Here is a 57,671-nt window from a genome sequence, read left to right as displayed (position 1 = left end):
TCGTGACAAAACTTGAACAAGATTTAGTAACCATGTTAACGCCTGCGGTAGAAATGTTAGGCTTTGAATTGCATGGTCTTGAATTTGTGCAAGCGGGTCGCCATTCTACCTTAAGAGTATATATTGCTCATGAGGATGGGATCTCAGTTGATAACTGTGCGGATGCAAGTCGCCAAATTAGTGCGATTTTAGACGTCGAAGACCCAATTACAAATGAATATGATTTGGAAGTATCGTCTCCTGGTGTTGATCGTCTATTATTCAAACAAGATCACTACGAGCAGGCGCAAGGAGAGGAAGTACGCGTGCGTACTAAACTTCCACAGGATGGTCGTCGTAATTTTAAAGGCGACTTAGTAGCAGTTAGCAGCGATATGATCACACTATCTAGCGATGGTGCAGAGCATCTGATCATGCTTAGTAACATCGAACGTGCGAATTTAATCGCGAAGTTTTAAATTCGAGTGCGAAGGAATAGGGCAAGCGAGGCATTACCCATGGCAAAAGAGATATTATTGGTTGCTGAAGCCGTTTCCAATGAGAAAGCGGTTCCAAAAGAAAAGATTTTTGAAGCTCTAGAGTTCGCTTTAGCGACAGCTACAAAGAAAAAACACGATGGCGAAATTGAAGTACGCGTAGCAATTGACCGTAAAACTGGTGATTACGATACGTTCCGTCGTTGGCAGATTGCCGCTGTATTAGAAGATGGTTCTTTAGAGAATCCATACAGCGAAATCACTCTAGAAGCAGCACAGGTTGAAGAACCTGATTTGCAAATGGGTGATTATGTTGAAGAGCAAATCGACTCAATCAAATTTGACCGTATTACAACACAAATGGCTAAGCAAGTTATCGTACAAAAAGTACGTGAAGCTGAGCGTGCTTTAGTTGTTGAAGCATACAAAGATCAAGTAGGTGAGTTGGTAACGGGTGTTGTTAAAAAAGCAACGCGTGACTCTATTGTTCTTGATTTAGGCAATAACGCAGAAGCAGTAATTTACCGTGATGACATGTTACCACGTGAAAACTTCCGCCCGGGTGACCGTATTCGTGGCTTTTTATATGAAGTTAAGCCTGAAGCACGCGGTGCACAATTATTTGTAACGCGCTCTAAACCTGAAATGCTAATGGAATTATTCCGCATTGAGGTGCCAGAAATTGGCGAAGAGATGATTGAATTACGTGCTGCAGCACGTGATCCAGGTTCACGCGCTAAAATTGCTGTTAAATCTAACGACAAACGCATTGACCCAATTGGTGCATGTGTTGGTATGCGTGGCGCACGAGTGCAAGCTGTATCGTCAGAACTTGGCGGTGAGCGTGTTGATATCGTACTTTACGATGACAACCCGGCACAATTTGTTATCAATGCAATGGCGCCAGCAGAAGTTGCTTCAATCGTAATGGATGAAGACACTCACTCAATGGATATCGCTGTAGAAGCAGATAACCTAGCGCAAGCAATTGGTCGTAATGGTCAAAACGTTCGTTTAGCAAGTCAGTTAACTGGCTGGGAACTAAACGTAATGACTGTTGAAGACATGCGTACTAAAAATGAAGCTGAATCTGATAAGTTACTTAACTTATTCACTGAAAATTTAGAAATTGATGATGAGTTTGCATCATTACTTATCAACGAAGGTTTCTCTACACTTGAAGAAGTGGCGTATGTACCAGCGTCTGAATTTTTAGAAATTGATGGTCTTGATGAAGAGACTGTAGATTTACTGCGTTCACGCGCAAAAGATGCATTGACTACTAAAGCACTTAAAACGGAAGAAAGCTTAGATGGCGCAGAGCCAGCTGAAGACTTACTTGCGCTTGAAGGCTTAGAACGTCACTTAGCATTTGTGATGGCAAGCAAGGGTGTTGTTACACTTGAAGACTTGGCAGAACAAGGTATTGACGAATTAGTTGATATCACAGAACTTTCATCTGAAAAAGCGGGTGAACTGATTATGGCTGCACGAAACATTTGTTGGTTTGCAGACGAGTAATTTATTAACGGAGGTATTACACACTATGGCAGAAGTAAATGTTGAAAAACTAGCCGGCGATATAGGTACGACTGTTGATAAATTGCTACAGCAGTTTTCACAAGCAGGTATCACTAAGCAAGCAACTGATAACGTAACAGAAGCTGAAAAAGCAACGTTACTTGATCATTTAAGCAAGCATCATGGCGGTACAGGTTCAGATGGCCCAGCGCGTATGACTTTACAACGTAAGAGCAAAAGCACTTTAAGTGTTACGGGTTCTACTGGTAAAGCAAAAGATGTTCAAGTTGAAGTTCGCAAAACACGTACTTACGTGAAGAAAAGCGCAATGGAACAAGAACAAGAGCAAGCTCGCTTAGCTGCTGAAGAAAAAGTGCGTCTTGAAGAGCAGCAAAAAGCTGACCAAGAAGCCGCAGAATTAAAAGCGAAACAAGAGGCAGAACGCAAAGCGAAAGAAGAAGCCGACCGTAAAGCCAAAGAAGAAGCTAAACGCAAAGCTGATGCAGAGCGTAAAGCGAAACAAAAGCAGATGACCCCAGAGCAAAGTGCTAAGTCTGAGAAAGATCGCATAGAAGCTGAGCGTCTGCAAAAAGAAGCAGAAGAGGCCGCATTGAAGAAAGCTGAAGAAGAAGCGAAACGTCAAGCAGAAGAAGCAAGAAAGCTAGCTGAAGAAAACTCGGCACGCTGGAAGAAAGAAGAAGAAGAACGTAAGAAACGCGAAGAAACAGCGGATCACCATCTTACGACTTCTACTTATGCACGTGAAGCAGAAGATGTTGCCGATGCTCGTGATGAGCAAGGTACACGCCGTGCTAAGAAAAAGAAAAAAGCGCCAGCAAAAGATAAATTTGCAGCGTCAAGAGGCCGTAACAAGTCTAAGTTAAAAGCACCTGCATCATTACAACATGGTTTCCAAAAACCAACTGTTGATGTTAAAAATGAAGTGCGTATTAGCGAAACAATTACAGTAGCTGAGCTTGCATCACGCATGGCCGTTAAAGGCGCTGAAGTTGTTAAAACAATGATGAAAATGGGTGACATGGTTACTATTAACCAAGTGATTGACCAAGAAGCTGCACAATTAGTTGCAGAAGAAATGGGTCACAAGGTTATCATTGTTAAAGAAAACGAATTAGAGCAAACAGTACTTAATGACCGCCACGAAGATGGTAAGTCAGAGCCACGTGCTCCAGTAGTAACTGTAATGGGTCACGTTGACCATGGTAAAACATCAACTCTTGATTACATTCGTTCTGCGAAGGTTGCTTCTGGCGAAGCCGGTGGTATTACACAGCATATTGGTGCATACCATGTTGATGTAAACGGTCACATGATCACCTTCTTAGATACACCAGGACATGCTGCATTTACTTCAATGCGTGCTCGTGGTGCTAAAGCGACTGATATCGTAATCCTAGTAGTTGCAGCAGATGATGGCGTTATGCCACAAACTAAAGAAGCGGTACAGCATGCTCGTGCAGCTGGCGTTCCTTTAATCATCGCAGTAAACAAAATGGATAAAGAAGGCGCAGATCCAGATCGTGTTAAAAACGAACTTGCTGTACTAGACGTTATTCCAGAAGAATGGGGCGGCGATACGCAGTACGTTCATATCTCAGCTAAAACTGGCTTAGGTATTGACGACCTTCTTGAAGCAGTATTGAACCAATCTGAACTTTTAGAGCTTTCTGCACCTACTGAAGGTATGGCGGCTGGTGTTGTTATTGAATCTCGTCTTGATAAAGGCCGTGGTCCAGTAGCATCAGTACTTGTTCAATCTGGTACGCTTAACCAAGGTGACATTGTATTATGTGGTCTTGAGTATGGCCGTGTTCGTGCAATGCGCGATGAAAACGGTAAAGACATTAAGTCAGCTGGTCCATCTATCCCAGTTGAGATTTTAGGTCTTTCTGGTATTCCTGCTGCAGGCGACGAAGCGACTGTAGTTAAAGATGAGCGTAAAGCGCGTGAAGTTGCTTTATACCGTCAAGGTAAGTTCCGCGATGTTAAACTAGCACGTCAGCAAAAAGCTAAGCTTGAAAACATGTTTACTAACATGACTGAAGGCGATGTTTCTGAAGTTAACGTGGTACTTAAAGCAGACGTTCAAGGTTCTATCGAAGCAATCTCTGATTCACTAACTAAACTTTCTACTGATGAAGTGAAAGTGAAGATTGTTGGTTCAGGTGTTGGTGGTATTACCGAAACTGATGCAACACTAGCTGCAGCGTCTAACGCAATTGTAGTTGGCTTTAACGTTCGTGCTGATGCTTCAGCTCGTAAAGTTATCGAGACTGAAAACTTAGACCTACGTTACTACAGCGTAATCTACAGCTTGATTGACGAAGTTAAACAAGCAATGTCAGGTATGCTAGCGCCAGAGTTTAAACAAGAAATCATTGGTCTTGCTCAAGTTCGTGACGTATTCAAGTCTCCAAAAATTGGCGCAATCGCTGGTTGTATGGTTACTGAAGGTGTTATTAAACGTAGCGCTCCAATCCGTGTACTACGTGAAAACGTTGTTATCTATGAAGGTGAACTTGAGTCACTTCGTCGCTTTAAAGACGATGTTGCTGATGTTCGTAACGGCATGGAATGTGGTATCGGCGTTAAGAACTACAATGACGTACGTGTTGGTGACCAAATCGAAGTATTCGAAACAGTTGAAGTACAACGTACTCTATAATTGTTACTAGGGAGTATTGAACGCTCAGGTTAACGCCGGACGTTCTACACACCCTACGCTAAGATTTTAAATGGGGGCTTAGCCCCCATTTGCATATCCATTATTTAGTTAACTTATTATTTAATTTCAATAAGTTATTATTTTAGGACAAGTATAATGAGAGAATTTTCTCGCACTGATCGTGTTGCACAGCAAATCCAAAAAGAGATTGCTGTAATTTTACAACGCGAAATTAAAGATCCACGCTTAGGTATGGTGACAGTGTCAGCGGTAGAAGTATCGCGCGATTTATCTTATGCCAAAATTTTCATTACTGTGTTTAACACACAAGATGAAGACGCAGCAAAGCAAAGCGCAAAAGTACTTAATGAAGCAACGGGCTATATTCGCTCGTTACTTGGTAAGCGTATCCGTGCACGTATAATGCCTGAGTTAAAGTTTGTAGTTGATAACTCATTAATGGAAGGTATGCGTATTTCTAACTTAGTGGATTCTATTATCCGCGAAGATAACGCAAAGCATGTAGATGAAGACGTAGAAAGTGTTGATGCTGCTGATGTTTCAGATAGCGAAGAAGGTACTGATCACGTAGACGATACAGATAGCGAAGAAGGCACTGATACAGATGGCAAAGCGCAGTAAAGGCCGTGCAGTTGACGGTATTTTGTTGTTAAACAAACCTGAAGGCATTTCATCAAATAAAGCATTACAGCAAGCAAAAAGTGTTTATTTTGCGCAAAAAGCTGGACACACAGGTGCTTTAGATCCACTTGCCACAGGTATGCTGCCAATTTGTTTTGGTGAAGCGACTAAGTTTACGCAGTTTTTACTCGATACAGATAAAACCTATATCGTTCGAGCACAACTGGGTGAGCGTACAACAACATCAGATTCTGATGGCGAAATTGTTAGCACTAAAGATGTGAACGTTACGCGTGAACAGCTAACAAAAGAAATAGCTGCTTTTGTTGGTGAGTCTGAACAATATCCGTCAATGTACTCAGCTCTTAAGTACCAAGGTAGACCGTTATATAAGTACGCGCGCGAAGGTATTGAAGTTCCTCGTAAATGCAGAAAAATAAACGTGTTTAGCTTATCGTTTGACGAATTTGATGAACAAAGCAACGTATTACAAATGACGGCCCATGTATCTAAAGGGACCTACATTCGTACAATCGTTGATGATTTAGGCGAAAACCTAGGCTGTGGCGCACACGTTATTATGCTCCACAGAACCGCTGTTGGTCAGTATCCGGCAGATAAAATGGTCTCGCTTGATGAGATTGAAGCGTTGCTTGCTAAAGCGAAAGAAGAAGAGCTTGCGCCTTCAACTTATTTAGACTCGCTATTGCTACCAATTGATACTGCTTTAACTGATTTACCCGTTGTTGAAATTACAAAAGAACAAGGGGGGATTTTTAGTCACGGGCAAGCTGTAGAATTATCAATCGCTTTACCTGATGGTGCAATTAAAGTTGTTGCGGATAATATATTTATTGGTACTGGTGAGCGCAACTCAAACGGTCATTTAAAGGTTAAACGTGGTCTTGCTAGTCAGCAAGACGATTACGTAAAGCCTGAATAAGCAACTAATGTGCCTAACGGTGGCTTATTAGTTGTAGTTGGGGATAATTAGCTTGTAGTTATTCCTACAGTTGGTAGAATACGCCCGCTTAATCGTTTTGGCTGAATTAGTGATCGGCTAAGACACCTTTTAAATTTAATTTTTGGAGTTACTATGTCACTAAGCAATCAAGAAAAAATCGATATCATTGCTAAATTTGCACGTGCAGAAGGCGATACAGGTTCATCAGAAGTACAAGTAGCATTACTTACTTTTGACATCAACAAGCTTCAAGGTCACTTTGCTGATCACAAGCATGACTTCCACTCACGTCGTGGTCTGCTTCGTAAAGTAAGCACTCGCCGTAAACTACTTGATTACCTTAAAGGTAAAGACATCACTAGTTATACTGCGTTAATCAAAGAACTTGGCCTACGTCGCTAAGAACTAGATTATAGAAAAAGGAGCTTTTTAGCTCCTTTTTTTGTGCCTAAAATTTGTGTTTCCAAATTAAGAAAATTCTTAAACCTATTGAATTATAATATAAAACCCCCATTTCATAGACTACCAATAGCTGTTGTATTTACCCGCTAATTAGCCCAGTTTAAATCTAGTAGCGAGTGTGTGTTGACCTTTCGTGATTAATTTTGCAGCTGTATGTTTGGTCTTTAGGCAAGGCAGCGCCTATGTAGTGTGGTTATTCCCCATAAATAGGCGATAACGCAGCATAAATGCCAAACATGCGCTGCCCTGCGGGTTCATCCTAGGGGCGATTAACTCTTTGTTGCTCGATTTTTACTTAGCCCACTAGGTTACAAATCTCGCGCCGTGATTAAATCGACCCTAGATTGAACAAATTTCAATCCACAAAGATCAACACACCCTAGACTCGCATTTTGAAGCAGCTTTGGTATATACTATGCGCGTAGGTAAAAAGGTTTATCTACGCTTATTCACATCATTGCCAATTGTAGTACTTAATTGATTTCCAACTGAATACAATTATGTACTGTAATTGGTACTTTGATGACAACTTATTAGAATACATTTAAGGAATATTTTAAGTGCAAGCAATTATTAAAGAATTCAAACTAGGTCAACATACAGTGACTCTAGAAACTGGTGCAATCGCTCGTCAAGCAGACGGCGCTGTACTTGCAAGCATTGGCGACACTTCAGTTTTAGTAACTGTTGTTGGTAAGCGTGAAGCACAACCTGGCCAAGACTTTTTCCCACTAACAGTTAACTACCAAGAGCGTATGTACGCTGCTGGTCGTATCCCAGGTGGTTTCTTAAAGCGTGAAGGTCGTCCTAACGATGGCGAAACACTTATTGCACGTCTTATTGACCGTCCAATTCGTCCACTTTTCCCAAGCGGTTTTGTAAACGAAGTACAAGTTATTGCTACTGTTGTTTCTGTTAACCCTGAAATCCAACCTGATATGGTTGCGATGATTGGTACTTCAGCAGCACTTGCTATCTCTGGTATCCCGTTCAGTGGTCCAATTGGTGCATCTCGCGTTGGTTACATCAACGGCGAATACGTACTTAACCCTACATTAAAAGAGCTTGAAGAAAGCCAACTTGATTTAGTGGTAGCCGGTACTGATAAAGCGGTACTTATGGTTGAATCAGAAGCTAACGTACTTGCAGAAGAAGTAATGCTTGGCGCTGTTGTATATGGTCATGAGCAATCTCAAGCGATCATCACTGCAATCGAAGAATTTAAAGCAGAAGCAGGCAAGCCTACTTGGGATTGGACTGCACCAGCTAAAAACGTTGCACTAGAAGATAAAGTTGCAGCAATTGCTGCTGATAAAGTAGGCGCAGCTTACTTAATCACTGATAAAGTAGCGCGTAAAGAAGCACTTGGCGTAGCTAAAGATGAAGTTGTTGCAGTGTTAACAGCTGAACTTGCTGAAGGCGAGTCTTTAGATAAGCAAGAAATTGGTAAAATCTTCGGTTCACTTGAGAAGAAAATCGTTCGTGGCCGTATCGCTTCTGGCGAAAAACGTATCGATGGTCGTGAACCAGATATGATTCGTGCACTAGATGTAATGACTGGCGTATTACCGCGTACTCACGGTTCTGCTATCTTTACTCGTGGCGAAACTCAAGCGTTAGTAACAGCTACACTTGGTACAGAACGTGATTCACAGTTAATCGACGATTTAACTGGTACTCATAAAAACCACTTTATGCTTAACTACAACTTCCCTCCATTCTGTGTAGGTGAAACTGGTTTTGTTGGTTCTCCTAAGCGTCGTGAAATCGGCCATGGTAACCTTGCTAAGCGTGGTATTGCTGCTGTAATGCCAACATTGACTGAATTCCCATATTCAATCCGTGTAGTATCTGAAATCACTGAATCAAACGGTTCATCTTCAATGGCTTCTGTATGTGGTACTTCACTTGCACTTATGAATGCCGGTGTACCAATTAAAGCGTCTGTTGCCGGTATTGCGATGGGTCTAGTTAAAGAAGACGATAAATTCGTTGTTCTTTCTGACATCTTAGGTGATGAAGATCACTTAGGTGACATGGACTTTAAAGTTGCTGGTACAGCTGCAGGTATCACTGCACTTCAAATGGATATCAAAATCGAAGGTATCACTCAAGAAATCATGCAAATTGCGCTTAAACAAGCAAAAGCTGCACGTTTACATATCTTAGAAGTGATGGACGAAGCAATTTCTGCTCCTTCTGAAGAGCTATCAATGTTTGCTCCTCGCATATACACAATGAAAATCCCACAGAAGAAAATCGCTGAAGTTATCGGTAAAGGTGGCGCAACTATTCGTCAGCTTACTGAAGAAACTGGTACAACGATTGAAATCGGTGACGACGGTACGATTAAAATTGCCGCTACAGATGGCGAAAGTGCAGCTAATGCAATTAGCCGTATTGAGCAATTAACAGCTGAACTTGAAGTAGGTACTATCTACGAAGGTAAAGTTGTACGTATTGTTGATTTCGGTGCGTTTGTAAACATTCTTCCTGGTAAAGATGGTCTAGTACATATTTCTCAAATTAGTACTGAGCGCGTTAATAACGTGGCTGATCACCTTTCTGAAGGTCAAGAAGTTAAAGTTAAAGTACTAGAAGTAGATCGCCAAGGCCGTGTACGTCTAAGTATTAAAGAAGCAATGGAATCAGCAGCACCTGCAGCTGACGCGCCAACTGACGCGTAATTGTTAACTTATTAATCTAGTTATATTAGCTAGATGATAAAAAAGGGGCTGTTTAGCCCCTTTTTTTATGCTTTAATGAAACCTTATTGGACAAGGTCTGTCTTATATTAATCGCGATATATCTTGGTATTAAGGATTTTAATGATACTCAAACATTTAGCTTTGGCATCTTTTGCTATTTTGTCTTTAAGCGCTTGCCAAACTACAACAGAATCAGAACCAACCCCGATTGTTAATGTGCCATTTACTGCACCTTTAGCCTCTGACTTTAGAAGTGAAATTGCTATTGCACGCTACTCAGAGTTATTGAATAGGGCTGACTTAAGCGAAGAGCAACAAGCTAAGCTTTATTACGACCGTGGTGTACTTTTCGATAGTCTAGGTATGACCACTCTTTCGCGTATTGATTTTAACCGCGCAGTAAAACTTAAGCCTGATTTAGCTGAAGTATATAATTTTTTAGGTATTCAACATACGCTTATGCAGCAGTACGAAAAAGCCTATGAGTTTTTCGATTCAGCTCTAGAACTTGATGAAGAGCATGAATACGCCTATTTAAATCGAGGAATTGCACTGTATTACGGCGATAGAGCTGGCCTTGCTAAAAATGACTTTAACGAGTTTTTAGCCCGTTCTCCTAACGATCCGTACCGTGTTTTATGGGTTTATTTAGCCCAGGCACACGAGGATAAAGTAATCGCACTTGATGCCCTTAAACAAAATGCGACTGCGCTTGATGATTCACAATGGGCGTATCAGTTAATTTCTCTTTATACGGGCGATATGAGTGAACATGCATTTTTATCAGGCATTAGTGATGGTGTTAGAACTGAGCAAGAATATGCGCAACGTTTATGTGAAGCTTATTTTTACTTAGCCAAAATGCATCAAGCAGCGGGTGAGCTGTACTTAGCATCAGACTATTTTAGGCTTGCGCTAGCAACCAATGTACATGAGTTTATTGAGTACAAATATGCGCGTTTAGAACTTGAGTTGATGGAAGGTGTTGACGCAAGTTAAGCGTTTTAAATTAATAGGTGTATTACTATGTTGTTTGTTAATTACAGGCTCGAGTAATCACCTTGGCGCTATTGGCTTTTGGCATGTTTTAAATACAAAAGCCAATGTTCTACAAAGTTATTGGAATTCACCAGCTTATTTTTCTGATCACCTAGAGCAGTTATCAAAGACCTCTTTAGCTATACTTGCTCGCAGTAAAATTTCCTCAGCACAATATATGTATTCTCTTAAGCTTATTAAAAGCAGTCAGAGTGATACTGCAAAACAATTTTGGCTCTCCGCTATAAATGACTTAACAATCCCAGAGCGTAAAATATTAGCAACAAAGTTACTTGAGCAATCACGTTGGAGCGATTTAGAGTTACTCGCTAGTAAAAACAAATTACCAGCAGGGGATGTACTAAATCATCTAAAACTTCAGTTAAAAATACCACAGAGTAAAATATCTACCGCGTTTATCCACGATCTCGGTTTTTCATCTTTAAGAAATATAAGCAAACCTAATAAGCAATGTATGTTTAACGTGCTGACTATGAGCGATCATCGCAGTGGCTTATATAAACTTACAGAGTTTATTAATGCTTATAATAAACAACCAGAGCCCCGTGAAAATATTTTTTGCTTTTCAAAACCCGTTTACGTTGCGGGTATGCTTGAGTGTAAAAGTAGTACTAGTCAAATAGCAAAGTGTGACTGGCAATCATCTAAACTTAATAGCCAGCTTCCTAACAATTTTGATTTTATAGTGATGATGCCTAAAGATGGAACGGCTAATGTCACGAAGGGAACAATGCTAATAAACTCAAAAGCAAAATACAGTATATTTTTGCATGAGCTGATGCATTTTAACGGTTTTGAAGATGAATACGCTTTGCCTAAAACTAAGCAAGCATGGTTGTGTGCAAAAACGGGTTTTGTTGCACCTAATTTATTTATTTCTCATGGTGAGTCGCCGCCAACAGGTTGGCATAAAGCAAAGAGTTGCCAGGTAGGGGGTATTGCTTATAAACCTAGTGAAAATTGGTCTATTATGCAATATCAGCAGTTAGGGCTCTCAGCGCAATATAGACAACTTTGGTTGAAACATTTAGATATGACCAATGGTAACTTTCATCGTCACCCTGGCGCGCTTACATTTGCAAATAAGGCCATATTAAATTAACAATTATCAGTATTAATTAATTGTTTTTTAGGCTTAATAAATTGTTAGTTCTTGTTTAAAAAACACCCATACAGAACCGCTTTTTATAGACAAAATCAGTGTTTTTCAGTATAACTATAGTCATTAATGTCGTTTAAAAACAGGCAGTAAAAGCATCACTTAGTATTAAAAAGAGATGCCCTGATAAACTTATGATAATAAAAGGCCCTACATTATGACTTTGCTCTGGATACCCTTGTTATCCTTAATTGGCAGTGTTATTTCTGCATGCACAGGTAAGTTATCCCGCAATTTAAGCACTAGTTTAACGGCTCTTGCGCCTTTGACGGCTTTGGGGATTACTCTATACCATGCACCTGCCGTTTTAGCGGGCGAAACCATTCGTTATTCTTTAGCTTGGATCCCGTCAATAGGACTCGATTTGTCTCTGCGGTTAGACGGCCTCAGTTTATTGTTTATGTTTATGATTTTAGGCATAGGCTTGCTCGTTATCCTCTACACCCGTTACTACCTAAGCGCTAATGACTCAATGGCTAAGCTATATAGTTACTTAATGCTATTTATGACTGCAATGCTTGGTATTGTTATGTCTAACAACGTCATTCAACTGTGGTTGTTTTGGGAATTAACGAGCATCAGCTCATTTTTATTAATTAGTTTTTGGTGGCATAAATCAGAAGCGCGAAAAGGCGCACGTATGGCGCTTGCTGTAACAGGCGCAGGCGGCTTAGCGTTACTTGCTGGATTGATGCTATTAGGTGATATTGTTGGTAGTTACGACCTAGATGTTATTCTAGCGAGTAAAGCAATAATTCAATCTCATGATTTATACGAAGTAGCATTGGTATTGGTGCTACTGGGTGCGTTTACTAAATCGGCACAATTTCCATTTCACTTTTGGCTTCCTCATGCAATGGCAGCGCCTACGCCAGTAAGCGCGTATTTACATTCTGCGACGATGGTAAAAGCCGGTATATTTTTGTTAGCACGTTTTCATCCTGCTTTGGCAGGCACCGATACTTGGTTCTTGCTCGTTGGGTTAACGGGTTTAGCTACGCTGTTGTTTGGCGCTTATATAGCACTATTCAAACACGACTTAAAAGGCTTGTTAGCCTATTCAACAATAAGCCATTTGGGTTTAATAACGCTATTACTCGGACTTGATACTGAGCTTGCGACTGTTGCTGCTATTTTTCACATAATTAACCATGCAACGTTTAAAGCGTCGTTATTTATGGCCGTTGGTATTATTGATCACGAAACGGGCACGCGCGATATGCGTAAATTAAATGGTATGTGGCGATACTTACCATACACTGCAACGCTTGCGATGGTCGCGGCGGCTGCAATGGCAGGAGTTCCTTTACTAAATGGCTTCTTGTCTAAAGAAATGTTTTTTGCAGAAACGCTACACCAGCAAGTGCTTGGTTCTATGTCGTGGTTAATTCCAGTACTGGCAACTGTTGCAGGTGCATTAGCTGTTGCGTACTCAGCACGCTTTATTCATGACGTGTTTTTTAATGGTGAACCAATTGATTTACCTCGTACGCCGCATGAGCCACCGCGCTATATGCGTGTACCAATAGAAATACTCGTTGTGATTTGTTTGTTAGTGGGTATGTTCCCGCACTTTACAATTGATGGCATTTTATCTGCGGCGTCTTTAGCTGTACTTGGAAAAGAAATGCCAGTGTACGAATTGGCTATCTGGCATGGGTTTAATTTGCCTCTACTAATGAGTGCGATGGCGATTGCTGGCGGCTTATTTATTTATATTAATCGTAAATATCTATTTCAATTTCAAGCATCGTTACCACCTTTAAACGCTAAAAAAACGTTTGAACGTGTGATATTAAGCGTTATTGCTTGGTGTCAGTCAAAGGTAAGCAGTACAGAAAATGGATCACTACAGCGCTACCTTGTAATTATGCTAGCGGTAGTATTGCTGTGTGCGGGTTGGCCATTATTTGAAATGCAACAACTTGCCGGAAGCATGCCACTTACCCCTGTTGATGTGCACAATGCAATTGGTGCAGGCTTATTGATTATTGGTGCTCTTGCCACCGTTATTTGGCATCGCTCTCGAATGGTATCGCTATTAATGCTCTCAATTGTAGGATTAATGGTGTCGGTTGTATTTACACGCTTTTCTGCTCCAGATTTAGCGCTTACGCAGCTAACCGTTGAGGTTGTTACTATTATTTTACTTATGTTGGCATTGTTTTTCTTGCCGCAGCATACGCCAAAAGAATCAAGTTCATTACGCGTACTTCGAGACTTAGCAATAGCCTCTACGTTAGGTGTAGTGATAGCGAGTATTTGTTACGCATTACTTACACGTCCATTAGATTCAATCTCAGACTTCTTTATTGCTAACGCTAAAATAGGTGGCGGTGGTACCAACGTGGTTAACGTTATTTTGGTCGACTTTAGGGGCTTTGATACGCTTGGAGAAATTACCGTATTAGGTATTGCCGCATTAGGTATATTTAAAGTACTTTCTCGAATTCCATTATTTATGCCAGCAAGCGACAGCGAAGGGCGCCCATGGGCTAAAGAACGTCATCCAATATTACTGGCGAGTATTTCACAAAGTTTATTACCGCTTGCGTTATTAGTTTCTGCATATATTTTCTTACGTGGACATAACTTACCTGGTGGTGGCTTTATTGCAGGACTGGTAACGTCAATCGCGTTTATTTTGCAATACATGGCGCATGGTACAGCATGGATAAACGAACGCTTTGATGTTAATTATCGCAAAATTATAGCCTCAGGCATCGGTATTTCTTTGTTTACAGGTGTGGGTAGTTGGTTCTTCGATAAGCCATTTTTAACAACTTGGTTTGACTACTTTGATATTCCGTTTGTCGGTAAAACAGAGCTTGCCAGCGCGATTGCATTTGACCTAGGTGTTTACTTAACTGTTGTAGGCGCTACGTTAATGATTTTAGCAAGCTTAGGTAATATGACAGCAGATACCCAGAAAAAAGAGGTAAATATTTAATGGAATTATTGTACGCATCTTGCGTTGGAGTATTGGTCAGTTGCGGTGTGTTTTTACTGCTGAGAGCTCGTACATTCCCTGTAGTACTTGGGCTTACTATGATTTCATACGCTGTTAATTTATTTTTGTTTTCAGCAGGTCGCCTTACTATTAATAAAGCGGTAGTACTTGGTACTGGCACAGAATACGCCGATCCTCTACCTCAAGCATTAGTACTAACTGCAATAGTGATTGGTTTTGCGATGACCGCATTTGTGGTTATTTTGGCAATACGTGGGCGCGCCGATTTAGGTAGTGACCATGTTGATGGTTATGTGCCTAACACCTCTGCAGATAATAAGGAGCAAAAATGATCCAACATTTAGCTTCGATACCTATTTTATTACCTATGTTGACGGCAGTTATTTTATTGCTGCCGCCATGTGGTAAAAGCGTCAAAATTCGCCGCTTAGTTTCAATTGTAATGGCAATAGCTACTTTTGCCATTAGTGTGCTTTTACTTGTACATATTAATAATACAGGTATTAATGTTTACGCTATTGGTAGTTGGTCTGCACCATTTGGGATAGTCTTAGTCGCTGACATGTTATCTACCTTATTGGTTACGTTAACTTCACTTTTAGGTTTGGGCGCTATTTTATATGGTAGTGCTGGCGATGATGAAAAGGGCAGCTTTTATCATCCACTTGTTCATTTTTTAATATTGGGTGTAAATGGCGCGTTTTTAACTGGCGATTTATTTAACCTATTTGTATTTTTTGAAGTGTTACTGATTGCATCATATGCACTGTTAATGCATGCAGGTGATAAACAAAACACTCGTGCGGCACTGCAATATGTAATATTAAATTTAGTTGGCTCAAGCGTATTTTTAATCGGTTTGGGTATTTTGTACGGTGTACTTGGTACGCTTAATATTGCAGATATGGCGCAAAAAGTATCACAGCTTTCGGGCGATGATGTATACCTAGCAAAAGCAGGTGGTTTATTACTATTAATTGTATTTGCTTTAAAGGCCGCACTATTACCTCTGCATTTATGGCTTCCAAATACGTATTCAAGCGCTAAACCTGTGGTTGCTGCATTGTTTGCGATTATGACTAAAGTAGGCGTTTACGCCATGCTTCGTGTTTACACGGTGATATTTGGCGAACAAGCAGGAGCGCTTGAACATATGGCGCAGCCTTGGCTTTGGGGATTAGCAATTGCCACCATTATAGTGGGTGCCATTGGCGTTATGGCAGCGCAAGACTTACGTAAACTCACCTCTAACTTAGTATTAGTATCGGTAGGTACGTTGGTTGCGCTAATTGCATTGCAAAATGTAAATGCCACTGCTGCACTTTTATATTATTTAGTGCATTCAACACTTGTTAGTGCCGCACTGTTTTTACTAGCAGACTTAGTTTCAATCCAGCGCGGTAAAGTTGGTGATAGGCTAGTAGCGGGTCGCTCTGTTAAACAACCATTTTTATTAGGTGTGTGCTTTATTGTTGCGGCTTTAACTGTAGTTGGTATGCCGCCACTATCAGGCTTTGTAGGTAAAATTTGGATACTTAAAGCCACATTAAATAGTGAGCAAGCTTTACTATTTTGGCCTGTATATTTAGTAACAAGCTTTGCGTTGTTGGTAGCGCTTTCGCGTGCTGGCACGACCTTGTTTTGGGAGCATAAAAGTAAAAATAGCGAAAACGCAGATTGTGCAAATGCACACCCGTTGCAGGTAATTGTAATTATAGGTTTACTTGCGTGTTCGCCATTGCTCGTTATTTTTGGCGGACCAATAAGTGAATACATGCTAGGTGCTGCTACTCAGTTACATGATATAAGCGGCGGTATTAATGCTGTACTTAAAGGAGGCATGTGATGAGATTACAAGCCCGTTTTCGTTGGTTACCAACGCCATTTCGTAGCTTATTTTTGTTTATGGTTTGGCTATTGTTAAATAATAGCGTGTCGGTAGGGCACTTAGTATTAGCGACTATTTTTGCAATACTTATCCCGATATTAAGTTTTTCGCTTCGCGAGCCTCAGCCACTAATTTTAAAGCCGGGCTTGGCTCTTAAGCAGTTGCTTATTGTGCTGTACGATATTGTCGTAGCAAATTTACAAGTGGCTTTACTTATACTTGGGCCATCTAAAAATTTGCGTCCGGCATTTATAAAAGTACCGATAGATTTAACTCATGATATGCCAATTACCATATTGGCCAGTAGTGTATCGCTTACACCCGGTACAGTGAGTGCAGAGGTTTACCCAATTGCTGAATCGTTACCTGAGGGTGAAGAGCCAACACAACGCTACTTATTAATACATGTGCTTGACCTTAAAGATGAAGAAGCACTTATCAAACAAATAAAACAACGCTACGAAGCTCCACTAAAGGAGATATTTCAATGTTAGACACCGTATTACTCATTGTTTTTTCGATGATTGGCTTATCATTGTTGCTTAATTTATGGCGATTGATCATTGGTCCATCAGTGCCTGATCGTGTTTTAGCGCTCGATACAATGTACATTAACGTCATTGCACTGATTATTTTATATAGCATTAGTATGGATACAGGGCTTTATTTTGAAGCTGCACTGCTTATTGCCATGCTAGGTTTCATAAGTACAGTTGCAGTGTGTAAGTATTTACTACGTGGCGATATAATTGAATAAGGTGAAAACATGATCAGCGAATGGGTTGTATCAATATTATTGTTATTTGGTGGTACGTTTATTTTAATTGGCTCAATAGGCTTAGTTAAACTACCTGACTTTTTTATGCGTTTGCATGGGCCAACTAAAGCAACAACGTTGGGCATGGCAAGTATGCTAATTGCAGCTATGGTTTATTTTGCAAATTCAGGGCATGGCCTAAGTGTTAAAGAAATACTCATTACTATATTTTTACTAATTACGGCACCGATTAGTGGTTACATGCTAATAAAGTCAGCTATTCATCATAAGCTAAAAGCCAAAGAAGGCACTAAAGGCCTAGATAATGTAGAAGACGATTAACATAAAAATATATTTATAAAAGGCCGAATAAATTCATTTTACTCGGCCTTTTTAGTGATTGCTTGTACCCTTTACAAGACTAATTAATAATGTAACTATAAAACGATTATTTATATGAAAGGATATTATTATGGGTAAGGTACTACTTTTATCATTACTGATTTTTTCTAGTAGTTTATATGCTGAACAAAATACTAAGCAGCAAAAAATAGATGAACTTATTAGTGTAATGAATTTAGATTCAATGGTTGACTCTATGTACGGCCAGGTTGAAGGTATGATGAAAGGCATGTCAGACCAAATGGGCGTTAAGCCTTCTGAGCAGCCAATTTTTGATAAATACTACGCAGATATGACAGCAGTATTAAAAACGCAAATGAGCTGGGCTAAAATGCAGCCAATGATGGTTAACGTGTACGACAAGCATTTTAATGAACAAGAAATTGCCGATATGTTAGCTTTTTATAAAACAGATACTGGGCAAAAAATACTTGAAAAAATGCCTGTTGTAATGCAAGAGTCTATGCAAATGTCACAAAGCTTAATGAAAGATGCTATGCCTAAAATACAAACTTTAGCGCAGCAACTAAGCGACGAATTAGAGCAAAGCCGTAGCGAATCAAACTAGGGCACGCATGTTTGGTATTTATGCTGCGTTATCGCCTATTTATGGGGAATAACCACACTACATAGGCTCTGCCTTGCCTAAAGACCAAACAGTCTGCTGTAAATTAAACCACCAATGATCAACACGCCCTTAGATTAATACGCGCCTTACTTAGGCGCTTCTCTCCTAAATTACATCCCCTACAGATAATACACGCCCGATATCAGCTTAAGTTAATTATGTTTGTGTCACTATACTAATGAGCAACAATACTTAATCAATTTGAGGGATTAAATTCGGCGTTAACTGCGTTAAACATTTTGATATACGACTGCATGGATGCAGAGGCAATTAGTGATAACAACTAAATAACGAAACCTTTGCCTTGTTATCAACACTATTTTCTTGTCTTAAATAGGTTACTTAATTAAGCGAATTGGTATTATTTTATTAGTTTTAAAATAGTCATTGACCTATGTGTTGCACCTAGGTTTATTATGAAGCTACTGAAACACGACGGAGCTAAATTATGTATGTTAAACAACTCGCCAAGTTAATGGGCGTGACTGCCGATACTGTTCGTCATTACACACGTGTTGGGTTACTTAACCCAATACGCAGTGAAGAAAATGGCTATCAAGAGTATACAAAGCAAGACCAGCAACGTTTAAAGTTTATTATTAGCTCTCGTCAACTTGGTTTTTCACTCAAAGATATTCAACACATTATAGGCGAGTCAGAGCTGGGGAATTGTCCTTGTCCGTTAACGCGTAAACTCATTACTAAACGCCTAGAAGAAACCGAAGCACTATTTCAAGAAACATTAAAATTACGAAACAGAATGCATGCAGCTCTGGCGCAATGGGATACATCAGCCGATGGTGCAAATGCCAGTGACGTGTGTAGTTTAATAGAATCATTTGTTGATCCAATAAACGATTCTGCAAATAAGGAGCAGCGTAATGACGACTAATACAAAAGACACCGCGCAAAACTTTATTATTGAAGGTGCTAATTGCGGCAGTTGTGTGGCTAAAATTGAAAAAGCCCTTAATAGCGTGCAAGGTGCGCAAAATGTAGAAATGAACTTTGCTGAGCGTACAGTACGTGTAGAAGGTAAAGCCTGCGAAAGCACGCTTATTAAAGCAGTCGAAAACATTGGTTATTCAGCTAAGCCAATGAGTAACGAGTCTGATCAAGATGCACTTGATGAAAAAGCAAAGTCGGACGAGGCACATTACAAAAAGCTAATGCGTAATATGATATTAGCGTTAGGGGTCGGTGCACCGTTAATGATATACGGGCTTATTTTTGACATGAGTGTGACCACCGACACACAACGAATAGCATGGTTTTTAGTGGGTATAGTCACGCTTGTGGTTATGGCTATATCAGGTAAACAATTTTACAACGGTGCATGGCAGGCATTTAAAAACCATGCTGCCAATATGGATACATTAATAGCGCTTGGTACAGGTACTGCGTGGTTGTATTCAATGTTTGTGGTAATAGCACCAAACTTATTACCGGAAGTTGCAAGACACGTATATTTTGAAGCATCATCGATGATCATCGGTTTAATTAGTTTAGGGCTCGCTTTTGAAGTAAAAGCACGTGGGCGCACCTCACAAGCAATTAAACGCTTAATTGGCCTGCAACCAAAAACTGCACGCGTGATTCGCGATGGGCAAGAGCAAGACATCGACATTAGTGATGTTGTAAAAAATGATGAAGTACGCGTACGCCCGGGTGAAAAAATCCCTGTGGATGGCGATGTTATTGAAGGCAGCAGTACGGTTGATGAGTCAATGCTTACTGGTGAGCCAATGGCTGTCCGCAAAAAAACGGGCGACAAAGTCGTTGCCGGAAGTATTAATAAAAGTGGCACTTTATTATTTAAAGCCACGCACATTGGTAGCGAAACCACACTGGCTAATATTATCAATATGGTAAAACGTGCACAAAACTCTAAGCCATCAATAGGGCGCTTAGCTGATGTTATATCAGGAATATTTGTACCAACAGTCATGATTATTGCAGTACTTGCGGGTCTTGCATGGTTAAACTTTGGACCTGAGCCATCAATTGCTTATGCCGTTGTTGCAATAACCACTGTACTTATTATTGCGTGTCCTTGTGCGCTAGGACTCGCAACCCCTATGTCGGTTATGGTGGGTATTGGTAAAGCTGCAGAGTCAGGAATATTAATTCGAAATGGTGAGTCGCTGCAAACAACATCTAAAATCACCACCATGATTTTAGATAAAACAGGCACTATTACTCAAGGTACACCGCAAGTTACCGATGTAGTTACGTTTAATAACAGTGATGAAAATACAGTAATGCAACGTGTTGCAAGCCTTGAAAGTAGCTCAGAGCATCCACTGGCAGAAGCAATTACGGCACACGCTAAAAAGCAGGGCTTAGCTTTAAGTAAAGTAGCCGATTTTAACGCAATTACAGGTAAAGGTGTAACTGGCAGTGTTGACGGGCAAACATTGTTGTTTGGTAATAAAGCGCTAATGGATAAATACGATGTAGCCGTTGATGATGCAACCGAGCAAGCTCAAACACTTGCCAGTGATGCTAAAACGCCCATGTATTTTGCAAGTAATAATAAGCTCCAAGCTATTATTGCAGTAGCAGATCCTATTAAAGAGGATTCAGTTGAAGCTATTAAACGCCTGCAAGATAAAGGTATTCACCTAGTTATGCTAACAGGTGACAACAAAGCCACTGCACAAGCCGTTGCTAAGCAAGTTGGTATTGATGACTTTATTGCAGAAGTCATGCCTGATGACAAAGTAAACGAAGTAACAAAGCGCCAAGCAAACGGTGAAATAGTGGGTATGACAGGTGACGGTATTAACGATGCCCCCGCACTTGCGCAAGCCGATGTAGGGTTTGCAATTGGCACAGGTACCGATGTTGCAATAGAAAGTGCAGACATTACCTTAATGCGTGGTTCGTTACATGGCCTTGCTGATGCAATTGCAGTGAGTAGTGCAACTATTTTAAATATTAAACAGAACCTATTTGGTGCCTTTATTTATAACGTGGCGGGTATTCCGATTGCAGCCGGCGTGTTGTATCCATTTTTTGGCATCCTACTTAACCCTGTTGTTGCCGGTGCAGCTATGGCACTTTCATCGCTTACAGTGGTAAGTAACGCTAATCGCTTACGTTTTTTCAAACCAAATAAATCGTAATTTAAGCTAAGGAGTACATTATGTTGATGATTAATATAGGTGGTGCACTGTTAATAGCCGCAATTATTTATTGGTTTTGGCTATACAAGCCAGAGCAAACACAAAGTGATGACAACAAAGTAACGATAGTTGTTGATAACGGTGTTTATAAGCCAGGACACATTAAAGTGGCAGCCAACAAAGAGGTTGTACTTACCTTTGATAGAAAAGATGGCGCGCCGTGCGCCGAAACAGTGGTATTTCCACAGCTTGATATAAGTAAAACGCTGGCAATGGGTGATGGCAATACAGTTAAACTACCTGCGCTTGAAGCCGGTGAGTATGACTTTCATTGCCAAATGCAAATGTACAAAGGCAAGCTAGTTGCGCAGTAGTCTGAACTAAGTAGGTGTTGGGGTCGTATAATTGCCTTATATAAGTTATGAGTAGTTACATTAAATGAATAAATTAAACCCTAAAAAATTATTGAATAGTAAATGGACCGCAACACCTTCTATAAATAAAGAAAAACACTTCATTATTGTTGAGGTGGAATTTGATGAAGATGGCAACGTAATTGAATGTATTACCGAGGCTGTTATGTCAAAAAATCAATATCCAATTAGTTGGCGAGATTTAAAAGATAACCAAAAGTGGCTGCAAGGGTGGAAGTAGTTTAAATCTACATAGTTTACCTCACTCCAATAGCGGCACATTTGCAGATAGCTGGCACACGATGTAGGTTTGCTTAACTCAAGCGAACCTATATTTTACGGCGCATTAAGTTATGAACTCAATGCTATAACTTAGCTCATATATCACATTCTTTCTGAGTAATTCGCCATTTGGCAACAAAACAGTTAATTTCAAAATATCCTTTCAAAATTTTTATAATAAATCTCAAAAATAATGTAACTGACTAATTATAAATGAATTAATTATTTAATAGTCGCGAACAAATCCTATGTTACTTCCATGTTCATATTCAGTTTATTTTGAAGACTAACCCAAACACCCCCCTTATTGGCTTTTTAGCAAAAGTGTGTCTTTTTAACTAAATCTAACTAATTGATTTATATCGGTTTATTGCTTTTAGGTAAATGGCTGTTGCTAAATAGCAACAATAACACCTCCTCAAATTAAGCTTCTCTCGCTTTATATTGTTTAACTCATTGTTTTTAAATAATAAATAAAAAGTGGCACCGAAGTTGTAATACCTAGAGTGTATTAAGCAAAACGTGATGAAAGCCAAAGGCCTTAATTGCAACAACCCAATGAAGGAATACTATTATGAAAACATTTCAATCAACACTAGTACTAATGGCGCTAGCTTCTTCATCAGCGGCTTTTGCAGCAACAGATTTTGATACGCTAGACGTAGATGGTAATGGCGCAATCAGCCAAGCCGAAGCTTCAGTAGATGCTGAGCTTTTAAGCAAATTTGAAGAACTCGATACAAACCAAGATGGTGAGCTATCTGAAGATGAGTTTTCTAAGGCCTAAAATTAAAGCCTTAAGCAGTTAATGCTCTGTAATGTTATCTAAATTCTGAGTTGCCAAAGACAACCTAAGTAGGCAAGGGAGCCTACTAAAAAGAATAACCAGGAAGTGACTAGAGAGCACTATAGAGCAAATTTATTTAGGACACCGCATACTTTTGAAGGATTAAATTATGAAAAAGCTACAATCAACATTTGTACTTATGGCTATTGTTTCTTCGTCAGTAGTATTTGCAAACACAGACTTTGAAACACTCGACGCAGACGACAACGCTTCAATTAGCCAAACTGAAGAATCGGCGCAAGTGATAGAGCAATTTGACGAGCTGAATGTTCAAAGTAGCGATGGTCCGACAGAAAATGATTTTTTTGAATATTAATTTATAAACACTTTACTCCTAAAGGATCTTTGAAAAGGACTTCTTACCTCTAATCAGGTCACCCCTAATCAGGCTCAAAGCCTAAGGAAACGATTATGAAAACATTACACAAAACTTTAGGGCGTATTGATCTTTGTGGATTGAAATTTGTTCAATCTAGGGACGATTAAATCGCGGCGCGAGGTTTGTAACCTAGTGGGCTAAGTAAAAACCGAGCAACAAAGAGTTAATCGTCCCTAGAAAGAACCCAAAGGGCAGCGCATGTTTGGTATTTATGCTGCGTTATCGCCTATTTATGGGGAATAACCACACTACATAGGCTCTGCGTTGCCTAAAAACCAAACATACTGCTGCAAATTCACCCACCAAAGATCAACACGCCCTACCACTTGCAGCCCTTGCTTCTTCTTCAGCGGTAGATTTTGGTTCTTTTGATACTGATGGCGACGGCGTAATTAGCAAATCAGAAGCACAAGTAAACTCGCAACTAGTACAGTTATTTGATCAACTAGATGCAGATGGAAATGGCGAGTTATCTAAAGAAGAGTTTTCAAAGGTTCAATAACAGGCTCTATATTTGAGTTAGTTGTAAAACCTTACCAGTCATACTCACAAAGCAGCTAAGTAATTAATGCTTAGCTGCTTTTTTGTGCATTTAATTTAATATATTACTTTTTAGTCACCAAAATAGTGCAAAACACGAGTTTGAATATCATTAAGTTGCTGATTGTTAGGTTATTTTATTATTGGTTTTAAACTTGCAAATCTATTTATAACTTAGGTTAATGAGTATTTAAAATGGCGCGAATGAGTTATATCAGTAGTGTTGAGCGCTACCATGAATATGAGCATGTGATACACAGTTTACTTGAATCTATTTTGATGAGTATTGAGGATGGGTTAACTAAGGAGCGTGATACCCGCTACCTGATTAAGCAGTACCCATTTTTAGAATTACAATATTGTTTAAATGCAGAAGGTTTGCAGCAGGGTAATAATGTCTGCTTTAAACGGGCATATAGCAAAAAACTAGGTGAAAGTGGTAATCAACAAGATTTAAGCGAGCGCCCCTATTTTTTGAACGCTAAAACAAGTGATAGGGTGTGCTTTACTGATCCCTACATTTCTATAGCGACTAACCATTTATGTATATCGGCGATTAAAGAACTAAAAAAACCAATTAATAATCAACATTACTTGGTCGTTGATGTGAGCTTAACGCAGCTTATTGAGTTTGTAATGGGTGATACTGCGCGCGCTAATATGTCGCCTTACTTTAAAGCGGGTTACGGTATTATTGTTGCGTGCTTATTTTGCTTAGTATTATTTTTACTGAATATCGTTTTTAATGATATATACGCGCTATTAACCCATGTAGATACCTCATCAGACCCACTTGAACCCTTTAGTATCATTATTTACATCACCCTAGCATTAGCAGTATTCGATTTAGGTAAAACAATACTCGAAGAAGAAATCCTTATGCATAAGGATATTTTTAGGCACTCATCTACGCGGCGCACTATTACACGGTTTATATCTACCGTGTTGATTGCTATATCAATTGAGGCGCTGTTAACTATGTTTAAAGCGGCGCTGGGGCAATCGGAATATTTAATGCCTGCAATAGCGATGATGCTTGCAGTAGTGGGGCTTTTAATTGCACTGGCTATCTATGTTTACTTAGGGGCAAAGGCCGAAACGCTATTAATGCGGGCTCGTTTAAAACAAAAATCCTCCAAGTAGGAGGATTTTTATATTACATAACTATTAATAGTTATTTATTGTTTATCTTGCGCGCGTTTGGCTTTAAAGTCAGACTCGCTCGTCCACTTTGGCCAATCGCCATTGTTTGCAAGTTGAGTGGCTATATCAACAATAAGATCTATATCTTGCTTAACGCCACCTAACGACCAATCAGCTGAGTAGTCGTCTGCTTCTTTATGGTACTTATGCGCTATGTATTCAGGGTCGGTATCGCCCAGGCTCATAAATAATAGACTAGGCACACCTTGCTTAGAAAGTGAGAAATGATCAGATCTAAAAAATAAGCCATTTTGCGGGCGAGGATCCATTTTAACAACACGGCCTTGTGATTTTGCAGCCTTTGCTAAATAGTTTTCCATTGTCGATAAATCTTTACCGTATTGTAAAATGTAGTCAGTGCCATCAAGCACGTTCATGCCATCAATATTTAATAGACCGACCATTTTTTTTGTAGGTACAACCGCACCCGATGCAAATTCTTCAGAACCAATTAACCCCGTTTCTTCTGCTGTAAAGTTAGCAAAAATAATTGAGCGTTTAAATGGTTTTTGCTTATTCATTTTGCTCATGATGCGTGCTATTTCAAGCGTGGCTGCAGTGCCTGAAGCGTTATCTACTGCGCCGTTATAAATCTTAGGGCCAGTATCCGTTTGTTTAGTACCAAAGTGGTCCCAGTGAGCGCTAATAACAACGTATTCGTCAGGTGATTCGCTACCTGTAATTTGTGCAACTACGTTATGCGATTTTGCATGAGATACTTCGTTTTTAAAGGCAAGGTTTGCTTTTAAGTTAAGTGGCGTCGCTTTAAAGTCATCATTTAATGCTGCTTGTTTTAAATCTTGATAGTTAAGCTTTGCGGCGTTAAACATTTTCTCAGTCGCATCAAGTGTTAGCCAGCCCATAACCGGTAATTTAGACGCGTTTAAATTGTTATCCGTTAACGTGTATTTAGTGCCGGTGTTTGAACTTTCAACTACGCCCCAAGGGTATGCCGCAGGTGCTGTTTCATGAACAATAAATACAGCCTTTGCACCTTGGCGAGCGGCTTCTTCATATTTATAAGTCCAGCGACCGTAGTAGGTCATTGCATTACCAGTAAAAAGGGCATTGTTTTGAGTAGCAAAGCCTGGATCGTTAACTAGCACAACCACTGTTTTATCTGTTACATCAATATTTTTATAGTCATTCCAGCTATATTCTGGCGCATTAATGCCATAGCCAACAAATACAACGTCAGAGCTTCTTACATCAATTAATGGCTGAAGTTGCTCGGTACGTGCGGTAAAGTCTTTGCCTGATTCAAAGCTCAAATCACCTACCTTTAACTGCATGTCCTGATTAGCTGTCACCATTGCCATTTTTACAGGCTGTAAGTATTTACCTTTATAAGCACCGGTTAAACCCAGCGCTTTATATTGCTCGCTTAAGTAGCCTACTGTTTTTACTTCGCCATGAGTAAGCGGGCCTCGGCCTTGAAAGTCATCAGAGGCTAGCGTTTTAATATGCTGTTTAATATTGCTAAGGCTTACACCGGCTGTATTTTCTAATGGGGTTTGTTGGCTTGCAGGCTCTGAGCAGCCAAAGAGTGCAACTAGCAGGCTTAGGCTAGCGCTTTTTAAAAGAGTAGATGCCATAGTCTTCATATTGTTATTTAATTAGGCTTTCAATATAAAGGAAGCACCGCAGCGATGTCGAATTTTTATAGAGAACTTTTCATTCAATTGCAGATTGATTTTATAATGTGTATAAATAACGAACAACCTAAAGGAGCACATAATGAGCCAATGTAAAAAAAGTGGGTATTTATTTATAGCTAGTGGCATTGCATTTTTTGCTGCTGCAATATTAGCTGAGCAGGAGACATTTTTTGTGCTGTCTGCTTCTTTTATAATATTGGGCACTATAAGTATAAAAAAAGCGGCTTAATAACCGCTTAGTTTTTTTAGCTAAATATAAAGCTTAAATACAATACTTGGCACTAAAAGCAAAAAACCAGCATTAGCTGGTTTTTTAGTATAAGTTGCAGTTAGCTTTATGCGTCTGCAAGCTTTACGCGGATCTTACTTTTATCAACAGTAGATTGGTTAAGTGCTTTAATGGCGCTTTTACTTTCTATGTCGTTTGGCATTTCTAAAAAGGCAAAGCCTTTAGATTGGCCAGTTTCTTTATCAAGTACCAAGTTGCAGGTAGTCACTTTACCGTGCTCTGCAAATAAAGTACGAAGCTCATGCTCAGTGGTAGCACGAGACAAGTTACGAACTAATAGTTTCATAATGAACCTAAATAATTATGTCAGTATTAATTATCTCAAGTAACTCAGCTTTAACCTAATTTTATTTTAAAACATATATAAATAAACGTTCTATAGGAATAATTGTTTGTATCACACTGAAAAAACATAGCTTTTATAATTTTAAATAGATTGCCATCAAATTGGTCATGTTAATTGGTAATTGAGTTGTGGTTATTTGCATAGTTAATTGGTAAGTTTATGTTTTATTAACTTACTATTAACTATAAAACTAACAATGCCTAAATATAATCTTAAACTGCGTAATGTAATTACAACCGCACTTCTATCTTGTTTAGTTGTTGGTTGTGGCAGCTCTGGCTCTGATTCTACGGTGCAAAATAATGAAGCGGTTACTTTACAAACTCCTGCAATAATTGGTGGTAATAGCCGAGGCGAAGTTATTAGTGATAGTAATGATGCAATAACAGGCTCATTAACCATTACTGATCAACAATCCGGTGAGGCTGCTTTTATAGCACAAGAAAATAGCGCTACAAGCTATGGTTTTTTTAGCTTAAATGCTGGTGGAGATTGGTCATACACACTTGATGATTTAAATGCTTCAATAACATCTTTAAGTGAAGATGAAACACTGCAAGACACAATAACTGTAAACTCTTTAGATGATACTAGCGTGCAAGTTGTCATAACAATTGTTGGTGCACCAATAGCTCAAGCTGATGGCTTTGAGAAAATATCACACGTTTTATTGCAATCAGATGGCGTTAATTCGGGGCTTGACGCATACACGCTTATTGAAAATGCCTTCGGCGAAGGGTCAATTGAATCCCCAGATTTATACGCTGGCAATCATGAAAGTGTTGTCCATATTATTGAAGATACCGATACGATAATTGGTAACCATTTTGTCTTTTTAGCTCACCGAGATGATGACCAAGATAAAGACAAAGGCGTAAGTGATAGACAACGTAACGAAATAAAAACCTACGATAAATCACCACAAGAAACACTGGCGTTTGAGGGTGAAACATTTCAATACAGTTGGAAATTTAAAGTAAGCAGCGAGCTTGAGCTTACGAGTAAGTTTAGCCATTTTTTTCAAATGAAAGCCCGAAATGATAGCAACGACAACACCAATGGTAATGACGATCAGCCTATTATCACGCTTTCTGGGGCGCAAAAAAACAGTACAGGTAATCAGCTGCAAGTGCGATATAGTGCAGGCTTTGATGAAAACGGTAACAGCACGGGTCTGGATAGAAACTTAATTGAAACCGACTGGTCAGTTATTACTGATGAATGGGTCGAAGTATTTGTACAAGCTACATTTAGTGAAAATGGCAAGTTTGATATGGCGTTAACGCGCTTAAGCGATAATGCAGAGATATTTAATATAAGCGAGCAAAACATAGATATGTGGCGCGGCTTTAGTGATGATGATTTTGCTCGTCCTAAGTGGGGAATATACCGCTCGATTGTTGAAACCGACAGCCTTCGCGCTGATGAAGAACGAGTTAGATTTGCTGATTTTTCTATTACAAAAGGTAAGTTAGCGCAGTAAGCTATAGCATTAACATGAAAAAGCCGTTAATGATTATGCATCATTAACGGCTTTTTAAATTTTTTGAGAAAAGTGATTATTTCACTTCTTTACCTGCAGCTTGTTGATCAGCATGGTAGCTTGAGCGTACAAACGGGCCTGAAGCCGCGTGAGTAAAGCCAATTTCGTCTGCATACGCTTTTAAGCCATCAAACTCTACTGGTGGCACGTAGCGCTTAACCGGTAAGTGATGCTTAGAAGGTTGTAGGTATTGGCCTACAGTAAGCATATCTACGTTGTGAGCACGTAAATCGCGAAGTACTTCTTCAATTTCGCTAATTTCTTCACCTAAACCAACCATTAGGCCTGATTTAGTTTTTACTTCTGGGTGAGCTTCTTTAAAGCGACGAAGTAATTCTAAAGACCATTTGTAGTCAGCACCAGGACGAGCTAGTTTATATAAACGTGGCGCAGTTTCAAGATTGTGGTTAAACACATCTGGTGGCGTCTCGATTAGTATCTCTAGTGCGCGGTCCATACGGCCACGAAAATCTGGTACTAAAATTTCGATAGTGATTGTTGGATTGTGCTTACGAATTTCGCGAATACAATCAGCAAAGTGTTGTGCACCACCATCACGTAAATCATCACGGTCAACCGAAGTGATTACAACGTAGCTTAGCTTCATATCTTTAATAGTAAGTGCTAGCTTTTCAGGTTCAGTGGCATCAGGTTTTAATGGGCGACCATGGGCAACATCACAAAATGGGCAACGGCGAGTACATATTGCACCTAAAATCATAAAGGTAGCGGTACCGTGGTTAAAACATTCTGATAGGTTAGGGCACGAAGCCTCTTCACATACCGAGTGTAAGCCATGTTTACGTAGCGCTTTTTTAATGCCGTCAATTCGATCTGTTGATTTAGGTAAGCGAATTTTTAACCATTCTGGCTTACGTAACATTTCAGTTTTTTCTGTAGGTAAAACTTTTACTGGGATCAACGCCATTTTTTCTGCGTCGCGTAGTTTTACACCTGGTTCCATTTTGACTGGTTTATTCATTCGTTTTCAAACCCTTCAGTATGCTTAACCTGTGTTGCATTAAGCTTATTGATCATGTGTTTTACCAATCCTTCACCCGCACTTTCTAGGTTTTGAGGACCATCTAATTCTTTAGTTTGCACCATATTCATGCCCGCATAACCACATGGGTTAATGCGTAAAAATGGACTTAGATCCATATTAACATTTAATGCTAAGCCATGAAACGAGCAACCACGACGAACTCTTAACCCGAGAGATGCAATTTTGCTGTCGTTAACGTAAACACCTGGTGCATCAGCTTTAGCATACGCTTCAATACCGTACTCGGCGAGTGATTCAATAATGCACTCTTCAAGCCACGTAACTAGTTCACGTACACCAATTTTTAAACGACGTAGATTAAATAATACATACATCATCTGTTGGCCTGGGCCGTGATAAGTTACTTGTCCGCCACGGTCAACTTTAATCACCTCAATGTCGCCAGGAGCTAGTAAGTGTTCGTCCTTACCAGCCTGACCTTGGGTGAATACACTCTCGTGCTCTACAAGCCAAATTTCATCTGGCGTATTTTCATCACGGGTGTCGGTAAAGTCCTGCATTTTTTGCCAAATTGGCATATAACGCTGACGACCCAGTTGGCGTACGATCAAAGTGTTTTCGTTCACAACAAATCTCAACTATGGCTTAAAGCATGTGGCGTACGTCATCAATATTGCTGATCACGTTGTAAATTTCTTCAATGTGTTTGCCACTAGTAACCGTTGCTACAAGGCTTACTGACTCGTAATTACCTTTGCTGCTTGGTTTTACTTTAGGGGCGTAATCGCCAGGTGCTATTGGTTGTAACTTAGCTAAAATTTGATCAGTTAAGTTTACATTAGCTAAACCCATTATTCTGAATGTAAATGGGCAAGGGTACTCTAGGTACTCATCAAATTTAGTATCTTTAACAGGTTGAACCACGACGGTGACTCCTCATACAAAAGTGTGGACTCTATGCAAGCTCGAAGCTTAATACAGATAGGCAATTAGCAGTCTTGCTTATATGGGGCGCATTCTAACATTTTTCAAGCAAAAAAAAACGCCTCACAGTGGAGACGTTTAAATTAGTTACCCTAGTTAATAGGGGAGCTATAAATTACTGCATGATCTGTAAACGTAAGTAATCATAAATTTTGCTAAAGAAGCTGCCTTCTTCCACTTCTTCAAGTGTTACTAGTGGGTATTGAGCAATATCTTCGCCCTCTAGTTGTAAGAATAACGTACCTACTTTAGTACCTTTAGCAAGTGGTGCTTCAAGCGTGTTATCTAGCTCAAAGTTAGCTTTAAGGTTTTTATGCTGACCACGTGGGATAGTAATTGGTGTATCTTCTAAAATACCTAAAGATACATTTTCTTTGTTACCCATCCAAATACGTTGTTCTGCAAAGCTATCGCCTGCTTTGTACGGAGTAATTGTTTCATAAAAACGAAAACCATAGTTAAGTAGCTTTTTACTTTCTACTTTACGAGCACGTTCGCTGGTAGTACCCATAACAACAGCAATTAAACGCATATCGTTTTTAGTTGCTGAGGTAACTAGGCTGTAGCCTGCTTCTGATGTATGGCCAGTTTTAATACCGTCAACATCTAAGCTTTCGTCCCACAATAATGAGTTACGGTTATATTGCTTAATGCCGTTATAAGTAAATGACTTTTGCTTATAAAGTGCGTATTCGTCTGGCACATCACGAATAAGTGCAGCGCCGAGGGTTGCCATATCGCGCGGAGTTGTGAAGTGCTCGTCAGTATCAAGGCCGTGGCTGTTGATAAAGTGGCTGTTGCTCATACCTAATTTAGCAGCATGTGCATTCATTAAATCAGCAAATGCGCTTTCGCTTCCAGCAATATGCTCAGCCATTGCAACACATGCATCATTACCAGATTGAATAATAATACCGTGGTTAAGCTGATCAACACTAATTTGCTTACCTACTTCAATAAACATTTTAGAAGATTCAGGGAAGTTTTTAGCCCATGCTTTTTCGCTTACCGTTACCATATCGGTATTGGCAATGTTACCGGCTTTAATTTCAGTACCAATTACATAACTGGTCATCATTTTAGTTAAACTTGCTGGTGCTAGCTGTGTGTCAGCTTCACCTTCAGCAATTACTTTACCAGTTGTAAAGTCGACTAAAAAATAACCTTTTGCATTAACTTGAGGTGGTGCCGGAATAATTTGGGCGCTGGCTGAGAATACGGCGGCTGTACAAACGAGGCCGCATACACCTTTGAGGATTTTATGTTTAATAGATTTCATCATACTCATTAATGGTTAAAGTTAAAGATTCGCGTTACGCTATTTTATACCCAAACCAGCCCGAGATGCGAGCATCTTGGGCTGGTTTGGGTATTAGTCTTACTGAGTGTAAAGCAAGAACGCGTTTTGAAATTGATTTTGTTTTAATTTTTTTAATACTTCGTCTGCATGAGGGGTGTCTTTTATTGGCCCTAAATGCAGTCTGTAAATATCGTCTTTTTGAACGATATTTGTTGGTAATTTGTATTGCTCTCGCAATGTACTGGCAAGCGCTTCAATATTGGCAAGTGTACTACCTGCAGCTACTTGAATATAGGTTTGACGCGCAGTTGCGCCGGCAAGGGTAACGGCCTCTAGCTTAACCTTTGCTGTACCATGAGTGTAATAGCCAAGCTTATAAGCGGCAGCATACGAAAGGTCAATCACTCTATCGTCATGAAACGGACCCCGGTCGTTTACGCGCACTATTACCGATTTACCATTTGCTGTATTGGTTACTTTAACAAAGCTAGGTAATGGCAGCGTTTTATGCGCTGCGGTCATGGCAAACATATCGTAGGTTTCACCATTTGAAGTGTGATAACCATGAAATTTTCGACCATACCACGAGGCAATACCTTCCTCAGAATAACCTGTTTCGTCAAGCATAGGGGAATAGCTTTTACCAAGCACTGTGTACGGGCGGCTTGCGCTGGCACTTTTAGTGGTTTCGGTTACTATCGCGTCTTGCATTTCAAGCGTAGTAGGAGCTCTAAGTGGTGCTGCATCGTGGCGCATGCTATAACGGCTACCAGAGCCACTGCTACAAGCACTTAAAAGTAAAATTAATAATGTAGTAAATATAAGCTGATTAGTGTGTCGCATTATTTTAAAAGCATCCTTTTATCTGTCGCAATTGACATAATAATGCCAAATCCTGCCATGAGCGTCACCATTGAGGTGCCACCATAACTTATAAGTGGTAAAGGTACGCCAACAACAGGTAATAAACCCGATACCATGCCTATGTTAACAAATACATATACAAAGAAGGTGAGGGTGAGTGCGCCTGCAAGCAATTTACCAAATGCATCTTGTGCATTAACAGCAATGTATAAACCACGGCCAATAATAAATAAATAAAGGCTAAGTAAAACACATACACCAAATAAACCAAACTCTTCGCTTAAAACCGAAAATATAAAGTCAGTATGGCGCTCGGGTAAAAATTCTAATTGCGATTGCGTGCCAAGCAGCCAGCCTTTACCTTCTATCCCACCTGATCCAATAGCAATTTTAGATTGAATAATATGATAACCCGAACCAAGCGGATCGCTCTCAGGGTCTAAAAAGGTAAGTACACGTTGTTTTTGGTAATCGTGCATACCGTAGTGCCAAAATGGCCATGCGGCAAGCGCTACAATTGAGCTTAAAAAGCCGATTAAACGCCAACTTAAGCCCGACAAAAACAATACAAATATACCTGAACTAGCAATAAGTATGGCGGTACCTAAATCGGGCTGTTCTTTAATTAATAATGTAGGGAGCATTACAATCATAAAACCAATAATTAAGTGCAATGGACGAGGAGGTAGGTGATTACGCCCTATATACCAAGCAACCATCATCGGTACTGCTAATTTCATTAGTTCAGCAGGTTGAAACCGTGTAACGCCTAAATCAAGCCAGCGCTGTGCGCCTTTTGAACTTACACCAAACAAAAGTACACCCACTAGCATTAATAAACCAACACAATAAAGTGGGATTACTAACCGCTTTAATGTGGCAGGCGAAAACTGGGCTAAAACAACCATAGCAACAATCGCACCGCCCATACGGGTCATGTGCCTAATCATCATTGAAGAGTCTTGCCCGCTTGCGCTGTAAACAACCATTATGCTACCAGCCATCATTATGAGTAATGCAATAAGCAGTGGTAGGTCTAGGTGCATACGCATCCAAATAGAGCGCTTATCGTGCAAGTCGGTCATGGTGTATCGTTCCTTGCAAGATTAACTGGATTGGCTGCAAAGTAATAATCCATAAGTTGGCGAGCAATTTGAATACCGCCGTGGTTGTTTTCTAATACAACAGAAACCACAATTTTTGGATCGTTATAAGGTGCAAAACCTACATAAATAGTGTTGTCACGTTGGCGCTCTTTAAGCGATTTAGCATCGTAGCGTTCACCTTGTGCAATACTTACTACTTGCGCGGTACCGGTTTTACCCGCCGAGTCGTAGTTAGTGCCTTTAAATGCTTTGTGCGCTGTGCCAGATATTTTTTGGACCGTGTTATGCATAGCATCTAACGATACCTGCCAATGACGTGGATCTTTTAAAATAACAGGGGGTTTTTCTTCGTTATTTATTTGCGTTACATCGCTATCTTTTTTAACCACTTGCACTAAATGAGGCGGGTGATTAATACCACGATTAACCAATATGTTAGTTGCGTTTGCAATTTGAATTGGTGTAGCAGTCCAATAACCCTGTCCAATACCTACCGAAATAGTATCACCGCGCCACCAAGATTCTTTAAAGCGACCTTCTTTCCATTCTTTTGAAGGTAGAATAGCAGTGGTTTCTTCGTGAATATCAATACCTGATAAATCGCCATAACCAAAACGCGCCATAAAGTCGCTTATTTTAGTTATACCTAATCGATAAGCCGCATCGTAAAAATAAGTATCGCACGACTCTTCAATCGCTTTGTATACATCAACATGACCATGACCCCACCGTTTCCAGTCTCGCCATTTGTGTTCAACGTTTGGAATTTGAAAAAAGCCAGGATCCCATATCGATGTTGATTCATTTACTATGTTTTCTTCAAGGGCTAATACAGCCATTAACGGTTTTACTGTAGAGGCAGGGGCGTAACGACCTTGCGTAGTACGGTTTATTAATGGGCGATCTTGATTAAGCAGTGCTTTATAATTTTTGCTGCTAATACCGTGAACAAATAAGTTTGGGTCGTAACTTGGGTTTGAATAAAGCGCAAGCACGCCACCATCTTTGGCGTCCATAACTACCACAGCGCCACGCATATCTTTAAGCCCATGCTGTGCGATTTGTTGTAAGCCAATGTCTAAGGTCAATACTAAATCGCTACCCGGTTGTGGCTGGGTCATGCTTAGGGTACGAATTACGCGGCCACGGTTATTAACTTCTACTCGTTGTGAGCCCACTTTACCGTGCAATGTTTCTTCATAGTATTTTTCTAATCCGAGTTTACCAATATCATACGTAGCGCGGTAATTGGTTGCTCGGTCTTCTTGTTCTAATTGGTTTAGCTCTTTTCTATTAAGCTTTGCAACATATCCAAGCGCATGCGTTAGCGTATCGCCAAATGGGTAGTAGCGAGCAAGGCGAGCCTCAATACTAAAACCTGGGAATTTATGTTGATTAACCGAAAATTTCGCCACTTCTGTTTCGTCTAAGCGGGCTTTTAATACTTGTGATTTAAAACGGCGGGTGTGTTTTATATCTTTTAAAAAATCTTGTTTATCTTGCTCTGTAATCGCAATTATTTTACTTATTTGATTAAGCGATTCGTCAAGGTCGTCTACTTCTTCGGGGATGACTTCAAGATTGTAAACCGGTTTGTTTTCAGCAAGTAGTACACCGTTACGGTCGTAAATTAAACCACGATTGGGTGCAATAGGAATAACTTTAATGCGGTTGTCGTTAGAGCGAGTTTGGTAATCTTGGTGATCTTCTACCTGAATAGTGTAAAGATTAGAAAGCAATACAGCGACTAATCCTAATACAAAAACAAAACCCACGAATGCTCGCCTAGCAAATAAGTTTGCCTCTGCGGAGTGGTCACGAATAGTGGGTCTATGTTTTAGCATGGCAAGGCGTTACTCGCGATGATAAGGATGATTGTTATTTAAGCTCCAGCCTCGGTAAAGGCTCTCTGCAACAATAATACGCACCAATGGGTGCGGCAATGTTAAATTAGATAACGACCATTTTTGCTCAGAAGCTGCAATGCACTCTGGAGCTAGTCCTTCAGGTCCGCCAATAAGTAAACTTACATCGCGGCCGTCGAGTTGCCATTTTTCCATATTTTTAGCAAGTTGGTGAGTATCCAGCGCTTTCCCTGTTACCTCTAACGTTACAATATGATTGCCTTTTGGAATAGCCGCTAATGTTTTTTCACCTTCAATGTGTAAAATACGCTTTATATCTGCATTTTTACCACGTTTTCCGGCTTGAATTTCAATTAACTCAAGGGCCATATCTTTAGGGAAACGGCGCTGATATTCTGCAAATCCCGTTTCTACCCATGCTGGCATTTTGGTGCCAACAGCAATCATTTGTATTTTCACGTATTACTTCCAAGCATTGTCTAAAATAAGTGAGCGTTTAGCCCCACAGTTTTTCTAGATCGTAATAGATACGTGCTTCGCTTTGCATCACGTGTACAACCACATCACCTAAATCAACCAGTGCCCATTCGCCGTCGCCTTCACCTTCATAACCTAGTGGTTCTGAATCTGCATGACGCGCTTCTTTTGCTAAGTGATCAGCAATTGACTGTACGTGACGTTTAGAAGTACCAGAACAAATTACCATGTAATCTGTGATATCTGATGTCTTAGTTACGTCAATATGAACGATGTCACGCGCTTTCATATCGTCAATTTTATCCATTGCAAAGGCGAGTAGTTGTTTTGAATCCAAGGTTTTGTCTCAATTTAAAAATTTAATGGCGCGCATTTTAACACGCTAGGAGTTTTTAAGCATCAATTTGATAGAGCTGATGCATTTGTATGTAATGACTCACTGCATCGGGCAATAGTTCATTCTTTTTATTACTTTTTTTCAGTTGTTCGCGAATGGTGCTTGAGGCAGCATCGAGCATTTCGCCCGGTAAAAAATAAAGTTTACCGGCAAGTGACTGTTTAAGTGTTGCTGCTTCGTCTACATTTGCGTGCTGCATATAGCTTTTTAGCTCACCATTAACAGTGCAATGTTGAGCAGGGCGCTGGTAGACCACAATATGACAAAGTTGGGTTATTGCTTGCCACTCAAACCATTTATCCAGATTGTTAAAAGAGTCCATACCAATTAAAAATAAAATAGGTGTAGTAGGGTGCTCCTTACGAAGTTCTTGCAAGCTCAGTAACGAGTACGATGGACCTGTTCGGTTAAGTTCTCTTAAATCGAGTTCAAAATGAGGATAAGGTGCAGTAGCTGCGTTTAGCATATTAATTCGGTGCTGCGTACTAATACCCGGCGCAGCTTTATGTGCAGGGAGTGCACACGGCATAAAATAAAGTGTATCTAAATTAAACGCATTAACGCATTGCTGCGCCATATTTATATGACCTAAATGAACTGGGTCAAAGGTACCACCAAAAATTGCGATCATTTAACACCCATTAGCTATTTATTAATTAGCCGTGTGGCACGGCATAGGAATGTTAAGCGGCTGGCAAAATTTAATGCAAATATGTGCAAGCGCTTGGTAAGGTGCTATTAACTTACCTTGCTTGTAACTGGCATCAAACAACGCTACATCACTATTTATTTGTTCTAGTGTGTGCATGTTTAACCGGTTAATAGCATTTTGAACTGGGCCTTGTTGGTTTTTCCAAATAGCCTTTTGTTTAAATAAATTAGCGATAGATTCGCCATTTAGTAAACCAAGTTGCACACTTATTAGTGTATTAAGCTCTTTGGTTATAGCCCACAAAATACTCACCACTTCTGTGTTGTCGCTCGCAAGTTTGTTTAATACTTTTATAGCTTGTTTAGCGTGACCATTTAATAGTGCATCACTTAAATCAAAAATATCAAACTTGGCTTGATTTAAAAGCCCTTGCATTACTAATTGCTGAGTAATTAAAGCATTGCCGTGCAGTAGTGAGAGTTTTTCAAGCTCCTGAAAACACGCTAATAAGTTACCTTCAGTGGCATTAATTAAGCTTACTTTGGCGTCGTTTTGTACATTGAGCGATAAACGTTGGCATTGATCGTCAAGCCATCGTTTTACATGCGTGCCTGTAAGCGGGTAACAAGGAACAAATACGCCTAGTTTATCAAGGGCTTTAAACCATGCACCACGTTGTACTTCTTGGCTGGCTTTAGCGCCTTTAACAATTAAAATAGTATCGGGATTAACCAGCTCAACTACTTTTTTAAAGGTGTTGCTGCCAATAACGCCTGGCTTTTGTTGGTTTAAATCAAGCTCAATAATAGTGCGCGCACTAAACAGCGACATGCTTTGGTATTGAGATATAATTTCTTGCCAATCGAATCCTTGCATTAAAGTAAACTTAATTACCTCATCAAACCCTTGTTGCTTAGCAACGTCACGAATTTGCTGTACGCATTGCGCTTCTTGAAAAGGCTCTTCCCCAAACACTAAATAAAAGGGCTTTAGCCCTTTATTTAGTTCACTCGGTAGTTGATTAGCGTAGCAGCGCATTATAGTTGCGACAGCTCTCTAACAATACGACGACTGGCTTGCTCACGAATTTCGCTAATGAGTAGCTCAAGCTCTTTTGCTTTTGCTAATGCATGATCCGGATCGTCTTGGTAATTACGGTAAAGCTCAAAACGTTTTTCTATCGCTTTTTCGCCTGGTCGTTTAACCACATACGATACGCCATAAGCGAGCTCATATTCAGCAACTTGGCCGTTTTGAAACAGCGAAAGTGTTTGGCGTTCAATGCTTTCTTTGCGTAAATACAATTGGGCTTTATCTTTAGCTGACGATACTAACTCTACGTTACTCGCTTTAAGCTCTTTTTTAAGCTCAGTGAATAAAGTCGACTTTTCGTCATCGCCTACAAGTGTTAGCTGTTTTAAGTTATCAGGCAAGCTAGAGGCTTTTTTTAAATGAAAGCCACAGCTTGATAACAAAAAACAGACTAGCACTAAGGCTAGTCCATTTTTAATGGCGTTAAATGCAGCCATATTAGTTAGCTACCACGTTAAGTAGTTTGCCTGGTACGTAAATAACTTTACGAATAGTTGCGCCATCAGTAAATTTAGTGACGTTAGATTCAGCAAACGCAAGGGCTTCTACTTGCTCTTGAGTTGCACCAGCTGCAACAGTTAACTTAGCGCGAAGCTTACCATTTACTTGCACGATGATTAGTTTTTCATCTTCAACAAGAGCCGACTCGTCAACTTTTGGCCATACTGCATCTAAAATCTCGCCTTCTTTACCAAGCTCTTTCCAAAGCTCATGCGATAAATGCGGAGTAATGGGTGCAAGCATAATAATTAATGCTTCAAGTGCTTCATTAGCAATGGCTACATCTTGTTTGTCGTTTAATGGTGCTTTTAATAACTTATTAGAAAGCTCCATAATAGCTGCAATAGCGGTGTTAAAGGTTTGACGACGTTCAACATCATCAGTCACTTTATCAATTGCTTTGTGTAAGTCACGGCGAAGTACTTTTTGCGGGTTAGTTAGCGCTGATTTATCAAGTGCTTGGTAACCCACTGTTTTAACGTCTACCGCGTATTTCCATACACGTTTTAAGAAACGATGTGCGCCTTCAACGCCCGAGTCTGACCATTCAAGCGTTTGCTCTGGTGGTGCTGTAAACATCATGAATAAACGCACTGTATCTGCACCATACTGGGCAATTACATGTTGTGGGTCTATCCCGTTGTTTTTAGACTTAGACATTTTGCTCATGCCTGATGAGAATACCGGCTCACCATCTTCTTTATGCCATGCTTTAGTAACGCGGCCTTTGTCATCGGTTTCGGTGTTTACATCAGTTGGCGAAATCCAAATATCGCCGCCTTTTTCATCTTTACGATAAAATGTTTCAGCAAGTACCATACCTTGACAAAGTAAGCGGTCAAACGGCTCGTCTGAATTTACTAAACCAAAGTCACGTAATAATTTATGGAAAAAGCGCGAGTACAATAAGTGTAAAATTGCATGCTCAATACCACCAATGTATTGGTTTACTGGTAACCAGTAGTTAGCAGCCGCAGGATCTAGCATGCCTTCGTCGTAGCGTGGGCTACAGTAACGTGCGTAGTACCAAGACGATTCCATAAAAGTGTCAAACGTATCAGTTTCGTGAAACGCAGGTGCGCCATTTACTGTTGTTTTAGCCCACTCTGGGTCTGCTTTAAGCGGTGACGTTACACCGTTCATTACCACATCTTCTGGTAAGCGAACTGGTAGCATATCTTCTGTTGCAGCAAGTTCTTTACCATCTTCATCGCTAAGCATTGGAATTGGCGAACCCCAATAACGCTGACGGCTCACACCCCAGTCACGCAGGCGGAAGTTTACTTTACGCTCACCAACGCCTAGTGCTTCTAATTTGTCGGCAATGGCTTTAAAACCTGCTTCAAAATCAAGACCGTTAAATTCACCCGAATTTACAAGTACGCCTTTATCAGTAAACGCTTCTTCTTTTAGGTTTACTTCAAGGTCTGAACCCTCAGCAGGTGCAATAACTTGTTTTATATCTAGGCCGTACGCCGTTGCAAACTCAAAATCACGTTGGTCGTGTGCAGGTACTGCCATTACAGCGCCTGAGCCATAATGCATTAACACAAAGTTAGCGACCCATATTGGTACTTGCTCGCCCGTTAATGGGTGAGTGGCGTAAAAGCCTGTTGCTATGCCTTTTTTCTCCATTGTTGCCATGTCTGCTTCGGCAACTTTGGTGTTTTTGCATTCTTCAACAAACATTGCAATAGCATCGCTATTTTTAGCGGCTTCTTGTGCAATAGGGTGACCACCGGCAACAGCAACATACGTAACACCCATAAAGGTATCTGGACGTGTTGTGTATACGCTAAATGTTTCGTCGTTATCGGTGCGTTTAAATTCAATATCACACCCTTCAGAGCGGCCAATCCAGTTACGCTGCATTGTTTTAACTTGCTCTGGCCAATCTTCTAACTTGTCTAAATCGTCAAGTAGCTCTTGTGCGTAGTCGGTAATTTTAATAAACCACTGTGGAATTTCTTTTTGCTCAACTACAGCGCCTGAACGCCAACCGCGACCGTCAATAACTTGCTCGTTAGCGAGTACTGTTTGATCCACTGGATCCCAGTTAACTGTAGACATTTTTTTATACACTAGGCCTTTTTCGTAAAGCTTAGTGAAAAACCACTGCTCCCACTTGTAGTACTCTGGATGACACGTCGCAATTTCGCGATCCCAGTCATAACCAAAACCTAATTGCTTAAGTTGGGTACGCATGTAATCAATATTTTCGTAAGTCCACTTAGCGGGTGCTGTTTTGTTTTTAATAGCAGCGTTTTCTGCAGGTAAACCAAACGCATCCCAACCCATAGGTTGCATTACGTTTTTGCCTTGCAGGCGCTGGAAACGAGAAACAACATCACCAATGGTGTAGTTACGTACATGACCCATATGCAGTCGACCACTCGGATAAGGGAACATAGAAAGGCAGTAATACTTTTCTTTGCTCTCATCTTCAGTGACTTTAAATACCTGGTTTTCTTCCCAGTAGCTTTGTACTTTTGACTCTATATCTTGCGGGTTATATTGCTCTTGCATCTATGGTTCCAGACTTCTTGCAAACTAATAAAAAATTGCCGTTAGGATACCCCAAATAAAACACTATTCACAGCGTCAAAAACATGCTTTTATTAAATTGTAACTTTCAGTGCGGGTTAACCTGCTTTTTTATAGTGTGGTTAGCTAAAGACATAAGTTACAGACTGATTTAACAGCAATTTTGAAGGAGTAAAAAATGACTGATTACAAAACATGGCTTAGCAGTTTTACCCATTGGATAAAAGATGTGAAAGAGCATGGTTTAAAAGATGTGGTTTCTGGGTTTGTTGAATCTGAGCAGGCGCTTAAAGATTTAAGTCAAGAAAGATATGAGCTCTATAAAAGCTATTTAAAGAATGATATTGAACATATAGTAGAGAACGAATCACACTATAATTCGCTTGCATGGCAAGAGCTTAAAGAGTCTCTTTGGTTTGAACTTTCGCATATAGAAGATAAAACCCAGCTTGAGTGGCAATCTTTAAGTCAAGATTTTAAGCACAATGGTGTGTATCACGCAGGCGAATGGATAGCCATGGGCACATTAGTATGTAAGAATTGCACCCATAGTTACGATGTTTATCACGCTACACAAATTACACCGTGTATTGAATGTGATGGAATCTATTTTAGTCGTAAGGCACTGCACCCTTAAATATAAGTATTAAGTGGCTGCGGGCCACTTAATACGCCCAAAGGCCAGCGAATATGCTGGTAAAAAAAGAAGTTAGAATGACGAAAAAATTGCTGCCACTATCTGTTTCAAAGCTCGCACCTAGTATATCTACTAATCACGTAAACACGTGCATGAGCAATCCATACCCAGAGCAACTTACGTTTATAGGCCAACAACGCGCCCAAAGTGCTTTAGATTTTTCATTAGGGATGGAACTGCCGGGTTACAACGTTTATGTAATGGGCGAGGCCGCTCACGGGCGTTTTACGCTTGTTAAAGATAAACTTAAGCAACACGCAAAAGACCGCTCAACGCCAAACGAATGGTTATACGTAAATAATTATGATGATCACAGAGAGCCCATTGCATTGTTTATGCAACCAGGGCAAAGCAAGCAACTTAGTGACGACATAGATTCATTTTTAGATGAAGTGCTCGACACTTTTCCTGCTGCATTTGATAACCCAGCGTATCAGCGTAAGAAAAAATCAATCGACCGTGAATTTAACGACGCCTACGACAGTGCTATTACCGCAGTAGAAATTGCAGCATTTGAGCAAAGCGTTGCATTAGTAGAAGAAAAAAATTCAGTCGGGTTTGCACCACTTGTAGATGGTAAACAATTAAGCGACAGCGAATTTGGCGAACTTGAAGAAACGTTACGTGAAGAGTTTTTTGAAAAAATTGAAAAGCTAGAAGATGCATTAATAGAAGCGTTAATAGAGCTGCCACGTTGGAAACGCGAATCAAAAGAAAAACAACGCAACCTTAAAAAGTCGACAGCAGAGCAAGCCACTAAACCACTTTTAAAAGACTTAGAACATAAATACGCAACTCATATTGGCGTACTGCGTTATTTAAAAGATATTCGCGTCGAAATTATAGACGCGGTACTTGAATGGCTAGATGACGAAGATGAAAGTGAAGAAAGCAAAGAAGACTTTGACCGCAAAGGCATGCTTACCGACTTTTTTGCACCTAACATTTTAGTTGAGTTTAAAGAAGACGACGCAGCACCGGTTGTGTACGAGCCTAACCCAACGTTTGGCAATATATTTGGCAAAATTGAGTACTCAACATCGCAAGGCTCTTTAATTACTTGTTATCGCTCAATTCAGGCAGGTGCATTGCACCGTGCTAATGGCGGCTATTTAATTATGGACGCTGAAAAAATCATGGCAAACCCACAAGTGTGGGATGGTTTAAAGCTCGCGTTAAAAACACACCAAATTAAAAACGATTTACCGTACCAAGACAGCACAGTAGGGACGAGCTTTACACTTCGCCCGCAGCTTATACCGCTTGATGTTAAAATTATTTTATTAGGTTCGCGTGAGTTGTACTACACCATAGGTGAATACGACGAAGAATTTGCAGAGCTATTTAGAGTATTAGCCGACTTTGATTACTACTTGCCAAGTAGCGACAAATTGCAATACCAGTTTATTACTAAAGTAACCGAGTATTGTGAGCAAACATTAAAGTGCACTGCAACGCAGGCTGCTATGGTGCGTTTACTTAAATTTAGTTACCGCCAAGCAGAGCATCAAAATAAATTGTCAGCGCGTTTTGCTGATGTACTTGAGCTTATTGCAGAAGCGAGTTACTACGCAAAACAAGATAAATTAACCGTTATTGACGCGCACCATATTGACGAAGCCATTGAAGGTAAGCAATACCGTACCGGCCAAATTAGCGAAAATATGCTCAGTGACATAAAAGAAGGTCACACACTTATTGCAACCGACGGCCAAGCCATTGGTAAAGTAAATGGCTTAACCGTATTACACATTGGCGATACCTCGTTTGGTACACCAGCACGTATTACCGCAACCGTTTATGCCGGCGCCGATGGCGTAATAGATGTAGAGCGCGAAGCCGAACTTGGTAAAGCAATTCACTCAAAAGGCGTTATGCTACTTACCGGCTACCTTGGTAATAAATATGCGCAGCACTTTAGCCTAACGCTTAGCGCTAATATTGCTATTGAGCAAAGCTATGGTTACATAGATGGCGATAGCGCATCTTTAGCAGAGTTGTGTGCGCTTATTTCGTCTATTACAAGCCTACCTATTAGCCAATCTATTGCGCTTACAGGCTCTATTAACCAACACGGCGATGTACAAGCCATTGGTGGCGTAAACGAAAAAATAGAAGGCTTTTTTAAACTATGTAAAATGCGTGGTTTAACAGGTTCGCAAGGCGTTATCATTCCTAAATCTAACCAAGTTAACTTAGTGCTTGATGACGAAATACTTAATGCGGTTGAAGCGGGTAAATTTAATATTTATGCAGTAGAAACCGTAGACCAAGCGCTTAACTTGTTAATGGATATAGAAGCTGGCGATATTATTGATGACCAGTATCCAGAAAACTCAGTAAATGGCATTGCGCTTGCTCGTCTTAAAGAAATTGCCGATATAGTTAATGGCGATGATGACGACGAAAAAGACGAAGAGCCAGATAACGAAAAGTAAAACAACGAAAAAGGTTAATGATGATCAATATAATTTTGGCGGTAGTTATCGCCATTTTTTGTTTTTTAATATTTCAAAATAGTAAAAAAGCAAAACAACAAGCAGGCATAAATGCACAAATAGGGGCAGATTACTTAGCGGCTAACGCAAAAGTAGAGGGCGTGGTCGAAACCGCATCTGGCCTACAGTATAAAGTAATCCATAAAAGCGATAGTGAAAACACACCAACCCCAAAAAGTATGGTTAACGTGCATTACCACGGCACACTAATCGACGGCACTGTGTTTGACAGCTCAGTAGAGCGTAAAACACCGATTAGCTTTGGTTTGCACCAAGTTATTAAAGGCTGGACTGAAGGCTTACAACTGATGAGCCCAGGCGACAAATACACGTTATACGTACCGCATCAATTAGCGTACGGCGAAAAACGGGTAGGGAGTATTCCTCCTGCCTCAGTACTTATTTTTGAAGTAGAGTTACTGGTAATTGAGTCGTAATTTAATTCAAAGTAATTAATTGCTAAAGCCCTACTTTAATAAAGTGGGGCTTTTTGCTTTTAGCTAACAATAAAATTTACTCAAGGATTTTAATACGAGGTCGATACCTATAATAGTTACAGAGCTATTTTAGGGATAAAATAATGAAGATTTCACCGACTCCCATTCCATACCAAGTAAACAGCTCTAATACTCAACCTTTAGCGCAATCAGATAAACTACCTGTTGAAAAAGCGAGTGAAGAAAAGAGCGGGGAAGAGAATGAGGAAGAGCCAAAATATGTGTTATCTAAGTTTCTAGATACTAAAGCGCAAGAATACAGTGAAGATAACGCTACGTTTAGCAATCAATATAAAAACCTCGAAAAAGTATACAAGCACTTCACTGGGCGAGTTATTGCGCTGCAAGAACAAATTAACAAACTTAAACAAAGCCCAGCACAGCGAAGTTTAACCATCGATAGCAGCGCCAATGAGATAAATAAAAGTGATGCCAATTTAACTTTAGATGCAGAGCACCTAGGCTCTAAAAAATATAAAAATACGCAACAACAAGAGCAAATAGACATGCTAGAGCTGCAACTTGGAGAGTTGAAATCAGAGCAAGCGGCAGTAAAGCAACAAATGGTTGAGTTGGTTATTAGTGAAATGAAGAGACGGGGCGACGACTATACTATTTAGCGCCACCAACATGTTGGTGGGCTAGCTTTTAAACTCAATTTTACTCACTTCAAGTTTAAACTTACCTTCTTGCTTGCCTGCAATCATAAAGCCTAGTTGTTTAATATCATCAAAATCAATAGTTGGTTGTTGCTCAAGCATGCGACCGCGATACGTTAAAGTAAAATCACTTGGAGCAAAGTTTATATCTACCCATTCATTTTTTACTGTTTTAAATGAATGAGTGTACGCTGCGCCATCAAGAGAATTAGTTGTTCTGAGCCTGAGCTGATAAGTTTGCCCGTCACCCTTAACACGCAGCGCTATAGCTTTAATATTTTGGCTTTGTGTATTTAGCTCTGTACGTATTGATGCAAAACCGCCGTTATTATCAAGCGAAACATTGCCTTCAAATATTAAACTTTTAGCAGTTTGGTTTACTTGGCTATTTGATACCCCACCCATTACTGAGTCGTTAACAACGTACCAGCGCTGGTTTGCATTAGCTTGTGCACTTACAACTAATAAATTAAATACAAAAAGTGATGATAGTTGTTTGGTGGTCATGGCTTACTCCTAAGTACTTTAAGTTTATCAATACGGATAAACATATTATTTGTTCACTTATTTAAAGCTAATTATTTTTACGGCTCCATTTTTTCATGATTTTTTCAAACATAATTTCTTTATCAGTTTTATCCTCAGGGCAGGGTTTACCGCTACCTTGAGGCATGCCATTACTACCAAATACGGTTGAAGTATCAATTAAATAGCATTTACCGTTAAATTTTTCTAATCGTCGTGTGCCTATTGTATTTTGGCTAATAACTTCCGATTTTTGTGATTTAACCGATGATTTAACCGATGATTTAACCGGTGATTTAATTGTGGGCGTGGCAGCTATTGCATCATCAGTACTATCTGAGTTGTCAGCTTCGCCAAAGGTGACCATTTTTTTACGTGTTAAGTTATTTATAGGCGCGCCATAAATAGGCGCATACGGGTTAAGTTTTTTAAACGTCTGCGTGTTTGTATCAATAGTTTGGGGAGTGGGTTGAGGTTTATTTGTAATAGTAGATTCTGCTACCTCAACTGGTTTTTCGTCACGTTGTTTGGGTGCTTTAATAGTCTGTGTTTGAGTTGTAGATACTTTATTAATGCTTACAGGTTCTGAAGCTAGTTCAGGTGCTTTTTTTACCTCTAACTTTGTAGGCTCAACGATCGGTGCGTTAGTGGTGGTGTTAACGGTGCTTAACTTAGGCAGTGTTGACAAGTTAACCATTACATAAGCGTTTATTACGATATCTTTTTTTGTTTGAGGCTCTTCAACCTTTATTTTTTGCGAAAGTAATAAGTACAGCAATACAGCATGTATACATAACGATATAGCCCACGGCCATGCATTCCCTTTATTCACACTTATTCCTCAACGTAATAGCTATGTTATGAGTTAATAAAATGCATTTAGTTCACATATAGTTAGGGGTTGTTATCAGTTTATTTACTTTACCTTGAGCAAAAAATAAAAAACGCGTAAGTTAACCGGGTTACCTATTTTAATAACAAGAATATAAATGAAAGCCAAAGAGATAGAACAATTAGAATTATCAAATTCTGAAACCCGAGAAGTTATTACACCCTACGCTTTTAAAATTGACAGTGCTTTACTAGGCTTGCCTTTGGCTACACCAAGTAGGCGTGCATTAGCGATAATAATTGATGTTGCACTTATATTTTTAGCCGCCAAACTCAGCGCGGCTTTAATAGCATTTGTCGCTGCAATGGCTTTTTATAAAGGTACGGCGCAACAGTACTTACCTAAAATGTCGTCGTTTTGGCGAAGAACCCTAAAAATTTTTGCAGCAAGTTTTTTATTTGTAAGCGCACTTACTGTGCTTTCAATTGGCATAGATTACCTAGAAGGCGATAACGCTGATCAAGCTTTAGCTGTTCAGGGCGTAAAAATACAAGATGAAATACAGCTTACCGCCACAGAAAAACAACGCGTAAATACTTATTTAGCGCAAACAGCCGATGACAGCTGTGAGCAACCTTGCCAACAAAGCGCGCTTGATAATTTAATAGGGCAAGTTCCCAAATTAGCAGAAATGGACGACCTACAAAGCCCACAACTTGCTACCGTACTTTTACAACTATTAGTACTCAGTGAAAATAACGAAATAAAGCCTGCACAGTTAATAGAAGAAAAACCTGCACAAACAAGCACAAATAGTATTTTGCAGTGGAGCAAAGGCATTATTCAAGACTTGGGCTTAGGTTTTGGCTGGGCTGCAGTTTACTTTACGTTGTTCTCGTTACTTTGGCGCGGCCAAACACCGGGTAAAAAGGTATGTAATATTCGTGTGGTTGCCTTAAGCGGTGAGCCATTAGGATTATTAGATTGTTTTGGTCGCTACGGCGGCTACGGCGCAGGCTTTGCAACGGGCTTATTAGGGTTTTTACAGATATATTGGGACCCAAACAGACAAGCTATTCAAGATAAAATATCAGCGACAGTGGTTATTAAAGGTAACTTGAATCATATAGAGTATTTATGAGTAATTTAGAATTATACTTTTTGTCAGTAGAGCCGTATTTTTTTTACGGCAAATAATTGCGTATGTTATAGTTCACTTAGGCAAGTAGATGGGATGTTCAATATGCTCGTAAAACTAACAGTAAAAAACTTTCGAAATTTTAAAGAACAATTTGAGATAGATCTTAGAAGTAATCGCTCTTACGAGTTTAATAATCATGCTATTAAAAATGATATCGTAGAGCATGGGGTCATATACGGTGTTAATGGCGGAGGTAAGTCAAATTTAGGTCTTGCTCTGCTCGATATTACTAATCATTTAACTGACAATAGCCCCAGTAGTGGGTTGAAGCTGAATTACCTAAATGCGAGCTCAAAAGAGGAACTTGCAGAGTTTACTTATGAGTTTGAAATAGAGAATAAACAGGTTATATATCAGTATGGGAAAGAAAAGTGTGACCTCACTATTTTTGAAAAACTAATCATCGACGGTAATGAAGTTGTATCATTTGATCGAAGAAGTTCGCCATTTGCAGACTTTCACCTTATTGGCTCTGAAACTTTAAAAAATGACTTTACGGGTAAAAACATTTCACCTGTAAAATTCCTAAAATCAAATGCTCTTCTAGCTTCAAATTCAATTAACTTAATATTTGAAAAATTCATTACGTTTGTTGATGGCATGGTTTTCTTTAGAACGCTTACTAAATCACAAGAGTTTTATGGGCAACCTGTGACTCCTCAACGTGTATCACAAGCAATAATAGAGCTAGGTAAGCTTAATGATTTTGAGCGTTTCCTAAATAAATCAGGTGTAGAATGTAAACTAAAAAAATCAGGCTCTAAAGGTGAAGAAATAATTGAGTTTGACTTTGGTAATCGAAGTATTGAATTTTCTCAAGCAGCTTCAACAGGCACAATATCATTAGGTAATTTTTATTATTGGTTTCTTAAATTAACATCGGGAGACATTTCTTTTGCTTACATAGATGAGTTTGATGCTTACTATCATTTCGCTCTGTCACGACAAGTTGTCGAGCTTATTTCTAGCACTTCGTGCCAAACTATCATAACAACGCATAATAGTACTTTAATGTCTAATAGCATTTTACGCCCCGATTGCTACTTTGTTTTGGAGGATAATAGTTTGAAGCCACTATATAAACTAACGGATAGAGAAATTAGAAAAGCTCATAACTTAGAGAAAATGTACCGTTCGGGAGCTTTTGATGAGTAGTTATGTACTCTTTATTTTTGAAGGAAAAGTAACAGAGCAAAATATTGCTAATAATCTTTGTAAATATATTTTAAATGAAGATGATAAAGTCATTCTTCGTGCATCCTACGGATTTAATTTATACCAATTACATAAAGAAATATCTAAAGATGAATATTTCGATACTTATGGAATTATTGTCGAACAGTTAAAAGTTAGAGAGAACTTAAGGCCTGAGGAAATTAAAGTATTAGACATAGATGATCCAAGTAAAATAAGTGATATTTACTTATTTTTCGACTATGACTGTCATTGTAGTAATGCTGATGATGTAAAATTAGCACAGATGCTTGAAACATTTAATGACCCGCAAGACTTTGGATTATTATGTGTGAGTTACCCAATGGTTGAAGCTATAAGACATCAAAAAAATACAGATTATCAAGAGGAACTATATCCAAGGAGTCAACTAAACAGCTATAAAAACTGGGTTAAAAAAGAACGTGAATTAGATAAAAAATATCATAATTGGGGTCTATATGACTCTCAAATATGGGTTGAAATTATAAAGCAGCATTTGGCTCGTGCAAACTTTTTAGTAAATGACACATTGACGTTACCTGAGTCTGTTTTAAAGCAAGATTTGATTTTTTCCAAACAACAAGATAAGCATTTTGAGCAGAATAATGTCGCAGTAATATCCTCTTTCCCATTGATGCTACATGATTATTATGGGAAAAGTTTGATGGGACATTTTGATTAAATCATTATAAAAAAGAAGCTTTTTTATAATGATTTGTCTTTTACTTTAAACCTAGCCCCAAACCCAACAACACCCAGCAACAACACAAATCCCCATACAAACACATTGCCGTATTGGCTGTACACGCTGTCGCCTTTTATAAGCTTAATGTTGGCTTTTAATGTAGTAGCTTCAAACTGAGGCATGGTTTGTTGTGTGTGGCTTATAGGGTCGTATACGGCGCTTACACCATTGTTAGTAACACGCACTAGAGGGCGTTGTAGTTCGAGCGCGCGCATACGGGCTATTTGCATATGTTGCAAAGGCCCAATGGAGTCGCCAAACCAGGCATCGTTACTTACAGTAAAGAGTAGGTCGGAGTCGCTTTTGTAATTACCGCGTACTAAGTCGGCAAAAACAATTTCGTAGCAAATAGCGGGTAGTAGGTTAAAGCCATTGGCGCGTAAGTTGTTTTGCACTTTGTCGCCACGCGTAAACGACGACATAGGTAAATCGAATAACGGGGCAATAGGGCGCAGTAAATCTTGAAACGGTACAAATTCGCCAATGGGTAATAGCTGGTGTTTTTGATAGCGGTTTTTATCTAGGTAATGGTAATGCCCGTGCTCGTCGTCGCGTTCTTTATTACCGACCACAATAAGTGTATTGAATATGTTTTTAGTATCGCGTTGGTAGTCAACAATACCGGTTACAAGGGCGGTTTTATTAAATGACGCTGCACTGTCTAAGTTAGCTAGGTACGAGTCGGCAAGCATTTCTATTTCAGGCACTGCGGCTTCGGGCCAAACTATTAAGTCGGCATCCCAATGTGGGCGTGTCATGTCTTGATATTTACTCATGGTGGTCCAAAACTCACTTGGCTCAAAACGCAGGTGTTGTTGTATGTTCCCTTGAACGAGTAATACCGACATGTTTTTATCTGTGTAATTAATACTGCCTGTGGTATTTGCGCCTGTAAAAATAAGCGCAACAGCAGTGGCCGTAACAACAGGGGTTTTAAAATCTTTTTGGGTTAAGCGATAAAGTGCAAAACCAATTGCTATACACACGAGGGTTAAGCCAAACTCGCCAATATAAGGGGCAAGCAGTCTTAGTGGGCCGTCGGTTTGTGTGTAGCCAAAACTTAGCCACGGAAAACCTGTAAGTACTGTTCCGCGTAAATATTCACTAATTGCAAAGCAAGCAATGAGTAATGCACCAAAGCTTTTAGGGCCAGTGGCAAAGCGTGTGGTTGCCCAAAAGGCAAGTGCGGGAAATAACGCTAAGTAGGCGCACAAAAAAGCCATTAATGAGAGTGACGCTATAAGCGGCATTCCGCCAAAGGTGGCAATAGAAACATGGACCCAGCTTATACCTGCACCAAACCAACCTAGACCAAATATAAAGCCATATTTAGCAGCGGTTTTTGCGTGTGCTTTACCGGTATTATTAGGGTTAATGCAAAAAATTATGGCACCAAGGCTAATAAATACAATGGGCCAAATTTCAAAGGGGGCATAGCCAAAAGTTAAAACAAGGCCCGCAACCAGTGCGAGCCATGCTTTTTTATCTTTTGCTAATAGGGTAAGTCTAGTTAGCAGTTTCTTCACTGTCGTTATCATCATCCTTAGGAACGGTGACTTGCAGTTGCAAAATACGACGATTGTCGGCGTTGGTTACTTTAAATTGGTAACCTTCTATGTCAATCGTTTCACCACGGCTTGGCATGTGGCCAAATGCGTGCAGTACAGTTCCACCAATAGTATCGGCTTCGTCTGTGCTGTAACCTGTTTTAAAATGCTCGTTAAAGTCATCTACAGGTGTGAGTGCTTGCACTACGTGAACATGTTTAGCAAGTCGACGAATATCTTGATGTTCTTCTTCTTCGTCGTGCTCATCTTCGATTTCGCCAACAATTATTTCAAGAATATCTTCAATCGTTACTAAGCCCGATACGCCGCCGTATTCGTCAATAACAACAGCCATATGGTAGCGTTGCTGACGAAATTCGTTTAGCAGTGTATCAACACGTTTGCTTTCAGGTACTACCATTGCTGGGCGTAAATAATCGCGTATTGATGGTAAGTGCTCGTCTTTATTTAAGATCAGTGGCAATAAATCTTTAGCGAGCAAAAAACCTTCTACATGATCTTTATCTTCAATCACCACCGGAAAGCGTGAGTGAGTTGAGTCAACCATCATTGGAATTAGCTCTTCAAGCGGCTTGTCGATCTCAAGAGTGATCATTTGTGAGCGCGGAACCATTATGTCTCGCACTTTAAGCTCAGACACGCCAAGCACACCTTCTATCATCTCTTTTGTTTCTGGATCGATTACGTCTCGTTCTTGCGCATCGGCAATAACTTCGACCAGCTCTTCTCTATTCTGGGGTTCCCCTTGCAACATTTGAGCTATTCTGCCCAACCACGTTTTGCCAGAAGAACCCTGGCTAGATTGCGAGTTACCGTCGCTCATTGCGTCTAATTGCTCCGTTAATTTAAATATCGTCCCGGTATGGGTCTGCTATGTTCAGCTCTGCAAGTAATTGCTTTTCTATGCTTTCCATCTCTAAAGCATCGTCACTCTTTATATGGTCAAATCCAAGCAAATGCAAGCATCCGTGAATAACCATGTGGGCAAAGTGGTCATGAAATGACTTCTCTTGCTCAATTGCTTCAGCTAATACAATGGCTGGGCAAATAATTAAATCACCAACCAAGGGAATATCTATTCCTGGTGGTGCTTCAAATTCGAACGACAGTACGTTGGTTGGTTTATTTTTACCGCGATAGTCGTTGTTAAGTTGTTGCGATTGCGCTTCGTCGCAAATAACAATACTGAGCTCTGACTCATCACGGTATTGGCTAAGGGCTTTGTCGGCCCACAGTGCAAATTGCTCTTCGCTTGGGAGGTTGTCAAACTCACAGGCTATTTGTAAATCAAGTTCGGTTGTCAAAGTATTACTCTTTAGTAGTAGGCTGTTGAAGAGCGGCAAGTGCGTCTTTTGCATTTTGCTTTTCTATGCGCTTTAGTCGCTCGCTTTCGTCGTTACGCTCGTAGGCTTCAACAATGCGTGCTACAACAGGGTGGCGTACTACGTCTTGGGCTTTAAAGTAGTTAAAGCTAATTTCGTTTACGCCATCAAGTACTTCCATTGCATGGCGAAGGCCTGAGCGTGTACCACGTGGTAAATCAACCTGTGTAATATCGCCTGTAATAACCGCTTTTGAGTTAAACCCTATGCGGGTTAAAAACATTTTCATTTGCTCGGCGGTGGTATTTTGGCTTTCATCTAAAATAATAAAGGCATCGTTTAAAGTACGTCCGCGCATGTAAGCCAGCGGGGCGACTTCAATGATGTTTTTTTCGATGAGCTTTTCTACTTTTTCAAAACCTAGCATTTCAAAAAGCGCGTCGTAAAGAGGGCGCAGGTATGGGTCTATTTTTTGACTTAAATCGCCAGGTAAAAAGCCAAGCTTTTCGCCCGCTTCTACAGCAGGACGCGTTAATAATATACGGCGTATTTCTTGGCGCTCAAGGGCGTCAACGGCGGCAGCAACAGCAAGGTAGGTTTTACCAGTACCAGCAGGGCCAATACCAAAGGTAATGTCGTGGTGTAAAATATTAGCCACATAAACACCTTGGTTATCGTTACGTGGTTTAATTACACCACGGCGTGTTTTAATCACCATATCTTTGCCGTAAGCACTGCTTGATGCGTCTTGCTCTAGGGCTTTTGATTCGGTAATAGCTAAATGAACGGCTTCGGGTTCTATTTCGCCTAAAACACCACGAACTGGTTGAGTATCAACATAAAGGTTTTTTAAGATTTCTACAGCGCCGGCGCAGTTGTGTAATTTACCGGTTACTTTAAAAAAGTTGTCACGGTGAATTATTTCAACAGCCAGATGGCGTTCAATTTGTTTGATGTTTTCGTCAAACGGGCCACATAAAGAAGAAAGGCGTTTGTTATCGGCAGGTTCTAAATAAATCTCTAATGTTTTTAACTGATTACTCAAAATTGCTTCCTATAGTACTGCGCCAGCGTTAACTGGCGCTAATAGTGTGACTAAGGAACGAAAGTAGCTACGCCAATTTCGTTAACAGTGTCTGGTTTTGGCTCTGCAGCTGCAGCTTTAGTTAAAATAGCTGAAGGCGCGATTTCACGTCGTAAGTTCATTTCTGATTCTGTACGAATTAAGTCACCACGTAAAGAATTAGGTAGTGCTTCGGTAATACGTACGTCAACAAACTGTCCGATCACTGTGTGTGGGCCAACAAAATTTACTACACGGTTATTTTCGGTACGGCCACGTAATTCCATTGGGTTCTTTTTAGAAGGACCTTCAACAAGTATACGTTGCTCTGTATCGAACATTTGGCGGCTAATTTGCTGCGCCATTTGTGTAATACGATTTTGTAGTAAGTATAAGCGTTCTTTTTTCTCTTGCTCTGTTACGTCATCTGGCAAATCTGCCGCTGGCGTACCTGGGCGTGCACTGTAAATAAAGCTAAAGCTCATATCAAAACCAATGTCGCTAATAAGCTTCATGGTTGCTTCAAAGTCTTCTTGGCTTTCGCCTGGGAAACCAATAATGAAATCTGACGACATGCTTAAGTTAGGACGAATTTTACGTAACTTACGAATTGTCGATTTGTATTCAATTGCCGTATGGCCACGTTTCATTAGGTTTAATATACGGTCTGAACCACTTTGTACTGGTAGATGTAAGTGATCTACAAGCTCTGGTACATCGGCGTAAACGTCGATGATATCAGGCGTAAATTCTACCGGGTGCGATGTGGTGTAACGAATACGGTCAATACCATCAATAGCTGCAATAAGACGAATTAAATCTGAGAAGTAACAAATTTCGCCATCGTGCGTGTCGCCGCGGTATGCGTTTACGTTTTGGCCAAGTAGGTTTACTTCACGTACGTTTTGCTCTGCAAGTTGTGCAATTTCAAGTAGTACGTCATCTACTGGGCGGCTAACTTCTTCGCCGCGAGTATACGGTACAACACAAAAAGTACAGTACTTAGAACAGCCTTCCATAATTGATACAAATGCAGATGGCCCATCTGCTTTTGGCTCTGGCAGGCGGTCAAACTTTTCAATCTCTGGGAATGAAATATCAACAACCGATGAGCCTTTGTTGCCTTGCACTTGTTTAATCATTTCTGGTAAACGGTGCAATGTTTGCGGGCCAAAAATAACATCTACAAATGGTGCACGTTGGCGAATAGAGTCACCTTCTTGTGAGGCAACACAACCACCTACACCAATTATTAAGTCTGGCTTGTCGTCTTTTAACAACTTCCAACGACCTAACTGGTGAAATACTTTTTCTTGTGCTTTTTCACGAATTGAACAGGTGTTAAGTAAGATTACGTCGGCATCTGTTGCATCATCAGTTAGCTGGTAGCCATTGGTGGCATCTAAAAGTTCAGCCATTTTCTGAGAGTCGTATTCGTTCATCTGACAACCCCAGGTTTTAATATGCAGCTTTTTGCTCATTGAAATATTGCCTCGTGTTCAATTCGATAGTGGCACAAAAATGTGCTAGAAACAGGATTAAGGAGCAAGCATGCTCACTTAAAGGAGGCGTATTTTAGCTGGATACCCGCCCAGATCCAAGTATAGTTTTCATGTTTGTGATCTCAAATCAATACAGGACGAGTTTAATGTGCTGTTAGGGATATCCTCTGGTATAAAACAAATTAATTTTGATACAATCAAAACAGACTCAAGTAATAATAAAATGATGAAAAACATGACCAAAAATAATGTGATAGTGGTTGGCGGGGGCATGGTTGGCGCAGCTATGGCGATAAAGCTGGCTCAGCAAGGCTTTGGCGTGCGCATAATTGAAAAACACCTAATAGACCCATCGCACATTCTTAGTAGCGATAAGGTGGATATTAGAGTGTCTGCCATTAATCGTTTTTCAGAAAATTTACTTGATGAATTAGGGGCAATGCCTCTTTTAAGGCAAAACCGCATAGCACCTTATCAACAATTAGAGGCTTTTGAGCGCGGTGGTGACAATTTATTATTTGATTGCGCCGACATAAACACGACACATTTAGGCCACTTGATTGAAAATAGTTTAATTCAAGCAAGTTTGTGGCAGCAATTTGGGCATTATAAGATTGAGGTTATTGAGCAGTCATTGCCGGTAACTAAAATAGAGCAAACGGATGATTTAATTACGCTTGTGTATGGTGATCAAACCTATACGGCTGATTTAGTAATTGCCGCCGATGGTGGGCAATCGCAGCTGCGTGCTAAAGCTAATATTGGTATTACGGGTTGGCAGTACCAACAGCATTGCATGGGGGTATTAATTAAACTCGATGCACCGCAACAAATTAAAACATGGCAACAGTTTACACCAAGTGGGCCGTTAGCATTTTTACCAATGCAGGCACCGTACGCTAATTTAATTTGGTACGACGATGCAAATACATTGCAAGCATTTAAAGGGCTAAGCCCAACTCAGTTAAAAACGCACATTCTGAATAAATTCCCAGAACTTGCTGGAGACTTTGAAGTACAAACCCATGCAGTATTTCCGCTTACTCGCCAGCATGCTAATAATTATTCGCAAGGGCGCTTGGTTTTAGTGGGCGACGCTGCACATACAATTAATCCCCTTGCAGGGCAGGGCGTTAATTTAGGTTTTCAGGACGTAGTGGCACTTGCTGAGGTTTTAAACGAAGCAGGAGATATAGGTTGCCCACTAAAACTTAAAGAATACGAGCGAGCTCGCCGCAGGGCTAATTTATTAATGATGAGCATGATGGACGCGTGTTACTTTGGGTTTTCTAATCAAATTACGCCACTTAAATGGGCACGCAGCCAGTTTTTAAAAATGGCTAATAATACGGGGCCAATAAAAAACTGGGTTTTAAAATACGCAATTAGTGGTGATTTAGGCTAAATTTAAAGTAGATATTAGAAAGGCTCATTTATGAGCCTTTTTTTATGTCTGTTTTTAAGTCAGCAAATAGTGACTCGGCTATATTGAACACGGTTTTAATTTAACTGGTGTTACATCACTAAATCGCAATTTAATAACTTTAAAGAGCCTGTGTGTGGATAATTTTTTTACAGTAATAATTATTTTAGGTGCGCTACTGCTTG

The 57,671-nt window shown here is 40.0% G+C and carries 55 protein-coding genes and 1 pseudogene; 34 read left to right on the top strand and 22 right to left on the bottom strand.

The window, feature by feature from the left end:
- Positions 1 to 2: 2 nt before the first annotated feature.
- From rimP to I6F48_RS13230, 24 genes and pseudogenes are all read left to right on the top strand, one after another.
- Positions 3 to 458 (top strand): ribosome maturation factor RimP, encoded by a 456-nt coding sequence (rimP, locus tag I6F48_RS13345; RefSeq protein WP_002958482.1) that lies wholly within the window; start codon positions 3 to 5, stop codon positions 456 to 458.
- A gap of 39 nt (positions 459 to 497) precedes the next feature.
- Positions 498 to 1,997: a transcription termination factor NusA gene (gene nusA / locus I6F48_RS13340; protein WP_165740140.1), complete on the top strand. Its 1,500-nt coding sequence runs from the start codon at positions 498 to 500 to the stop codon at positions 1,995 to 1,997.
- 25 nt (positions 1,998 to 2,022) lie between these two features.
- Positions 2,023 to 4,683, top strand: a complete 2,661-nt coding sequence (infB, locus tag I6F48_RS13335) for a translation initiation factor IF-2 (RefSeq protein ID WP_007585504.1) — start codon at positions 2,023 to 2,025, stop codon at positions 4,681 to 4,683.
- Positions 4,684 to 4,839: 156 nt separating this feature from the next.
- Positions 4,840 to 5,325: a 30S ribosome-binding factor RbfA gene (gene rbfA, locus I6F48_RS13330; RefSeq protein ID WP_007585506.1), complete on the top strand. Its 486-nt coding sequence runs from the start codon at positions 4,840 to 4,842 to the stop codon at positions 5,323 to 5,325.
- Positions 5,309 to 6,268 carry a tRNA pseudouridine(55) synthase TruB gene (truB, locus tag I6F48_RS13325; RefSeq protein ID WP_007585508.1) on the top strand — a complete coding sequence of 320 codons (960 nt, stop codon included), beginning with the start codon at positions 5,309 to 5,311 and terminating at the stop codon, positions 6,266 to 6,268. The genes rbfA and truB overlap by 17 nt, the downstream gene beginning before the upstream one ends.
- Positions 6,269 to 6,421: 153 nt before the next feature.
- Positions 6,422 to 6,691 carry a 30S ribosomal protein S15 gene (gene rpsO, locus I6F48_RS13320; RefSeq protein ID WP_007585509.1) on the top strand — a complete coding sequence of 90 codons (270 nt, stop codon included), beginning with the start codon at positions 6,422 to 6,424 and terminating at the stop codon, positions 6,689 to 6,691.
- 620 nt (positions 6,692 to 7,311) lie between these two features.
- A complete protein-coding gene (gene pnp, locus I6F48_RS13315) occupies positions 7,312 to 9,438 on the top strand; it encodes a polyribonucleotide nucleotidyltransferase (RefSeq protein WP_197119606.1) in 2,127 nt (708 codons plus the stop codon).
- Between the two features lie 141 nt (positions 9,439 to 9,579).
- Entirely contained in the window at positions 9,580 to 10,458 is an 879-nt protein-coding gene (gene nlpI / locus I6F48_RS13310) for a lipoprotein NlpI (RefSeq protein WP_121954716.1), read from the top strand.
- Positions 10,445 to 11,620 carry a hypothetical protein gene (locus I6F48_RS13305; protein ID WP_197119605.1) on the top strand — a complete coding sequence of 392 codons (1,176 nt, stop codon included), beginning with the start codon at positions 10,445 to 10,447 and terminating at the stop codon, positions 11,618 to 11,620. The genes nlpI and I6F48_RS13305 overlap by 14 nt, the downstream gene beginning before the upstream one ends.
- 214 nt (positions 11,621 to 11,834) lie before the next feature.
- A complete protein-coding gene (locus tag I6F48_RS13300; RefSeq protein WP_024608883.1) occupies positions 11,835 to 14,627 on the top strand; it encodes a monovalent cation/H+ antiporter subunit A in 2,793 nt (930 codons plus the stop codon).
- Entirely contained in the window at positions 14,627 to 14,980 is a 354-nt protein-coding gene (locus tag I6F48_RS13295; RefSeq protein ID WP_010554685.1) for a Na+/H+ antiporter subunit C, read from the top strand. Before I6F48_RS13300 ends, I6F48_RS13295 begins: the two co-directional genes overlap by 1 nt.
- A complete protein-coding gene (locus tag I6F48_RS13290) occupies positions 14,977 to 16,494 on the top strand; it encodes a monovalent cation/H+ antiporter subunit D (protein ID WP_197119604.1) in 1,518 nt (505 codons plus the stop codon). Before I6F48_RS13295 ends, I6F48_RS13290 begins: the two co-directional genes overlap by 4 nt.
- Positions 16,494 to 17,030, top strand: coding sequence for a Na+/H+ antiporter subunit E (locus I6F48_RS13285; protein WP_007585523.1), 537 nt, complete (start codon positions 16,494 to 16,496; stop codon positions 17,028 to 17,030). Before I6F48_RS13290 ends, I6F48_RS13285 begins: the two co-directional genes overlap by 1 nt.
- Entirely contained in the window at positions 17,024 to 17,293 is a 270-nt protein-coding gene (locus I6F48_RS13280) for a K+/H+ antiporter subunit F (RefSeq protein ID WP_007378493.1), read from the top strand. The genes I6F48_RS13285 and I6F48_RS13280 overlap by 7 nt, the downstream gene beginning before the upstream one ends.
- Positions 17,294 to 17,302: 9 nt before the next feature.
- Positions 17,303 to 17,635, top strand: coding sequence for a Na+/H+ antiporter subunit G (locus tag I6F48_RS13275; RefSeq protein WP_007585525.1), 333 nt, complete (start codon positions 17,303 to 17,305; stop codon positions 17,633 to 17,635).
- Between the two features lie 130 nt (positions 17,636 to 17,765).
- Positions 17,766 to 18,263 carry a DUF2059 domain-containing protein gene (locus tag I6F48_RS13270; RefSeq protein ID WP_197119603.1) on the top strand — a complete coding sequence of 166 codons (498 nt, stop codon included), beginning with the start codon at positions 17,766 to 17,768 and terminating at the stop codon, positions 18,261 to 18,263.
- 508 nt (positions 18,264 to 18,771) lie between these two features.
- Positions 18,772 to 19,215 carry a MerR family transcriptional regulator gene (locus I6F48_RS13265; RefSeq protein ID WP_165728931.1) on the top strand — a complete coding sequence of 148 codons (444 nt, stop codon included), beginning with the start codon at positions 18,772 to 18,774 and terminating at the stop codon, positions 19,213 to 19,215.
- Positions 19,205 to 21,451, top strand: a complete 2,247-nt coding sequence (locus I6F48_RS13260) for a heavy metal translocating P-type ATPase (protein ID WP_197119602.1) — start codon at positions 19,205 to 19,207, stop codon at positions 21,449 to 21,451. Before I6F48_RS13265 ends, I6F48_RS13260 begins: the two co-directional genes overlap by 11 nt.
- A gap of 20 nt (positions 21,452 to 21,471) precedes the next feature.
- Entirely contained in the window at positions 21,472 to 21,825 is a 354-nt protein-coding gene (locus tag I6F48_RS13255; RefSeq protein WP_024593887.1) for a cupredoxin domain-containing protein, read from the top strand.
- A gap of 64 nt (positions 21,826 to 21,889) precedes the next feature.
- On the top strand, positions 21,890 to 22,105 hold the full coding sequence (locus I6F48_RS13250; RefSeq protein ID WP_007585532.1) for a TIGR02450 family Trp-rich protein: 216 nt from the start codon (positions 21,890 to 21,892) through the stop codon (positions 22,103 to 22,105).
- A 615-nt stretch (positions 22,106 to 22,720) separates the two neighbouring features.
- A complete protein-coding gene (locus I6F48_RS13245; RefSeq protein ID WP_007585535.1) occupies positions 22,721 to 22,933 on the top strand; it encodes a calmodulin in 213 nt (70 codons plus the stop codon).
- Between the two features lie 169 nt (positions 22,934 to 23,102).
- Positions 23,103 to 23,309, top strand: a complete 207-nt coding sequence (locus I6F48_RS13240; RefSeq protein ID WP_197119601.1) for a calmodulin — start codon at positions 23,103 to 23,105, stop codon at positions 23,307 to 23,309.
- 382 nt (positions 23,310 to 23,691) lie between these two features.
- A pseudogene (locus tag I6F48_RS13235) lies at positions 23,692 to 23,874 on the top strand (calmodulin); the annotation flags it as partial.
- A gap of 233 nt (positions 23,875 to 24,107) precedes the next feature.
- Entirely contained in the window at positions 24,108 to 25,055 is a 948-nt protein-coding gene (locus I6F48_RS13230) for a PDC sensor domain-containing protein (protein WP_024591129.1), read from the top strand.
- Between the two features lie 35 nt (positions 25,056 to 25,090).
- On the opposite strand, the gene I6F48_RS13225 is transcribed toward I6F48_RS13230, so the two are convergent.
- Positions 25,091 to 26,710, bottom strand: coding sequence for a M28 family metallopeptidase (locus I6F48_RS13225; RefSeq protein ID WP_197119600.1), 1,620 nt, complete (start codon positions 26,708 to 26,710; stop codon positions 25,091 to 25,093).
- A 142-nt stretch (positions 26,711 to 26,852) separates the two neighbouring features.
- Here I6F48_RS13225 and I6F48_RS13220 point away from each other — a divergent pair, with 142 nt between their 5' ends.
- A complete protein-coding gene (locus I6F48_RS13220; RefSeq protein WP_007585545.1) occupies positions 26,853 to 27,002 on the top strand; it encodes a hypothetical protein in 150 nt (49 codons plus the stop codon).
- A gap of 106 nt (positions 27,003 to 27,108) precedes the next feature.
- Here the strand turns inward: I6F48_RS13220 and I6F48_RS13215 are convergent, their stop codons facing one another.
- The gene (locus tag I6F48_RS13215) at positions 27,109 to 27,348 is read right to left on the bottom strand and encodes an RNA recognition motif domain-containing protein (protein WP_007585551.1); all 240 of its coding nucleotides are present in this window, start codon (positions 27,346 to 27,348) and stop codon (positions 27,109 to 27,111) included.
- A gap of 256 nt (positions 27,349 to 27,604) precedes the next feature.
- On the opposite strand from I6F48_RS13215, the gene I6F48_RS13210 reads away from it, so the two are divergent.
- Positions 27,605 to 28,891, top strand: a complete 1,287-nt coding sequence (locus I6F48_RS13210) for a VCBS domain-containing protein (RefSeq protein WP_197119599.1) — start codon at positions 27,605 to 27,607, stop codon at positions 28,889 to 28,891.
- A 76-nt stretch (positions 28,892 to 28,967) separates the two neighbouring features.
- On the opposite strand, the gene lipA is transcribed toward I6F48_RS13210, so the two are convergent.
- The 13 genes from lipA to leuS all read right to left on the bottom strand — a co-directional run bounded on the left by lipA (position 28,968) and on the right by leuS (position 41,721).
- Entirely contained in the window at positions 28,968 to 29,933 is a 966-nt protein-coding gene (gene lipA, locus I6F48_RS13205) for a lipoyl synthase (protein ID WP_002958515.1), read from the bottom strand.
- Positions 29,930 to 30,583 (bottom strand): lipoyl(octanoyl) transferase LipB, encoded by a 654-nt coding sequence (gene lipB / locus I6F48_RS13200; RefSeq protein WP_096792742.1) that lies wholly within the window; start codon positions 30,581 to 30,583, stop codon positions 29,930 to 29,932. Before lipB ends, lipA begins: the two co-directional genes overlap by 4 nt.
- A gap of 19 nt (positions 30,584 to 30,602) precedes the next feature.
- Positions 30,603 to 30,881 (bottom strand): DUF493 family protein YbeD, encoded by a 279-nt coding sequence (gene ybeD, locus I6F48_RS13195; RefSeq protein ID WP_002958517.1) that lies wholly within the window; start codon positions 30,879 to 30,881, stop codon positions 30,603 to 30,605.
- Between the two features lie 175 nt (positions 30,882 to 31,056).
- Complete coding sequence (locus I6F48_RS13190) at positions 31,057 to 32,220, bottom strand: serine hydrolase (RefSeq protein WP_165728924.1); 1,164 nt, start codon at positions 32,218 to 32,220, stop codon at positions 31,057 to 31,059.
- Between the two features lie 99 nt (positions 32,221 to 32,319).
- Positions 32,320 to 33,084 carry a septal ring lytic transglycosylase RlpA family protein gene (locus I6F48_RS13185; protein ID WP_197119598.1) on the bottom strand — a complete coding sequence of 255 codons (765 nt, stop codon included), beginning with the start codon at positions 33,082 to 33,084 and terminating at the stop codon, positions 32,320 to 32,322.
- Positions 33,084 to 34,190 carry a rod shape-determining protein RodA gene (rodA, locus tag I6F48_RS13180; RefSeq protein ID WP_197119597.1) on the bottom strand — a complete coding sequence of 369 codons (1,107 nt, stop codon included), beginning with the start codon at positions 34,188 to 34,190 and terminating at the stop codon, positions 33,084 to 33,086. Before rodA ends, I6F48_RS13185 begins: the two co-directional genes overlap by 1 nt.
- Complete coding sequence (gene mrdA, locus I6F48_RS13175; RefSeq protein WP_197119596.1) at positions 34,187 to 36,055, bottom strand: penicillin-binding protein 2; 1,869 nt, start codon at positions 36,053 to 36,055, stop codon at positions 34,187 to 34,189. The genes rodA and mrdA overlap by 4 nt, the downstream gene beginning before the upstream one ends.
- A gap of 9 nt (positions 36,056 to 36,064) precedes the next feature.
- Positions 36,065 to 36,535, bottom strand: a complete 471-nt coding sequence (gene rlmH / locus I6F48_RS13170; protein ID WP_197119595.1) for a 23S rRNA (pseudouridine(1915)-N(3))-methyltransferase RlmH — start codon at positions 36,533 to 36,535, stop codon at positions 36,065 to 36,067.
- Between the two features lie 37 nt (positions 36,536 to 36,572).
- Entirely contained in the window at positions 36,573 to 36,890 is a 318-nt protein-coding gene (gene rsfS, locus I6F48_RS13165; RefSeq protein WP_165728920.1) for a ribosome silencing factor, read from the bottom strand.
- A 55-nt stretch (positions 36,891 to 36,945) separates the two neighbouring features.
- Positions 36,946 to 37,581 carry a nicotinate-nucleotide adenylyltransferase gene (gene nadD, locus I6F48_RS13160; RefSeq protein ID WP_197119594.1) on the bottom strand — a complete coding sequence of 212 codons (636 nt, stop codon included), beginning with the start codon at positions 37,579 to 37,581 and terminating at the stop codon, positions 36,946 to 36,948.
- A 21-nt stretch (positions 37,582 to 37,602) separates the two neighbouring features.
- Positions 37,603 to 38,640, bottom strand: coding sequence for a DNA polymerase III subunit delta (gene holA, locus I6F48_RS13155; RefSeq protein ID WP_197119593.1), 1,038 nt, complete (start codon positions 38,638 to 38,640; stop codon positions 37,603 to 37,605).
- Positions 38,640 to 39,131, bottom strand: coding sequence for an LPS-assembly lipoprotein LptE (locus tag I6F48_RS13150; protein WP_010554703.1), 492 nt, complete (start codon positions 39,129 to 39,131; stop codon positions 38,640 to 38,642). Before I6F48_RS13150 ends, holA begins: the two co-directional genes overlap by 1 nt.
- A 1-nt stretch (position 39,132) precedes the next feature.
- Positions 39,133 to 41,721, bottom strand: a complete 2,589-nt coding sequence (gene leuS / locus I6F48_RS13145; RefSeq protein WP_197119592.1) for a leucine--tRNA ligase — start codon at positions 41,719 to 41,721, stop codon at positions 39,133 to 39,135.
- Positions 41,722 to 41,917: 196 nt separating this feature from the next.
- Here leuS and I6F48_RS13140 point away from each other — a divergent pair, with 196 nt between their 5' ends.
- From I6F48_RS13140 to I6F48_RS13125, 4 genes are all read left to right on the top strand, one after another.
- A complete protein-coding gene (locus tag I6F48_RS13140; RefSeq protein ID WP_007585575.1) occupies positions 41,918 to 42,376 on the top strand; it encodes a zinc ribbon-containing protein in 459 nt (152 codons plus the stop codon).
- Positions 42,377 to 42,453: 77 nt separating this feature from the next.
- Positions 42,454 to 44,874: a Lon protease family protein gene (locus I6F48_RS13135; protein ID WP_231611901.1), complete on the top strand. Its 2,421-nt coding sequence runs from the start codon at positions 42,454 to 42,456 to the stop codon at positions 44,872 to 44,874.
- Positions 44,875 to 44,894: 20 nt separating this feature from the next.
- Positions 44,895 to 45,371, top strand: coding sequence for an FKBP-type peptidyl-prolyl cis-trans isomerase (locus I6F48_RS13130; RefSeq protein WP_197119611.1), 477 nt, complete (start codon positions 44,895 to 44,897; stop codon positions 45,369 to 45,371).
- Between the two features lie 143 nt (positions 45,372 to 45,514).
- Positions 45,515 to 46,051, top strand: a complete 537-nt coding sequence (locus I6F48_RS13125; RefSeq protein WP_197119590.1) for a hypothetical protein — start codon at positions 45,515 to 45,517, stop codon at positions 46,049 to 46,051.
- 21 nt (positions 46,052 to 46,072) lie between these two features.
- On the opposite strand, the gene I6F48_RS13120 is transcribed toward I6F48_RS13125, so the two are convergent.
- A complete protein-coding gene (locus tag I6F48_RS13120; RefSeq protein ID WP_197119589.1) occupies positions 46,073 to 46,597 on the bottom strand; it encodes a CIA30 family protein in 525 nt (174 codons plus the stop codon).
- A 67-nt stretch (positions 46,598 to 46,664) separates the two neighbouring features.
- Positions 46,665 to 47,447, bottom strand: a complete 783-nt coding sequence (locus I6F48_RS13115) for a hypothetical protein (protein ID WP_197119588.1) — start codon at positions 47,445 to 47,447, stop codon at positions 46,665 to 46,667.
- 157 nt (positions 47,448 to 47,604) lie between these two features.
- On the opposite strand from I6F48_RS13115, the gene I6F48_RS13110 reads away from it, so the two are divergent.
- From I6F48_RS13110 to I6F48_RS13100, 3 genes are all read left to right on the top strand, one after another.
- Positions 47,605 to 48,588 carry an RDD family protein gene (locus I6F48_RS13110; RefSeq protein ID WP_197119587.1) on the top strand — a complete coding sequence of 328 codons (984 nt, stop codon included), beginning with the start codon at positions 47,605 to 47,607 and terminating at the stop codon, positions 48,586 to 48,588.
- 102 nt (positions 48,589 to 48,690) lie between these two features.
- Positions 48,691 to 49,803 (top strand): AAA family ATPase, encoded by a 1,113-nt coding sequence (locus tag I6F48_RS13105; RefSeq protein WP_231615225.1) that lies wholly within the window; start codon positions 48,691 to 48,693, stop codon positions 49,801 to 49,803.
- Positions 49,796 to 50,545 carry a hypothetical protein gene (locus I6F48_RS13100; protein ID WP_197119585.1) on the top strand — a complete coding sequence of 250 codons (750 nt, stop codon included), beginning with the start codon at positions 49,796 to 49,798 and terminating at the stop codon, positions 50,543 to 50,545. Before I6F48_RS13105 ends, I6F48_RS13100 begins: the two co-directional genes overlap by 8 nt.
- Before the next feature lie 23 nt (positions 50,546 to 50,568).
- Here I6F48_RS13100 and lnt read toward each other — a convergent pair whose 3' ends face one another.
- From lnt to miaB, 5 genes are read right to left on the bottom strand one after another with little or no spacing between them, the layout of a single operon-like run.
- The gene (lnt, locus tag I6F48_RS13095) at positions 50,569 to 52,134 is read right to left on the bottom strand and encodes an apolipoprotein N-acyltransferase (RefSeq protein WP_197119584.1); all 1,566 of its coding nucleotides are present in this window, start codon (positions 52,132 to 52,134) and stop codon (positions 50,569 to 50,571) included.
- The gene (gene corC, locus I6F48_RS13090; RefSeq protein WP_165728904.1) at positions 52,115 to 52,999 is read right to left on the bottom strand and encodes a CNNM family magnesium/cobalt transport protein CorC; all 885 of its coding nucleotides are present in this window, start codon (positions 52,997 to 52,999) and stop codon (positions 52,115 to 52,117) included. The genes lnt and corC overlap by 20 nt, the downstream gene beginning before the upstream one ends.
- Positions 53,000 to 53,021: 22 nt before the next feature.
- Positions 53,022 to 53,480, bottom strand: coding sequence for an rRNA maturation RNase YbeY (ybeY, locus tag I6F48_RS13085; protein ID WP_197119583.1), 459 nt, complete (start codon positions 53,478 to 53,480; stop codon positions 53,022 to 53,024).
- A 4-nt stretch (positions 53,481 to 53,484) separates the two neighbouring features.
- On the bottom strand, positions 53,485 to 54,543 hold the full coding sequence (locus I6F48_RS13080; protein WP_165740996.1) for a PhoH family protein: 1,059 nt from the start codon (positions 54,541 to 54,543) through the stop codon (positions 53,485 to 53,487).
- Between the two features lie 50 nt (positions 54,544 to 54,593).
- Positions 54,594 to 56,042: a tRNA (N6-isopentenyl adenosine(37)-C2)-methylthiotransferase MiaB gene (miaB, locus tag I6F48_RS13075; protein ID WP_165728902.1), complete on the bottom strand. Its 1,449-nt coding sequence runs from the start codon at positions 56,040 to 56,042 to the stop codon at positions 54,594 to 54,596.
- A 169-nt stretch (positions 56,043 to 56,211) separates the two neighbouring features.
- Between miaB and I6F48_RS13070 the strand changes: the two genes are divergently transcribed.
- Positions 56,212 to 57,468, top strand: a complete 1,257-nt coding sequence (locus I6F48_RS13070) for an FAD-dependent monooxygenase (RefSeq protein WP_101216149.1) — start codon at positions 56,212 to 56,214, stop codon at positions 57,466 to 57,468.
- The last annotated feature ends 203 nt before the right edge of the window (positions 57,469 to 57,671 follow it).

Source organism: Pseudoalteromonas sp. SWYJ118 (assembly GCF_015864505.1).
GTDB classification, from domain to species: domain Bacteria; phylum Pseudomonadota; class Gammaproteobacteria; order Enterobacterales; family Alteromonadaceae; genus Pseudoalteromonas; species Pseudoalteromonas arctica.
This window is presented reverse-complemented; position numbering and strand designations above follow the sequence as displayed.

What these genes read in the sequence shown, in the direction of transcription:
- I6F48_RS13135 (WP_231611901.1), top strand. Translation starts at nt 42,454, where the DNA reads ATGACGAAAAAATTGCTGCCACTATCTGTTTCAAAGCTCGCACCTAGT.
- I6F48_RS13130 (WP_197119611.1), top strand. Translation starts at nt 44,895, where the DNA reads ATGATCAATATAATTTTGGCGGTAGTTATCGCCATTTTTTGTTTTTTA.
- infB (WP_007585504.1), top strand. Translation starts at nt 2,023, where the DNA reads ATGGCAGAAGTAAATGTTGAAAAACTAGCCGGCGATATAGGTACGACT.
- nadD (WP_197119594.1), bottom strand. Translation starts at nt 37,581, where the DNA reads ATGATCGCAATTTTTGGTGGTACCTTTGACCCAGTTCATTTAGGTCAT.
- lipA (WP_002958515.1), bottom strand. Translation starts at nt 29,933, where the DNA reads ATGAATAAACCAGTCAAAATGGAACCAGGTGTAAAACTACGCGACGCA.
- rbfA (WP_007585506.1), top strand. Translation starts at nt 4,840, where the DNA reads ATGAGAGAATTTTCTCGCACTGATCGTGTTGCACAGCAAATCCAAAAA.
- I6F48_RS13290 (WP_197119604.1), top strand. Translation starts at nt 14,977, where the DNA reads ATGATCCAACATTTAGCTTCGATACCTATTTTATTACCTATGTTGACG.
- I6F48_RS13190 (WP_165728924.1), bottom strand. Translation starts at nt 32,220, where the DNA reads ATGAAATCTATTAAACATAAAATCCTCAAAGGTGTATGCGGCCTCGTT.
- holA (WP_197119593.1), bottom strand. Translation starts at nt 38,640, where the DNA reads ATGCGCTGCTACGCTAATCAACTACCGAGTGAACTAAATAAAGGGCTA.
- I6F48_RS13210 (WP_197119599.1), top strand. Translation starts at nt 27,605, where the DNA reads ATGCCTAAATATAATCTTAAACTGCGTAATGTAATTACAACCGCACTT.
- I6F48_RS13105 (WP_231615225.1), top strand. Translation starts at nt 48,691, where the DNA reads ATGCTCGTAAAACTAACAGTAAAAAACTTTCGAAATTTTAAAGAACAA.
- corC (WP_165728904.1), bottom strand. Translation starts at nt 52,999, where the DNA reads ATGAGCGACGGTAACTCGCAATCTAGCCAGGGTTCTTCTGGCAAAACG.
- I6F48_RS13100 (WP_197119585.1), top strand. Translation starts at nt 49,796, where the DNA reads ATGAGTAGTTATGTACTCTTTATTTTTGAAGGAAAAGTAACAGAGCAA.
- I6F48_RS13125 (WP_197119590.1), top strand. Translation starts at nt 45,515, where the DNA reads ATGAAGATTTCACCGACTCCCATTCCATACCAAGTAAACAGCTCTAAT.
- I6F48_RS13110 (WP_197119587.1), top strand. Translation starts at nt 47,605, where the DNA reads ATGAAAGCCAAAGAGATAGAACAATTAGAATTATCAAATTCTGAAACC.
- I6F48_RS13215 (WP_007585551.1), bottom strand. Translation starts at nt 27,348, where the DNA reads ATGAAACTATTAGTTCGTAACTTGTCTCGTGCTACCACTGAGCATGAG.
- I6F48_RS13120 (WP_197119589.1), bottom strand. Translation starts at nt 46,597, where the DNA reads ATGACCACCAAACAACTATCATCACTTTTTGTATTTAATTTATTAGTT.
- I6F48_RS13280 (WP_007378493.1), top strand. Translation starts at nt 17,024, where the DNA reads ATGTTAGACACCGTATTACTCATTGTTTTTTCGATGATTGGCTTATCA.
- leuS (WP_197119592.1), bottom strand. Translation starts at nt 41,721, where the DNA reads ATGCAAGAGCAATATAACCCGCAAGATATAGAGTCAAAAGTACAAAGC.
- I6F48_RS13250 (WP_007585532.1), top strand. Translation starts at nt 21,890, where the DNA reads ATGAATAAATTAAACCCTAAAAAATTATTGAATAGTAAATGGACCGCA.
- nlpI (WP_121954716.1), top strand. Translation starts at nt 9,580, where the DNA reads ATGATACTCAAACATTTAGCTTTGGCATCTTTTGCTATTTTGTCTTTA.
- I6F48_RS13285 (WP_007585523.1), top strand. Translation starts at nt 16,494, where the DNA reads ATGAGATTACAAGCCCGTTTTCGTTGGTTACCAACGCCATTTCGTAGC.
- rpsO (WP_007585509.1), top strand. Translation starts at nt 6,422, where the DNA reads ATGTCACTAAGCAATCAAGAAAAAATCGATATCATTGCTAAATTTGCA.
- nusA (WP_165740140.1), top strand. Translation starts at nt 498, where the DNA reads ATGGCAAAAGAGATATTATTGGTTGCTGAAGCCGTTTCCAATGAGAAA.
- I6F48_RS13230 (WP_024591129.1), top strand. Translation starts at nt 24,108, where the DNA reads ATGGCGCGAATGAGTTATATCAGTAGTGTTGAGCGCTACCATGAATAT.
- truB (WP_007585508.1), top strand. Translation starts at nt 5,309, where the DNA reads ATGGCAAAGCGCAGTAAAGGCCGTGCAGTTGACGGTATTTTGTTGTTA.
- I6F48_RS13220 (WP_007585545.1), top strand. Translation starts at nt 26,853, where the DNA reads ATGAGCCAATGTAAAAAAAGTGGGTATTTATTTATAGCTAGTGGCATT.
- mrdA (WP_197119596.1), bottom strand. Translation starts at nt 36,055, where the DNA reads ATGCTAAAACATAGACCCACTATTCGTGACCACTCCGCAGAGGCAAAC.
- I6F48_RS13225 (WP_197119600.1), bottom strand. Translation starts at nt 26,710, where the DNA reads ATGGCATCTACTCTTTTAAAAAGCGCTAGCCTAAGCCTGCTAGTTGCA.
- I6F48_RS13265 (WP_165728931.1), top strand. Translation starts at nt 18,772, where the DNA reads ATGTATGTTAAACAACTCGCCAAGTTAATGGGCGTGACTGCCGATACT.
- I6F48_RS13150 (WP_010554703.1), bottom strand. Translation starts at nt 39,131, where the DNA reads ATGGCTGCATTTAACGCCATTAAAAATGGACTAGCCTTAGTGCTAGTC.
- I6F48_RS13260 (WP_197119602.1), top strand. Translation starts at nt 19,205, where the DNA reads ATGACGACTAATACAAAAGACACCGCGCAAAACTTTATTATTGAAGGT.
- rodA (WP_197119597.1), bottom strand. Translation starts at nt 34,190, where the DNA reads ATGACCGACTTGCACGATAAGCGCTCTATTTGGATGCGTATGCACCTA.
- I6F48_RS13240 (WP_197119601.1), top strand. Translation starts at nt 23,103, where the DNA reads ATGAAAAAGCTACAATCAACATTTGTACTTATGGCTATTGTTTCTTCG.
- I6F48_RS13270 (WP_197119603.1), top strand. Translation starts at nt 17,766, where the DNA reads ATGGGTAAGGTACTACTTTTATCATTACTGATTTTTTCTAGTAGTTTA.
- I6F48_RS13275 (WP_007585525.1), top strand. Translation starts at nt 17,303, where the DNA reads ATGATCAGCGAATGGGTTGTATCAATATTATTGTTATTTGGTGGTACG.
- I6F48_RS13255 (WP_024593887.1), top strand. Translation starts at nt 21,472, where the DNA reads ATGTTGATGATTAATATAGGTGGTGCACTGTTAATAGCCGCAATTATT.
- miaB (WP_165728902.1), bottom strand. Translation starts at nt 56,042, where the DNA reads ATGAGCAAAAAGCTGCATATTAAAACCTGGGGTTGTCAGATGAACGAA.
- I6F48_RS13245 (WP_007585535.1), top strand. Translation starts at nt 22,721, where the DNA reads ATGAAAACATTTCAATCAACACTAGTACTAATGGCGCTAGCTTCTTCA.
- I6F48_RS13140 (WP_007585575.1), top strand. Translation starts at nt 41,918, where the DNA reads ATGACTGATTACAAAACATGGCTTAGCAGTTTTACCCATTGGATAAAA.
- I6F48_RS13185 (WP_197119598.1), bottom strand. Translation starts at nt 33,084, where the DNA reads ATGCGACACACTAATCAGCTTATATTTACTACATTATTAATTTTACTT.
- I6F48_RS13295 (WP_010554685.1), top strand. Translation starts at nt 14,627, where the DNA reads ATGGAATTATTGTACGCATCTTGCGTTGGAGTATTGGTCAGTTGCGGT.
- I6F48_RS13300 (WP_024608883.1), top strand. Translation starts at nt 11,835, where the DNA reads ATGACTTTGCTCTGGATACCCTTGTTATCCTTAATTGGCAGTGTTATT.